Annotated in this window: 51 protein-coding genes, 1 tRNA gene and 3 pseudogenes (1 of these 55 running past the window's edge); 22 read left to right on the plus strand and 33 right to left on the minus strand. The window is 33.4% G+C overall.

Translation table 11 applies throughout. The features are described 5' to 3' along the window. Positions 1–279: 279 nt before the first annotated feature. From ACP7AT_RS14555 to ACP7AT_RS14565, 3 genes and pseudogenes are all read right to left on the minus strand, one after another. Positions 280–451, minus strand: a pseudogene (locus tag ACP7AT_RS14555) (IS3 family transposase); the annotation flags it as partial. Positions 452–552: 101 nt separating this feature from the next. After that, on the minus strand, positions 553–1,056 hold the full coding sequence (locus tag ACP7AT_RS14560) for a hypothetical protein (protein WP_091206105.1): 504 nt from the start codon (positions 1,054–1,056) through the stop codon (positions 553–555). Between the two features lie 116 nt (positions 1,057–1,172). After that, on the minus strand, positions 1,173–2,012 hold the full coding sequence (locus ACP7AT_RS14565; RefSeq protein ID WP_426065128.1) for a UDP-2,3-diacylglucosamine diphosphatase: 840 nt from the start codon (positions 2,010–2,012) through the stop codon (positions 1,173–1,175). A gap of 183 nt (positions 2,013–2,195) precedes the next feature. On the opposite strand from ACP7AT_RS14565, the gene aroC reads away from it, so the two are divergent. From aroC to ACP7AT_RS14580, 3 genes are all read left to right on the plus strand, one after another. After that, positions 2,196–3,254: a chorismate synthase gene (gene aroC / locus ACP7AT_RS14570; RefSeq protein WP_426065129.1), complete on the plus strand. Its 1,059-nt coding sequence runs from the start codon at positions 2,196–2,198 to the stop codon at positions 3,252–3,254. Positions 3,255–3,366: 112 nt separating this feature from the next. After that, a complete protein-coding gene (locus tag ACP7AT_RS14575) occupies positions 3,367–4,647 on the plus strand; it encodes a dicarboxylate/amino acid:cation symporter (RefSeq protein WP_426065130.1) in 1,281 nt (426 codons plus the stop codon). Positions 4,648–4,840: 193 nt separating this feature from the next. Continuing rightward, complete coding sequence (locus ACP7AT_RS14580) at positions 4,841–7,033, plus strand: response regulator (RefSeq protein ID WP_426065131.1); 2,193 nt, start codon at positions 4,841–4,843, stop codon at positions 7,031–7,033. A gap of 102 nt (positions 7,034–7,135) precedes the next feature. Here the strand turns inward: ACP7AT_RS14580 and ACP7AT_RS14585 are convergent. The 3 genes and pseudogenes from ACP7AT_RS14585 to ACP7AT_RS14595 all read right to left on the minus strand — a co-directional run bounded on the left by ACP7AT_RS14585 (position 7,136) and on the right by ACP7AT_RS14595 (position 10,177). Continuing rightward, positions 7,136–7,401 (minus strand): annotated as a pseudogene (locus ACP7AT_RS14585) (Hsp20/alpha crystallin family protein). A 349-nt stretch (positions 7,402–7,750) separates the two neighbouring features. Next, the gene (locus tag ACP7AT_RS14590; protein WP_426065132.1) at positions 7,751–9,007 is read right to left on the minus strand and encodes a DEAD/DEAH box helicase; all 1,257 of its coding nucleotides are present in this window, start codon (positions 9,005–9,007) and stop codon (positions 7,751–7,753) included. Between the two features lie 99 nt (positions 9,008–9,106). Beyond that, complete coding sequence (locus tag ACP7AT_RS14595; protein ID WP_426065134.1) at positions 9,107–10,177, minus strand: formimidoylglutamase; 1,071 nt, start codon at positions 10,175–10,177, stop codon at positions 9,107–9,109. Between the two features lie 100 nt (positions 10,178–10,277). On the opposite strand from ACP7AT_RS14595, the gene ACP7AT_RS14600 reads away from it, so the two are divergent. Then, on the plus strand, positions 10,278–11,162 hold the full coding sequence (locus ACP7AT_RS14600) for a hypothetical protein (protein ID WP_426065135.1): 885 nt from the start codon (positions 10,278–10,280) through the stop codon (positions 11,160–11,162). 319 nt (positions 11,163–11,481) lie between these two features. Here the strand turns inward: ACP7AT_RS14600 and argH are convergent, their stop codons facing one another. The 13 genes from argH to fahA form a co-directional block, all read right to left on the minus strand. Continuing rightward, positions 11,482–12,762: an argininosuccinate lyase gene (gene argH / locus ACP7AT_RS14605; protein WP_426065136.1), complete on the minus strand. Its 1,281-nt coding sequence runs from the start codon at positions 12,760–12,762 to the stop codon at positions 11,482–11,484. A gap of 145 nt (positions 12,763–12,907) precedes the next feature. Continuing rightward, the gene (locus ACP7AT_RS14610) at positions 12,908–13,978 is read right to left on the minus strand and encodes a M20 family metallo-hydrolase (protein ID WP_426065137.1); all 1,071 of its coding nucleotides are present in this window, start codon (positions 13,976–13,978) and stop codon (positions 12,908–12,910) included. Between the two features lie 87 nt (positions 13,979–14,065). Beyond that, positions 14,066–14,851, minus strand: coding sequence for an acetylglutamate kinase (gene argB, locus ACP7AT_RS14615; protein WP_426065139.1), 786 nt, complete (start codon positions 14,849–14,851; stop codon positions 14,066–14,068). Beyond that, complete coding sequence (locus ACP7AT_RS14620) at positions 14,841–15,788, minus strand: N-acetylornithine carbamoyltransferase (protein WP_426065140.1); 948 nt, start codon at positions 15,786–15,788, stop codon at positions 14,841–14,843. Before ACP7AT_RS14620 ends, argB begins: the two co-directional genes overlap by 11 nt. 87 nt (positions 15,789–15,875) lie before the next feature. After that, positions 15,876–16,256 (minus strand): GxxExxY protein, encoded by a 381-nt coding sequence (locus tag ACP7AT_RS14625; protein WP_426065141.1) that lies wholly within the window; start codon positions 16,254–16,256, stop codon positions 15,876–15,878. Positions 16,257–16,318: 62 nt separating this feature from the next. Continuing rightward, the gene (gene proB / locus ACP7AT_RS14630; protein WP_426065142.1) at positions 16,319–17,080 is read right to left on the minus strand and encodes a glutamate 5-kinase; all 762 of its coding nucleotides are present in this window, start codon (positions 17,078–17,080) and stop codon (positions 16,319–16,321) included. A 69-nt stretch (positions 17,081–17,149) separates the two neighbouring features. Then, positions 17,150–18,346: a glutamate-5-semialdehyde dehydrogenase gene (locus ACP7AT_RS14635; protein ID WP_426065143.1), complete on the minus strand. Its 1,197-nt coding sequence runs from the start codon at positions 18,344–18,346 to the stop codon at positions 17,150–17,152. Positions 18,347–18,434: 88 nt separating this feature from the next. Further along, complete coding sequence (locus ACP7AT_RS14640) at positions 18,435–19,571, minus strand: aspartate aminotransferase family protein (RefSeq protein WP_426065144.1); 1,137 nt, start codon at positions 19,569–19,571, stop codon at positions 18,435–18,437. Positions 19,572–19,684: 113 nt separating this feature from the next. Continuing rightward, entirely contained in the window at positions 19,685–20,662 is a 978-nt protein-coding gene (argC, locus tag ACP7AT_RS14645) for an N-acetyl-gamma-glutamyl-phosphate reductase (RefSeq protein ID WP_426065146.1), read from the minus strand. 172 nt (positions 20,663–20,834) lie between these two features. Continuing rightward, positions 20,835–22,028 carry an argininosuccinate synthase gene (locus ACP7AT_RS14650; protein ID WP_426065148.1) on the minus strand — a complete coding sequence of 398 codons (1,194 nt, stop codon included), beginning with the start codon at positions 22,026–22,028 and terminating at the stop codon, positions 20,835–20,837. 133 nt (positions 22,029–22,161) lie between these two features. Next, positions 22,162–22,779: a GNAT family N-acetyltransferase gene (locus ACP7AT_RS14655; protein WP_426065149.1), complete on the minus strand. Its 618-nt coding sequence runs from the start codon at positions 22,777–22,779 to the stop codon at positions 22,162–22,164. Between the two features lie 474 nt (positions 22,780–23,253). Further along, positions 23,254–24,438 carry a hypothetical protein gene (locus tag ACP7AT_RS14660; RefSeq protein ID WP_426065151.1) on the minus strand — a complete coding sequence of 395 codons (1,185 nt, stop codon included), beginning with the start codon at positions 24,436–24,438 and terminating at the stop codon, positions 23,254–23,256. Between the two features lie 154 nt (positions 24,439–24,592). Continuing rightward, positions 24,593–25,876: a fumarylacetoacetase gene (gene fahA, locus ACP7AT_RS14665; protein WP_426065153.1), complete on the minus strand. Its 1,284-nt coding sequence runs from the start codon at positions 25,874–25,876 to the stop codon at positions 24,593–24,595. Positions 25,877–25,984: 108 nt separating this feature from the next. Here fahA and glyA point away from each other — a divergent pair, with 108 nt between their 5' ends. The 8 genes from glyA to ACP7AT_RS14705 all read left to right on the plus strand — a co-directional run bounded on the left by glyA (position 25,985) and on the right by ACP7AT_RS14705 (position 34,225). Then, on the plus strand, positions 25,985–27,259 hold the full coding sequence (gene glyA / locus ACP7AT_RS14670) for a serine hydroxymethyltransferase (protein ID WP_426065154.1): 1,275 nt from the start codon (positions 25,985–25,987) through the stop codon (positions 27,257–27,259). A 121-nt stretch (positions 27,260–27,380) separates the two neighbouring features. Beyond that, positions 27,381–27,974, plus strand: a complete 594-nt coding sequence (locus ACP7AT_RS14675) for a tRNA-(ms[2]io[6]A)-hydroxylase (RefSeq protein WP_426065155.1) — start codon at positions 27,381–27,383, stop codon at positions 27,972–27,974. 176 nt (positions 27,975–28,150) lie between these two features. Continuing rightward, positions 28,151–28,714, plus strand: coding sequence for a helix-turn-helix domain-containing protein (locus ACP7AT_RS14680; RefSeq protein ID WP_426065156.1), 564 nt, complete (start codon positions 28,151–28,153; stop codon positions 28,712–28,714). A gap of 23 nt (positions 28,715–28,737) precedes the next feature. Beyond that, entirely contained in the window at positions 28,738–29,190 is a 453-nt protein-coding gene (locus ACP7AT_RS14685; RefSeq protein WP_426065157.1) for a response regulator, read from the plus strand. Positions 29,191–29,200: 10 nt separating this feature from the next. Then, complete coding sequence (locus tag ACP7AT_RS14690; RefSeq protein WP_426065158.1) at positions 29,201–30,997, plus strand: ATP-binding protein; 1,797 nt, start codon at positions 29,201–29,203, stop codon at positions 30,995–30,997. Positions 30,998–31,191: 194 nt separating this feature from the next. After that, positions 31,192–32,286 carry an efflux RND transporter periplasmic adaptor subunit gene (locus ACP7AT_RS14695; protein ID WP_426065159.1) on the plus strand — a complete coding sequence of 365 codons (1,095 nt, stop codon included), beginning with the start codon at positions 31,192–31,194 and terminating at the stop codon, positions 32,284–32,286. Next, a complete protein-coding gene (locus ACP7AT_RS14700) occupies positions 32,286–33,542 on the plus strand; it encodes an ABC transporter permease (protein ID WP_426065160.1) in 1,257 nt (418 codons plus the stop codon). The genes ACP7AT_RS14695 and ACP7AT_RS14700 overlap by 1 nt, the downstream gene beginning before the upstream one ends. Before the next feature lie 2 nt (positions 33,543–33,544). After that, positions 33,545–34,225 carry an ABC transporter ATP-binding protein gene (locus tag ACP7AT_RS14705; protein WP_426065161.1) on the plus strand — a complete coding sequence of 227 codons (681 nt, stop codon included), beginning with the start codon at positions 33,545–33,547 and terminating at the stop codon, positions 34,223–34,225. Positions 34,226–34,229: 4 nt separating this feature from the next. Here ACP7AT_RS14705 and ACP7AT_RS14710 read toward each other — a convergent pair whose 3' ends face one another. After that, on the minus strand, positions 34,230–34,799 hold the full coding sequence (locus ACP7AT_RS14710; RefSeq protein ID WP_426065162.1) for a pentapeptide repeat-containing protein: 570 nt from the start codon (positions 34,797–34,799) through the stop codon (positions 34,230–34,232). Between the two features lie 102 nt (positions 34,800–34,901). Then, positions 34,902–35,336, minus strand: coding sequence for a DUF6526 family protein (locus ACP7AT_RS14715; RefSeq protein WP_426065163.1), 435 nt, complete (start codon positions 35,334–35,336; stop codon positions 34,902–34,904). A 232-nt stretch (positions 35,337–35,568) separates the two neighbouring features. Here ACP7AT_RS14715 and ACP7AT_RS14720 point away from each other — a divergent pair, with 232 nt between their 5' ends. Beyond that, the gene (locus tag ACP7AT_RS14720; RefSeq protein ID WP_426065165.1) at positions 35,569–36,612 is read left to right on the plus strand and encodes an NAD(P)-dependent alcohol dehydrogenase; all 1,044 of its coding nucleotides are present in this window, start codon (positions 35,569–35,571) and stop codon (positions 36,610–36,612) included. A gap of 106 nt (positions 36,613–36,718) precedes the next feature. Here ACP7AT_RS14720 and ACP7AT_RS14725 read toward each other — a convergent pair whose 3' ends face one another. The 6 genes and pseudogenes from ACP7AT_RS14725 to ACP7AT_RS14750 all read right to left on the minus strand — a co-directional run bounded on the left by ACP7AT_RS14725 (position 36,719) and on the right by ACP7AT_RS14750 (position 42,224). Continuing rightward, positions 36,719–38,881, minus strand: coding sequence for a S9 family peptidase (locus ACP7AT_RS14725; protein ID WP_426065166.1), 2,163 nt, complete (start codon positions 38,879–38,881; stop codon positions 36,719–36,721). A gap of 254 nt (positions 38,882–39,135) precedes the next feature. Then, positions 39,136–39,216 (minus strand) — tRNA-Tyr (locus tag ACP7AT_RS14730). A gap of 174 nt (positions 39,217–39,390) precedes the next feature. After that, positions 39,391–39,777 (minus strand): annotated as a pseudogene (locus ACP7AT_RS14735) (TlpA family protein disulfide reductase); the annotation flags it as partial. An 18-nt stretch (positions 39,778–39,795) separates the two neighbouring features. Next, positions 39,796–40,560: a DUF4369 domain-containing protein gene (locus tag ACP7AT_RS14740; RefSeq protein WP_426065167.1), complete on the minus strand. Its 765-nt coding sequence runs from the start codon at positions 40,558–40,560 to the stop codon at positions 39,796–39,798. Positions 40,561–41,364: 804 nt separating this feature from the next. Then, complete coding sequence (locus ACP7AT_RS14745; RefSeq protein ID WP_091204674.1) at positions 41,365–41,805, minus strand: KTSC domain-containing protein; 441 nt, start codon at positions 41,803–41,805, stop codon at positions 41,365–41,367. A gap of 173 nt (positions 41,806–41,978) precedes the next feature. After that, positions 41,979–42,224, minus strand: coding sequence for a hypothetical protein (locus ACP7AT_RS14750; protein WP_091204675.1), 246 nt, complete (start codon positions 42,222–42,224; stop codon positions 41,979–41,981). A 90-nt stretch (positions 42,225–42,314) separates the two neighbouring features. Between ACP7AT_RS14750 and ACP7AT_RS14755 the strand changes: the two genes are divergently transcribed. Beyond that, positions 42,315–42,860, plus strand: a complete 546-nt coding sequence (locus ACP7AT_RS14755) for a hypothetical protein (protein WP_426065168.1) — start codon at positions 42,315–42,317, stop codon at positions 42,858–42,860. A 24-nt stretch (positions 42,861–42,884) separates the two neighbouring features. Here the strand turns inward: ACP7AT_RS14755 and ACP7AT_RS14760 are convergent, their stop codons facing one another. Both ACP7AT_RS14760 and ACP7AT_RS14765 read right to left on the minus strand, forming a co-directional pair. Next, positions 42,885–43,319, minus strand: a complete 435-nt coding sequence (locus ACP7AT_RS14760; protein ID WP_426065169.1) for a response regulator — start codon at positions 43,317–43,319, stop codon at positions 42,885–42,887. After that, the gene (locus ACP7AT_RS14765) at positions 43,316–46,159 is read right to left on the minus strand and encodes a PAS domain S-box protein (RefSeq protein WP_426065171.1); all 2,844 of its coding nucleotides are present in this window, start codon (positions 46,157–46,159) and stop codon (positions 43,316–43,318) included. The genes ACP7AT_RS14760 and ACP7AT_RS14765 overlap by 4 nt, the downstream gene beginning before the upstream one ends. Before the next feature lie 276 nt (positions 46,160–46,435). On the opposite strand from ACP7AT_RS14765, the gene ACP7AT_RS14770 reads away from it, so the two are divergent. From ACP7AT_RS14770 to ACP7AT_RS14795, 6 genes are all read left to right on the plus strand, one after another. Then, positions 46,436–46,585: a hypothetical protein gene (locus ACP7AT_RS14770; protein ID WP_426065173.1), complete on the plus strand. Its 150-nt coding sequence runs from the start codon at positions 46,436–46,438 to the stop codon at positions 46,583–46,585. Between the two features lie 15 nt (positions 46,586–46,600). Further along, the gene (locus ACP7AT_RS14775; protein WP_426065175.1) at positions 46,601–46,843 is read left to right on the plus strand and encodes a hypothetical protein; all 243 of its coding nucleotides are present in this window, start codon (positions 46,601–46,603) and stop codon (positions 46,841–46,843) included. Between the two features lie 17 nt (positions 46,844–46,860). Continuing rightward, positions 46,861–47,244, plus strand: coding sequence for a YchJ family protein (locus tag ACP7AT_RS14780; RefSeq protein ID WP_426065177.1), 384 nt, complete (start codon positions 46,861–46,863; stop codon positions 47,242–47,244). A 106-nt stretch (positions 47,245–47,350) separates the two neighbouring features. Then, positions 47,351–48,469 (plus strand): vWA domain-containing protein, encoded by a 1,119-nt coding sequence (locus ACP7AT_RS14785; protein ID WP_426065178.1) that lies wholly within the window; start codon positions 47,351–47,353, stop codon positions 48,467–48,469. 113 nt (positions 48,470–48,582) lie between these two features. Further along, positions 48,583–50,040 (plus strand): AAA family ATPase, encoded by a 1,458-nt coding sequence (locus tag ACP7AT_RS14790; protein ID WP_426065179.1) that lies wholly within the window; start codon positions 48,583–48,585, stop codon positions 50,038–50,040. Positions 50,041–50,440: 400 nt separating this feature from the next. Continuing rightward, on the plus strand, positions 50,441–51,034 hold the full coding sequence (locus ACP7AT_RS14795) for a 2OG-Fe(II) oxygenase (protein ID WP_426065180.1): 594 nt from the start codon (positions 50,441–50,443) through the stop codon (positions 51,032–51,034). A 19-nt stretch (positions 51,035–51,053) separates the two neighbouring features. Here the strand turns inward: ACP7AT_RS14795 and ACP7AT_RS14800 are convergent, their stop codons facing one another. Beyond that, positions 51,054–52,118: a metal-dependent hydrolase gene (locus tag ACP7AT_RS14800; protein ID WP_426065181.1), complete on the minus strand. Its 1,065-nt coding sequence runs from the start codon at positions 52,116–52,118 to the stop codon at positions 51,054–51,056. 266 nt (positions 52,119–52,384) lie between these two features. On the opposite strand from ACP7AT_RS14800, the gene ACP7AT_RS14805 reads away from it, so the two are divergent. Both ACP7AT_RS14805 and ACP7AT_RS14810 read left to right on the plus strand, forming a co-directional pair. Further along, a complete protein-coding gene (locus ACP7AT_RS14805) occupies positions 52,385–53,284 on the plus strand; it encodes an MBL fold metallo-hydrolase (RefSeq protein WP_426065182.1) in 900 nt (299 codons plus the stop codon). A gap of 150 nt (positions 53,285–53,434) precedes the next feature. Continuing rightward, entirely contained in the window at positions 53,435–54,298 is an 864-nt protein-coding gene (locus tag ACP7AT_RS14810; RefSeq protein WP_426065183.1) for an EamA family transporter, read from the plus strand. Between the two features lie 122 nt (positions 54,299–54,420). On the opposite strand, the gene ACP7AT_RS14815 is transcribed toward ACP7AT_RS14810, so the two are convergent. The 3 genes from ACP7AT_RS14815 to mnmE form a co-directional block, all read right to left on the minus strand. After that, a complete protein-coding gene (locus tag ACP7AT_RS14815) occupies positions 54,421–55,572 on the minus strand; it encodes a saccharopine dehydrogenase family protein (protein ID WP_426065184.1) in 1,152 nt (383 codons plus the stop codon). Between the two features lie 389 nt (positions 55,573–55,961). After that, positions 55,962–56,444: a hypothetical protein gene (locus tag ACP7AT_RS14820; protein ID WP_426065185.1), complete on the minus strand. Its 483-nt coding sequence runs from the start codon at positions 56,442–56,444 to the stop codon at positions 55,962–55,964. Positions 56,445–56,555: 111 nt separating this feature from the next. After that, a protein-coding gene (gene mnmE, locus ACP7AT_RS14825; RefSeq protein WP_426065186.1) for a tRNA uridine-5-carboxymethylaminomethyl(34) synthesis GTPase MnmE crosses the window boundary here: on the minus strand, positions 56,556–57,671 show its 3' portion. Its footprint extends 273 nt past the window's final position; 1,116 of the gene's 1,389 nt are visible here — the last part of the coding sequence; its start codon lies beyond the right edge, outside the window; its stop codon occupies positions 56,556–56,558.

Consider the following 57,671-nt stretch of genomic DNA (forward strand, 5'->3'; position numbering starts at 1 on the left):
AATCTATCAGTTTTGTTTTTATAATAGGCTTGTCTGCTTATCCCAAACAATAAACACATACCCTTTATGCCTAGGATCTTGGATTTTGTTTTTTTGATTGTTTGGGTAAATACTTTTTTCGGATATCTGTTTTCAATAACTCGTCGGCAATGTCTATAGCAACATTTAAGACATGTACTTTTTCTTTTTCCTTAGAAAGTAGTGATTCTAGCTCTTTTATTCGTTGTTCTGGAGTATTCTTTTGTGACATAGATGGTAATTCTTTCCAATCTAAGATACTATGTTTTCGCATCCAAACCAAAACAGTGCTTTTACCTTGAATTCCATACTTTTTTTGAGCTTGTTTATAGGTTAACTCGCCTTTTTCTACTGCGGCAACTACTTGTAATTTAAAAGCTAGGCTGTAATCTCGTTGACTACGTTTTTGTCTTTGCGGGGATTGTGATTCCATAAATTAAGTTGTTTGAGTGACAACTTATTTCAGGACGGGACAAATTAAACAAAAAAAAGCCACTAGAAATAGTGGCTTTTTTAATGTATTATATGGTAATACTAGAATTGATATCTTAGAGCTAAAGCTACATCAGAACCATAGTTATTTTTGTAGTATCCGCTTCCACCAAATTCAGGTCTGAAATCTAAAGACACTAACAAAGGAAAATCAAAGTTGTATTCAATACCGATATCTCCAGCAGCAAATGCAAAAGTATCATTGTATGAAGTATTGTTGTTATCATAGCTGTAGTTACCTACACCACCACCAATACCTGCGTACCAGTTGAAACCACCATCAATGTTCCATACCCATTGGTATAAACCTGTAAGTTTGATAGCACTGTCATCGTAGTTATTGTCGTTGAAGTTAGTTCTGTTTCTCCAACCTAAATCAAGTTCAAGTCTATTGTTGCTTCCTAATGCTCTTTGGTAAGAAAGTTCAGCACCAAAACCACCGCTATCTCCAAAACGAAGACCTAATGCGTTTTTTGAAATATCCTGAGCTTGTGCGGTAAATGCTAATCCAATTAACATGATTGCCGATAAAATAATTTTTTTCATAAGTAAGTTTTTTATTGCTACAAATGTATAATTTAGTTGGACATGATCTTTATAAAATTTCAATGAAAAGTTACATAATTTACTTATTTCGGAATTGCAAGGCTTAAAATAGAGAATTACATCAAAATGTTTTGTTTCGAAATTAGTACTGAAGCTAAGATTTGATTGCTCAAAATATCTTCCATTTCAAATAAATTGTCCTCTTCTTCGTAATTCATTTCGGAATAGTGAAATAGTTTCCAACGTTTTTTATTGTATTCCAATGCTGTTAGATTTTCTACCCAATCTCCAGAATTCAAATACAATGTGCTGCCATTTTTTGTTTCTTTTTGAATCATTTTAGGTTCGTGAATATGACCACAAATAACGTAATCATATTTGTTTTCGATAGCTAATTCAGTGGCTGTTTTTTCAAAATCAGAAATGTGTTTTACGGCTTTTTTGACGCTAGCCTTTATTCTTTTGGAAAAAGAGTAGGGTTCCTTTCCTATTTTTAACAAACACCAATTTACTAATCGGTTTAAAAGAATCAGATAATCATAACCTAAACCGCCCATTTTCGCAATCCATTTGGAATGTTGTACGGAAGCATCAAAAACATCGCCGTGAAAAATCCATGCTTTTTTATCATCTAAATGCAACACTAATTTATCCACCAATTCAAAATTACCCATGCGCATGTCGCTAAATTTTCGGAGCATTTCATCGTGATTTCCAGTTATATAATACACTTTTGTTCCCTTTGAAGCAAAACTGATGATTTTTTGGATGACTTTTAAATGCGTTTTTGGAAAATAGGATTTTCTAAATTGCCAGACATCAATAATATCCCCATTTAAAACTAAAATCTTGGGTTTTATGGCTGATAAATAATTGTAAAGTTCTTTGGCATGGCTGCCAAAAGTTCCAAGGTGCACATCTGAAATTACCACTAACTCGACTTTTCTTTTTTTCAAGGTGTTTAAATTTGAAGTTTACCAAAATAATCGAAATATTATTAAAGAAAATCGAATAGAAGGTTAAGAATTGTAACACAAGATTAATTTAATAACAATAAATGTGGAATGTTGGTTAAAACTTTAAAGGCTAAAATTTTGAACTTTAAACTAAAATGGTACTTTTGTTCAAAACTAATTATAATGGCAGGAAATAGCTACGGAACACTATTTAGGATAACAACTTTTGGAGAATCTCACGGAGACGCTTTAGGTGGAATAATAGACGGTTGTCCTCCTGGAATCACAATAGATTTCGACGCAATTCAATTCGAAATGTCACGCAGAAAGCCAGGTCAATCAGCCATAGTAACCCAACGTAAAGAACCGGACGCTGTTCAATTCCTTTCCGGGATTTTTGAAGGTAAAACCACAGGAACACCCATTGGTTTTATTATTCCCAATACGAATCAAAAATCGGACGATTACTCTCATATAAAAGATAATTACAGACCTAGTCATGCCGATTATGTGTATGAAAAAAAATATGGCGTCCGTGATTATCGCGGCGGCGGGCGCAGTTCAGCTCGTGAAACGGCCAGCAGAGTAGTGGCGGGAGCTGTTGCTAAGCAAATGTTGCCAGAAATAAAAATTAATGCTTACGTTTCTTCAGTTGGGCCAATTTTTTTAGAAAAACCATATCAAGATTTGGATTTTTCGAAAACAGAAAACAATCCGGTTCGTTGTCCTGATGAGGAGTCAGCTGTAATCATGGAAGAATATATAAGAAATATTCGCAAGCAAGGCGACACCGTAGGTGGAACAGTGACCTGCGTGATTCAAAATGTGCCTATAGGTTTAGGAGAACCTGTTTTTGATAAACTTCATGCTGAACTTGGAAAGGCAATGCTTTCGATAAACGCTGTAAAAGGTTTTGAATATGGGAGTGGTTTTTGTGGGGCAAAAATGAAAGGTAGCGAGCACAATGATTTATACAATCCTGATGGAACAACTAAAACCAATCTTTCAGGTGGAATACAAGGTGGCATCAGTAACGGAATGGACATTTATTTTCGCGTCGCTTTTAAACCGGTGGCTACCATTATGCAAAAACAAGAATCATTAGACAATGAAGGTAATATTACGGAAATGACCGGAAAGGGACGTCATGATCCTTGCGTTGTGCCGCGTGCTGTGCCTATCGTTGAAGCAATGGCAGCCATTGTTTTAGCTGATTTTTATTTAATAAACAAAATATATTAATACTAATTTTGGCACTTTTCGTTTTTTTTAACAAATGATTTTTACTTGGTTGTTATCAAATCAAATATATTGTTTTAATCTACGCGGGTACTAAACCTAATAACGATTTTTAATGAATACCAATACAACTAAAAAACCATCTTTTTTTTCAGGATTAACAGGACAAATATTAATAGCTATGGTTTTAGGTGCCGCTTTGGGCATCATCATACATAACTCAATTAGTCCGGAAGCGGCCCAAAATTTTAGTAATAAAATTAAAATTCTCGCGACAATTTTCATTCGACTGGTTCAAATGATTATTTCGCCATTAGTTTTTACAACATTAGTTGTTGGAATAGCAAAATTGGGAGATATCAAGGCTGTAGGACGAATAGGCGGGAAGGCGATGGGGTGGTTTTTTACGGCTTCATTTATCTCATTATTATTAGGAATGTTTTTTGTAAACATATTGGAACCTGGAGTTGGTCTTAATTTATCAAATGTTGATATGGGTTCAGTTTCGGAAGTTACTGCAAAAACACAAAACATATCATTTGAAAACTTTATCGAACATATTGTTCCAAAAAGTATTTTTGAGGCTATGGCAACCAATGAAATTTTACAAATTGTAATTTTTTCTATTTTCTTTGGATTGGCTGCTGCCGCTTTGGGAGATTATGTAAAGCCAGTTATAAATGCTTTAGATAAAACTTCTCACATTGTTCTTAAAATGGTAAACTATGTAATGAAGTTTGCACCAATAGGAGTTTTTGGGGCTATAGCGGGAGTATTTGCTGTTAGAGACTTTCAGGAATTAGCCATTACGTATTTTAAGTTTTTTGGTTCTTTCTTAATCGGAATTTCGTCACTTTGGGTGGTACTGATTGTTGTAGGGTATATTTTTCTAAAAAGTAGAATGACAGTTTTGCTTAAAAGAATTGTCAGTCCATTAATCATTGCTTTTGGAACAACCAGTAGTGAAGCTGTCTTTCCAAAATTAACAGAAGAATTAGAACGTTTTGGTGTAAAGGACAGAATTGTTTCTTTTATGTTACCGCTGGGGTATTCTTTCAATTTGGATGGAAGTATGATGTATATGACTTTTGCCAGTATTTTTATTGCACAAGCTTACGGTATTAATTTAGATTTAGGAACTCAAATGACCATGCTTTTGGTTTTAATGCTTACCAGTAAAGGTATAGCGGGTGTTCCCAGAGCGAGTTTAGTGGTTGTTGCTGCTACTTGTGGTATGTTTGATATTCCAATTGAAGGAATAGCATTAATATTACCTATTGATCATTTTTGTGATATGTTTCGTAGTGCAACAAATGTTTTAGGAAATGCTTTAGCTACTTCAGTAGTGGGACAATGGGAAGGTGAGGAAGAAACAGAAAATGTTGATATCGAATAATAAATGACTATTTGTTTTTAACATAAAAAAGTAGCCGTTTCAAAACAGAACTTGAGACGGCTTTTTTATGTAAATTATATAAAGTTTTTTCTGTTTTTAATTATTCTATATATTATCCTATTTTAATACAAAAATCGCTCTTTTTGTCATTTTTTTATTAATAAAATGTATATTTGATAAACTATAATTGATTATGTATCAGATACGTGTAATTTTTTGGTTATTGCTGACATTAAATTCGTTTAATGATTTATTTGCGCAGACAAAGATTTACACAAAAAAAGAACTCACCAAACTAACCGACCAGGCTTCTCAATATTTGAATGATGCCAATTTTGAAAAATCACTTAAAATTTCAAAAGCAGCTTTGCACAAAGCAATTGTAGCTAATGACAGTTCTTCAACAACAATTTCCTACATTACCATTGCTGCAAATTACGCGGAACTAGCTGAATTTGACAAAGCTATTTTTTTCTATAACAGAGGATTGCTCTACGCTAAAAAAACGCACAACGATACATTAAAGAATAGGATTTTCAACAATTTAGGAAATATTTATTGTTTTGAAAAAAAGCAATATATAAAAGGGATAAACTTTTATGAAAACGCTCTTAAATATAGTAGCAAAATTGCGGATACCAGTCAGATTTTCATGACCAAACTGAATATCGCCTGGGCGTATTTTGATGTTGGTCATTTTGAAAAAGGATATCCAAATCTGGAATTCATAAACAAAAATAATCTTAAGTATGGCGATAAATCAACTGCGGGTGCTGTTAACATGTTAAATGGAATGTATTATGCACACCTTGGTAATGATAAAAAAGCTACTGCTTATTTTTTAAATTCAATTAAGTCCGTAAATAAAATTAATGAAAAATCAGATTTATCATTTGCTCATTTGGAATATTCCAAATATTTAATCAGCAAAGGGGATTATAAAAAGGCGTATGAAAATCTTTCCAAATACAATGAAATTACAGAAGTGCTTTATAATAAGGACAAACTTAAAAAAGCAAATGTTGTTGGGATCAATGTAGAATTAGATGAGTACAAAAGGGAAATTGATAAATTTGAAAGCGAAAAAGATGCGCAGTTTCAAATAGTTCAGAAATCTAAAACGATTGTGTTTTTGTTTATGATAATATCGTTGGTAATGTTGCTTTTGCTATACACTTTATTCAAAAATAATAATTTTAGGAAAAAATTAAATGCAGAACTTTCCAAAACTAATAGACAGTTAACACTTGCAAAAGAAAAAGCTGAGGAAGCATCAATATTAAAATCTCAATTTGTCTCTACCATCAGCCATGAATTGCGAACTCCTTTATATGGTGTAGTAGGAATTACAAATATGTTGCTAGACGAGCATAAAGAATTAGCTAACAGTCCACATTTGAGCTCGCTTAAATTCTCAGCCAGGTATTTACTGTCGCTCGTAAATGATATTCTCCAAATCAACAAGATTGAAGATAATAGAATGATATTAGAGAATCTGACTTTTAATATTTCAGATGAAATTTACATGGTTAAAAATTCGCTGTCATTTTTGGCAAAAAATAATAATAATTTTATTGTAGTCAAAATTGACCCAAATATTCCAGAATATTTAATTGGTGACAAGTTAAGGCTTTCTCAAATCATTATGAATTTAGTAAGTAACGCATTGAAATTTACCACGAATGGAAAAGTAACAATAAGTTTACATTTAGAAAAAACAGTCGATAACTCTTATTTTATAGAGTTTAAAATTCAAGATAACGGAATTGGAATAGCATTGGATGATCAGGAAAAGATTTTCGATAAATTTGTGCAAATTGGCAGAAAAGAAACTGATTATCAGGGAACAGGTCTTGGACTTTGCATCGTGAAACAATTGTTGAAGTTATTTAACAGTAGTATTTTAATTCAAAGCGCGATTGGTGAAGGAACGACACTCAAATTTGTAATTGCATTCGAATATAATCCGAAGAAAACGATTGAAATTATTAATAATATTCAAGTCGATATTTCTTCGACTCAAACCATAAATGTTTTGGTAGTCGAGGACAATCATATTAATCAATTAGTTACTAAAAAAATAATAGAAAAAAATAACTACAAGTGCAGTGTAGTTGATAACGGATATGCAGCGCTGGAAATACTTGAAAAAGAATATTTTGATATCATACTAATGGATATTAATATGCCTTTGATAAATGGTTTTGAAACCACTAGAAAGATACGGTTAATGGGAATCAAAACGCCAATTGTCGCACTCACGGCGTTTGATAAAGCTGAAATTACTGAAGAGGCTCTCTCAGCCGGAATTAATGACATCATTATAAAACCTTTTGACTCGGTTAAATTGTTTAGTATCATTACAATTTTGATTTCTAAAAACTAAATTTCATTACAATTTCAGTATGGTAATTATGTTAAAACCTTATACTCTTTAGCCTCTAGCAAGCTTCAATTATATTACAATTTTAAGTTTTAATTAGACACTTCAATAAGATTTTTTTAATTTAATGGCAATTGATTTAAGTGCTTTTTTCTTGCCATTTTCTTTTTTAGCGATCACTACATGCAGAATTCCATCTTTATAACTAACTTCAACTTTGCTTTCATCTACATATTCGGGCAAATAGAAAGATCTGTAGAAAGATTGATAACGAAACTCTTTTCGAACGTAATTGTCTTTTTTTCTTGTTTTTCAGAAGAAATCATGATCATGTTGTTGTCAATTTCAACTTTAAAATCTTCTTTTTTCATACCAGTTGCAGCCAATTCGACTTCTAGCTTATTTTCGGTCTCTTTTAAGTTCACCGAAGGTAAATTAGTTTCAATGCCAGAAAAATTTTCATCATTCCAATCTAACGAATCTTTTGTAAAAAAATCATCAAAAACAGTATTTAATGATGGGGAAAAGCCGTTTTTTTAACTAAGGTTTTTATGATTTTTTGTTTAAAGCTGTTTATAATATCTTAAGTCAAATTTAATGATTTTATAAAACAGCTTTTAAAATTTAAAACGTTGAAAAACAATTTATTATCGCTTAATCACCTATTTTTGTTTTTGTTAAAAAGACAATTCTTACAGCTGATAGTTCACGTTAAAACAATTAGTACCAGCGTTTTTTATTTAGTTTTGATGCTTCTGATTTTCTTGATTTATGAGCACCACCACTTCTGTTAGAGTTCTTTTGCGCTGCAGATGCTGGAGCTGTTTCTGGACTGCCCGTGTGCCAATGGTAGGGGTGATCATTTACGGTTTTAACGTCAACTTTTATTAATTTTTGTATATCCTTCCAATATGCATGCTCGTCTTTACTGCAAAAAGAAATAGCAATTCCACCGTTTCCGGCACGACCGGTTCTGCCAATTCTGTGTACGTACGTTTCAGGAATATTGGGTAAATCAAAATTAATTACAAACGGTAATTGATCAATATCAATTCCTCTGGCCGCTATATCAGTTGCAACTAAAATGCCAATTTCTTTGTTTTTGAAAGCATCCAAAACACGTTGTCTTGCATTTTGTGATTTGTCACCGTGAATAGCTTCCGCGGCGATATTATTTTTTCGTAATGCCTTAACAACGTTGTCGGCACCGTGCTTTGTTCTGGAAAAAACCAATACATCAGTTAAATTTTCATTTTTAATCAAATGGTATAATAAGTTTCTTTTTTCGCCTTTTTCAACGAAATAAACGCGTTGTTCTACGTTTTCAGCAGTTGAAGAGACAGGCGAAACGGTCACTGTTGCAGGATCTGTCAGAAAAATTTCGGCTAATTCTCTGATCGCGATCGGCATTGTTGCGGAGAAAAATAATGTTTGTCGGTTTTTTGGCGTAAGCTTTACAATTTTTTTAACATCATTTACAAATCCCATGTCCAGCATTTGATCTGCTTCGTCAAGGACTAATGTATGCAGATGATCTAGATCGATAAAACCTTGTTTGTGTAAATCAAGAAGTCTTCCGGGAGTTGCGATCAATATATCGACACCATTTTTTAAGGTATCAACTTGTGGATTTTGTGAAACGCCACCAAAAATTGTAAGCTGTGTCAGATTCGTATATTTTGCGTATGTGTCAAAACTTTGGCCAATTTGAACGGCTAATTCTCGGGTTGGAGTCACGATTAAGGACCGAATTACTTTAGCTTTTTTGGATGAACCCACAATTCGGTGTAACTGATGTATAATTGGTATTGCAAATGCGCCTGTTTTTCCTGTCCCGGTTTGCGCACAACCTATTAGATCTCGTCCCGCTAGTACTAGTGGTATAGATTGTTCTTGAATAGGAGTTGGGTTAAGGTAGCCTTGTTCAAATACGGCTTTTTGTATACTTTTTGAAAGTGATAAATCTTCGAATAACATATTTTGGATATTAAATATCTTGTATTAAGTACAGAGATAGCATCCAAAGATAGTATTTATATTTTTGATGGTTCTTTTTATGTTATTTGGGAGCTGAATTTAGAAAGTTTTAAGAGATGGAATTATAGTTTGAACGGGCTGAGTAATGTTGGATTTAATAAAATCAGTTACCAGATAACCTATAAGTTTACCTATAAGATGATTGTTTTTTTCTTCTCCTAAATCCGGTGCGCCTTCACAAATATGTAAATAGGAAGCATTTTTATTTTTTCCAAAGAACGAAATAAACTGACGGAGTTGTTCAACGGAGAAACCACTCATTGTCATCGCACTGGAGGCAATGTTTGGAATGGCGTCTAAATCGATTTCAATTCCAAAGGAGTCATCATTTACAAATTCTAATGCTTGTGACATTTCCTTGTCAAAATCCTTTTCTCTGCGGATACTGATACTATCATAAGTGTTGTAACGGACTCGGTCTTCTATTTTTTTGATAATATCTAAAACACTTTTGGAAGTGTAATTTTCATGCAAGCCAAAAATGAAATATTTTTTCAAAAAACCTTCTTCGAAAGCATAGGAAAAACCATTGCCGCTGTGACGTCCTTCCAAAATTCTAAAATCAGAATGGGCATCAAAATTAATTGCATTTATAGGTTTGCCTTTTGCAAGAGCGGTTCCTTTTATGTTGCCGTAGGAGTTATTGTGTCCGCCACCAACAACAATTGGAATTTTGCCTAATTTTACGATGTTAAAAATAATATGGGAAACATCCTTGTCAATTTTGTCAACGAGCTGACTCAATTTTGAACGATCGTCAATGTCATTAAAGTCTAAAAGTTCTACATTTTTCATATGTTCAGTTACATCCAGTTGACCTAAAACAACAAGCTGATTGCCTTTACAAAAACGATTGTGTTGAATATTTGCAATACTTTTTATTGCACTATCCCAAGCTGATGCAGTTCCCGGTCTCCCGTAGTTGGCTCTTACGCCAATATCTTCCGGAATCCCAAACAATACATATTTAGCATCGCAGGTTTTTAAAAATTCAATAGAATCAGCATCTTTTGGAACAGTTATCATTTTTTCTCCAAATTTTATTTCGCCATTTCTGTGGTTGGTTATCTTTGAGAGATCTTTTATTGTGAACGGGATAATCTTTTCCATTAAAAAAATATTTTTTTCAAAAATAATATAATTGTATCAACTTACGTTAATAGATGGTTATATATTGTTAAATTTGTAAATAAATAAAAATTAAAACTAGATGGAAAATCAAAAAAGCAGTTCGAGTCTTAAAGCGGTAATAGCTGTATTGGCTATTTTATTAGTAGGTAGTTTGATATACATTTTTAAAATGACCTCCGATGCTGAAGTAGTAAAAACCGAATTAAAAAGTACTCTAACGGAGAAAGAATCGGTGATGAAAGATTTACAAGAATTAAAATCGACTTATGATGCTGCCATCGCAGAGAATACTTCCATGTCCGATGAGTTAATTCTGGAAAGAGATAAAGTAGTTAATTTAATGTCTGATTTAAGTAAATCCAAAGGAGATGTTAATTCTTTATCAAAATACAGAACACAATTCAACGCTTTACAGGGCAATATGAAAGTATTAATGGCTGAAAATGATGGGTTAAGAAAGCAAAATACAACCTTAACTACACAGCGTGACAGTACGGTGGTGGTATTAGGAGAGACTAAAAAGAATGTCGAAGCATTGACAGGTCAAAATGAAGAATTAACAAAAGCAGTCGAAATTGGTTCGAAATTAACTGTTTTAAATACAAGAGGATCGGCTTTCAGATTAAGAAGTTCAGGGAAACAAATTGAAACAGATAAAGCAAGCAGAGCGGATGTACTTAGAGTAAACTTTACAATTGCTGAGAATGCTATTGCTAAATCAGGTGATAAAACATATTACGTGCAAGTAATTGACAGTAAAAATAATGTTTTAGGAGATAAGAAATCAGAAAATTTTGGAGAAAATACGTTGACATATAGTTTTTTAACTAATGTAAAATATGAAAATAAAACAATCCAAGTATCTGAAGATTTAAGAGGAAAAGACTTTGCCAAAGGAACTTATTATATCAATATTTTTGATAGAGATATATTGGTTTCTAAAACAAGTTTTGTACTGAGATAAGACTTAGTATTATATGAAAAAGAGAAGCATTTGTTTACCATCTGCGAACAAATATTTTAATTATAGTTGAGAAAAAGTATAGCTAAGATATTTAGAAGATTAAATAACAAGCGATTGTTGAATAGATGTAATTCTATTTAACAATCGCTTGTTTGCTTTTAGTATTTATTATTAGGAAAGTTATAAGAGAATGAATCAAAACAAAAGCAACTTATCTCCTGTTTAACAAGTTTGCTATTCAATAAGATATATTATGAAATATGGCTCGTACTGAAGTAATATTATTGCATTTTTTCACGACTAAACAAATTATTTTGATTTAATAAGAATCGCTCATTTTCTTTTTTATGGCATCCAAACAAAGATTATTAATGCTTCCTTCGTGCGTATGTTTGGTTTCTTTTGGAGATTGAAATGTACCATTTTCCAGTTGCTCGGCAACGGCTTTATACGCATCTCTAAACGGTATTCCGGCAACCACCATTTCGTTTAAGGAATCAACCGTAAATAAATAATCGTATTTTTTATCGTCTAAAATGTGTTCTTTTACTGCAATGTCTTTGATAGCAAAAATAGCAATATCCAAACAGGCTTTCAGGTTTTGAATCGCTGGAAACAATCCTTCTTTCAACAATTGCACATCCCTATGATAACCACTAGGAAGGTTGTTGGTAATTAAAGTAATTTCATATGGAAGCGCTTGAATCTTGTTGCATTTTCCACGGATCAACTCAAAAACATCGGGGTTTTTCTTGTGGGGCATAATGCTCGAACCTGTTGTAAGATGCGAGGGCAAAGTGATGAAATCGAAATTCTGACTCATGTACAAACAAACATCCATCGAAAATTTTGATAGGGTTGCAGCCACGCTACTCATTGCGAAAGCCACTGTTTTTTCTGATTTTCCACGACTCATCTGTGCGGCAACCGAATTAAATTTTAAGGTTTCAAACCCTAATTCCTTTGTGGTGAATGTTCTGTTGATAGGGAAGGAACTTCCATAACCTGCAGCCGAACCTAATGGGTTTTGGTCTACTATTTTTAAAGCAGCATTTAGCATAGTTATGTCATCAATCAAAGTTTCGGCGTAAGCGGAAAACCACATTCCAAAAGAAGACGGCATCGCAATTTGAAGGTGAGTATATCCGGGCAATAAAACATTTTGATGTTTTTCAGCCAATTCCATTAGCAAATCAAAAAGACTTTTTACTTGTTCCTTTAGTTCTTTAACCACGTCTTTTAGATACAAATTAACATCTACTAAAACTTGGTCGTTACGAGAACGGGCCGTGTGAATTTTTTTTCCGGCGTCTCCCAATTTTACTGTCAGTAAATATTCGATTTTGGAATGTACGTCTTCAAAGCTGTCTTCGATTTCGAATTTTCCGTTTTCAACGGCTGCAATTATTTCTTCCAAAGCCAAAACCAAATCAACGGTTTCGGAATCTGTTAAAAGTCCTATTTGTCCCAGCATTTTTGCATGTGCTATAGAGCCTAAAGCATCGTATTTGGCAAGAACTAAATCCAGTTCTCTGTCGTTACCAACGGTGAAATGTTCGATTTGCTTATCGGTTGGTATTCCTTTTTCCCAAAGTTTCATATATGGATAATTAGATTTTTAGATTGTTAGATTTTAGCCCGGATAGTAGTGGAAATCCTTTTATTTTTTTTCTTTAAAAAAATAAAAGATTGCAACGAATAGCGGGATTAGCTCCTGAAAATAATCAGGATAAATCCAAATTATTTTATTGTTTGAAAAAATCAGTTAGTATTTTGATATACAATTGAATTCCTTCTTCTATTTCGTTTATAAATATAAATTCGTCCGCCGAGTGTGACCGCAGAGTTTCGCCAGGTCCTAATTTCAAGGATTGACAACTCAAAACCGATTGATCCGAGAGGGTAGGTGACCCGTAAGTGGTTCTTCCCAGTGCGATTCCGGCTTGTACTAATTCGTGTGCAACGGGAATTGATGATGCATTCAAATACATCGAACGCGGATTGACTTCGGCAGTCTGATGCTCTCTTACGGTATCTAAAATTTCGTGATTGTTATAGCAATCATTTACTCTGATATCGACAACCAAATGACATTCTGCGGGAACTACGTTGTGTTGTTTACCTGCAGTGACTTGTGTTACGGTCATTTTTACAGGACCTAAAACCTCCGATATTTTTTCGAATTGATAACTGTTAAACCATTCGATAACGGGTATCGCATTGTAAATAGGATTGTCAGGATTGTTGTGTGCTGCATGACTAGCGGTACCTTTTACGATAACATCTAGTACCAATAATCCTTTTTCGGCTACAGCCAATTGCATCAAAGTTGGTTCTCCCACAATGGCACATTCCAGTTCCGGTAAATGTTTCAATACGCTGTTTAATCCATTTTTCCCACTGCTTTCTTCTTCGGCTGAAGCGACCATAACAATATTGTAAGGCAGATTTTCATTCGAATAAAAATGAACGAAGGTGGCTAAAAGTGAAACCAGACAACCTCCCGCATCATTGCTACCTAATCCAAATAATTTTCCATCTTTTACGATAGCTTCAAATGGATCATTAGTATAACCTTGGTTTGGTTTTACAGTATCGTGATGTGAATTGAGTAAAAGTGTTGGCTTGGACCTCTCAAAATGTTTATTGAAAGCCCAAACATTATTGTTCTCTCTATTGAAAGGGATATTATTTTGTCTAAACCAATTTTCGATTAAAAGTGCCGTTTGGTCTTCTTCACTTGAAAATGAAGGCGTTTCAATCAGTGCTTTTAATAACGTATTGGCTTCTTGTGTAAGGATTTCTATGTTTTTCATACTTATTATAGCCACGGATTCACAGATTTTTTTTGAATTGAAATAAAAAATTTTGTGCAAATCTGTGAAATTTGTGTTCAACTTTTTTTATAATTTGATGCGTGTACAAATTGCCTTTGAATCTTTCAACATTCGATAATGACCAATTTTTATTTTTTGAACTCCTTTAGATAAACTATTGAAACAGTTGTCTAACTTAGGAATCATACCGGAATGTATGGCTTTTTCGATTTTTAATTTGGAATATAATTCTTGATTTATGTTCTCAATTACGGAAGAATCATCTTCGGCATCATGTAAAACGCCGGGTTTTTCGAAGCAATAATTCAAAGTTACATCAAAAACTTCTGATAAAGCAATCGCTAATTCGCTGGCAATAGTATCCGCATTCGTGTTTAATAATTGTCCTTTTCCATTGTGTGTTATCGCGCAAAATACAGGAACTATTCCAGTAGATAGCAATGTTTCCAACAATTCAGTATTCACTTTTTTTACATCGCCTACAAAACCATAATTGATTGTTGGATGTTTTCTTTTATCCGATTGAATTAAATTCCCATCAGCACCAGAAAACCCCATCGCATTAGTCGAATTTGCTTGTAATTGAGCAATGATATTTTTGTTGATTTGACCTGCATAAATCATCACAACTACATCAAGCATAGCGGCATCGGTGATGCGTCTTCCATCAATCATTTGAGGAATTAAACCAATACTTTCCGCCATTTTGGTAGCTGATTTTCCACCGCCATGAACGAGTACTTTATAGCCTTCAATCTGAGAAAAATCAATTAAAAACTGTGATAATTCCGTTGGGTTGTCAATAATGTTTCCTCCAATTTTTATTAGCGTTACCGGTTTTTTATTTTCCATTTTCCAATATTTTTTGCAACACTAATTGTGCGGCATACGTTCTATTGTTGGCTTGTTCGATAACAATTGAATTTTCACTGTCAATTACTTCATCCGTTACAATTACGTTACGTCTTACTGGCAAACAGTGCATGAATTTAGCATTATTAGTCAGTTTCATTTTGTCGGCAGTTACAGTCCAATTTGGGTCGGAATTTGTAATCTGACCATACTCATTATAATTGCTCCAGTTTTTGGCATAAATAAAATCGGCGTTTTCGAAAGCTTTGTCTTGGTCGTATTCAATCTTGGAATCTTTCGTGATTTCAGGATTCAATTCGTACCCTTCAGGATGCGTAATGACAAAGTCTGCATCTTGTAACTGCATCATTTGCACAAAGGAATTGGGTACCGCTTGAGGTAAAGCTTTAGGATGTGGAGCCCAAGTCAAAACTACTTTTGGACGGTGTTTCGTTTTGTGTTCGGCCATCGTTATCGCATCGGCTAGCGATTGTAATGGATGTCCTGTCGCACTTTCCATATTAACAATTGGAACAGTTGCGTGTTTCAAGAAACCCATTAGAACAGTTTCGGCATTGTCTTTTTCTTTGTCTACCAATCCCGCAAAAGCCCTGATGGCAATAATATCGCAATATTGAGAAACAACTGCTGCAGCTTCTTTAATATGTTCCGAAGCACCGGAGTTCATGATGGCTCCATCTTCAAATTCCAATGTCCAACCTTCACTGGTAAAATTCATTACCATTACGTTCATACCCAAATTCAAAGCTGCTTTTTGGGTGCTCAAACGCGTTCTCAAACTGGAATTAAAAAACAACATTCCTAAGGTTTTGTTCTTACCCAGTTTTTTGTTTTTAAGGGGTTTTTTCTTGATTTTTAATGCTTGTTTCACCCATTTGTCGAGTGAATCTATGTTTTGTATAGAGATATAGTTCATTGTTTTTGTATTTTAGGTTTTTTGGACACGGATTAAACGGATTCGCTGCGGCGAAAACACTGATAAAAACGGATTTTTATTCTTTCTTTATTTTCTATTATTTTCAAAAATTTTTCTTCTAAATTCAGGTTTTTTTCCAAAGTTTAAAAGCAGACCTACTTCACAATCGGTGCTTCTTAAATAATTTAAAATTTGGTTTTCAAAATCTTTTACAATATAATCTACTGCTTTTAGTTCCAATATTATTAAATTCTCTACTATTAAATCCGCAGAAAATTCGCCAACTTCAGTTCCTTTATAGTAAACTTTAATTTTATTCTGAGCCTCAACTTGGTATCCTTTATTTTTCAATTCTATATACATTGAATTTTGATATACTTTTTCTAAAAAGCCATAAACCAATTCATTATACACTTCGTAAAAAGTTTTTAAAATTCCATCCGTTAATTCTTTATGTTTTAAATCCATTTTAAAAATCTGTTTTTATCAGCGTCTTCGCAACGCGAATCCGTTTTGTCTGTGTCCCTTCTTTATAGAATTTTAGTGAAAGGTATTTCGTTTTTTAAAGCTTTTAAAATAAAATTATCGTCCAAACCATTAACAATCCAGGTTTCTATATTGGCGGCTTTGGCAATTGCCGATGCTTCTATTTTAGATTGCATTCCGCCGGTTCCATGCGAGGATTTTGAATTGCCAATCTCTTTTTCCAATACTTTTAAATCGGTTACCAAAGAAATAGTTTCAGGAACGGCATCATGGATGGATGCTTTGGTGTAAATCCCGTTCGTATTGGTAGCGATAATCAGAATGTCAACATTTAATAAAACAGCTGTTAAAGCGGCTAATTTATCGTTATCACCAAACTGGATCTCATCCGTTGCCACGGTATCATTTTCATTGATAATTGGAATATAACTGTTTTTGACCAACACATTGATTGTGTTTACAATATTTACTTTGGCTTGTTCTTTTTCGAAATCAGAATACGAAAGCAAACACTGCGAAATCAGTAATCCTAAATCGCTGAAATTTTCATGATAAATCCGCATCAAATGGGGCTGACCAATAGACGCCAACGCTTGTTTTACAAAAACATCTTTGTCTTGATTTTCCAATTTTACAAATTGTTTGGCCGCAGCAATCGCACCGGAACTCACAATGATAAACTCGTAATCGTCTTGTAAAGCGGCTATTTGCATCCCAATATCTTCAATCTTTCCTCTCGAAATGTGATTGGTTTCTTTGGTTAGCGTATTGCTCCCTAACTTTAATAAAATTCTTTTTTTAGCCATTTTTATTCTTTATTCTGAATCCTTCTTTTTTTCAATCTTTCGACTTTATGACTTTGGAATTTACGACTATTATCTCGTTTGTCCATTTCCGTAAATATACCATTTATTAGTAACTAGATGTTGCAAGCCGATTGGCCCACGTTGGTGTAATTTGTCCGTGCTTATCGCCAATTCTCCTCCTAAACCAAATTGTCCGCCATCCGTGAATCGGGTAGAGGCGTTTTGATATACGGCTGCCGTATCTACATTTTCCATGAATTCCTGAGCAATTGCATCATTTTTTGTAATTATCGATGCAGAATGTCCACCACAATATTTATTTATTTTGTCAATCGCTTCTTGATCCGAATTGGTTGTTCCAATAACAATTTTGTAATCCAAAAACTCTTCGTGCCAAATTAAATCCGATTCAATCTGAGGAACGTTTGTTGTTCTGGAAATACTTTCATCTCCCAAAACGGTTACGTGTTTTTGTTGTAATTCCTGAACTATATTGGTAGCAAAAGCTTCCCAATTCTCAATATTTGTATCAATTAAAACTTTATCTAAAGCATTGCAAACTGATATATTTGAGGTCTTTCCATTAATAATAATGTCAAGTGCTTTTTTTAAATCGGCTTCCTTATTTACATATACAAAATTATTTCCTCGGCCACTTATAATCACTGGGCAAGTGGCATGTTTTTTTACAAAAGCGATTAATTTCTCCCCACCACGAGGAACGATTAAATCCACTTTTTGTGTTGGGTTCTCCAAAAATGCCTGTGTTTCTTCCCGATTGTAATTCACGTATTCCACCCATTCTCTAGCCACATTGTCTGCTGTTAAAGCTTGATGCCACAATTCCACAATTTTCAAGTTGGATAATAGGGATTCTTTTCCGCCTTTTAGTAGAATTTTATTTCCGGATTTAAAAGCGATTCCACCAGCTTCAACATTAACATCAGGTCTAGATTCATAAATAATCATTATGGTTCCAAAAGCCGCTGTTTTATTGATGATTTTCATTCCGTTATCATGGTCGAAATTAAAACGCTCCACACCAATAGGATCTTCTTGACTCGCTAATTGCTCCAGAGATAGAATCATACCGTCAATTTTGGCATCATCAACCAGTAAACGTTTTTCCATCGCTAAATCATCCCCCGAATAATTGCTTAAATCCTGTTGATTTATAGTCTTAAGATTGGCTCTTTCTTGTTCAAGAAGTTCGGCCATACTACTTAAAACTGCATTTCGTTTTTCTATTGGTAATACGTGGTTCATTAGTTTTTGGTTTTGCTATTTTAGAAAAAAATCCAAGCATATAAGTCACATAAGTTTAAGAGCTTAGATGACTTATATGTTTAAAAAATCATTTCAATTCTGCCAATGTTTCTTTTAAAGCTATAATAAAGGTATCGATTGCTGCTATATTGATTGTCAATGGAGGAAGAATTCTTAATAAGTTTTTATTGTTCGCGTTTCCTGTAAAAATATGTTTGTCGATAATCATTTTTTTACGAAGATCACTTACGTCAAAATCAAATTCTACTCCTAACATTAATCCTCTTCCTTTTACTTTAATTACTTCAGGAACTTGTTTGATTGCTTCTAAGAAATAGGCGTAAACATCATTTACGTTATCCATTAATTTTTGGCTTTTAATCACATCTAAAACTGCTATTCCAGCGGCACAAGCCAAATGGTTTCCGCCGAAAGTAGTTCCTAATAATCCATAACTCGCTGTAAATTTTGGAGAAATCATGATGCCTCCAATAGGAAATCCGTTGCCCATTCCTTTCGCCAGACAAATAATATCTGCTTTGATGTAATGATGTTGGTGTGCAAAAAACTTTCCGCTTCTTCCATATCCTGATTGCACTTCATCCAAAATCAAAATGACATCGTAAGCCTCGCATATTTTTTCTAATGCCTGAAAAAATTCAGTAGTTCCCTGGTCTAAACCGCCAACGCCTTGAATTCCTTCAATAATTACAGAAGAAACATCTCCTTTTTTCAATTCATTTTCTACCAACTCGATGTTATTCAAGGGCAAAAAAGTAACAATTTGTTGTGCATTGATTGGCGCAACAATTTTTTTGTTATCTGTAACCGCAACTGCCGCCGAAGTTCTTCCGTGAAAGGAATTATTAAAAGCAATTACACGAGATTTATTGTTGTGAAAAGAGGCCAGTTTCAAGGCGTTTTCATTGGCTTCAGCTCCAGAAGTGCACAAGAATAAAGTGTAGTCTTCCAATCCGGAGAGTTTCCCTAATTTCTCTGCTAATTCTACTTGCAATGGATTCTGAATCGCATTGGAATAAAAACCAATATTATCCAATTGATTTTTTAATTTGGCAACATAATCCGGTTGTGTGTGTCCAATGGAAATTACTCCATGACCACCATATAAATCTAAATATTCCACTCCTTTTTCATCTGTAATGGTGCAATCGAGGGCTTTTACAGGAGTGATGTTGTATAATGGGTAAACGTCAAATAAGTTCATATTTTAATTATTTAAAGATTTAAAAATTGAAAGATTTAAGCCTTTTTTAAATCGTTGTCTTTAGAATCTTAATAATTTTTCAATCATAAAATCCTTCAATCTTTTTATTATTTTTAAAATCCGCTTGGTTTCAAATGCAATCCGGTGGTTTCATCCAATCCAAATAGTAGATTCATATTTTGAATGGCTTGTCCTGATGCCCCTTTTGTTAAATTATCAATTACGGAAGTAATCAATAACCGGTTTCCTTTTTTCATTAAACTAATAATGCATTTATTCGTTTGAACCACTTGTTTCATGTTAATTTCAGTGGTGGTAATAGTTACGAAAGGTTGATCTTTATAAAAAGCCTCATATTTTGCCACTACATCTTCCAATTTTTCTTCGATTGTTGTGTATAGTGTTGCAAAAATCCCTCTGGCAAAATCCCCTCTGTTGGGTACAAAAATCAATTCGTTTGTATAATCCGCTTGCAATTGGTTAACACTTTGGTTTATTTCGCCCAAATGTTGGTGTTCAAAAGCTTTATAATGTGACATATTGTTCGATCTCCAACTAAAATGCGTCGTTTCCGAAGGTGAAACTCCAGCTCCTGTACTTCCGGTTGTGGCATTGATATGAACATCAGTTGTAAGCATTTCGTTTTTAGCCAAAGGCAATAACGCTAATTGAATTGCTGTTGCAAAACAACCTGGATTAGCGATAAATTGGGCGTTTTTTATATTCGCTTTGTTTAATTCAGGCAAACCGTAAACGAAAGTTTTTCCGTTGAAATCTTTGTCTTTTGTTAATCTGAAATCGTTTCCTAAATCGATGATTTTGGTATGACTCGCAAATTGATTGTTGTCTAAAAACGATTTTGATTTACCATGACCTAAACACAAAAAAACTACATTCACATTTGGATTTACAGTATCGGTAAAATTCATTTCGATATCGCCCATCAAATCGTGATGCGCGACATGAAGTGGTTTTCCGGCGTTTGTCGTGCTGTACACAAAATCAAGTGTAGCATTGGGATGAAACATCAATATTCTAATGAGTTCGCCCGCAGTGTAACCTGAACCGCCAATTATTCCAATATTAATCATGATTTTAGTTTTTTGCGAAAAAGTTATTGTCTAGTTTTTTGCGTGAGGGATAGAAGCGGCATCTCCCGATTTAGAAAAACAAGGCTTTTTTTGCCGTAGTTTTTGTTAATCGGGAATACAGCGTATAGCCCGACCCGTAGTTTTTACGAAGGGTCACGCCCATATTATTATATTAATCGTGTGTCAGTTTATTTACAGATGAAAATATGTTTTGGGCATTCCCCAGAATTTTGATAAATCCTTTGGCGTCGTCAGATGTCCAGGCGTTGTTCATTTCTCCGTATTGACCAAACGTGGTATTCATTAAATCATTTTCAGATTCAATTCCGTCCAATGTAAAGTGATATGGTTTTAGCGAAACGATAACGGTACCGTTTACAGTGGTTTGGGTATCTTCCAGAAAAGCCTCGATGTTTCTCATTACAGGATCCAAGAATTGTCCTTCATGAAACAACATTCCGTACCAGTTTCCTAATTGTTCTTTCCAGTATTGTTGCCATTTACCCAGCGTATGTTTCTCTAATAAATGGTGTGCTTTGATGATGATTAAAGGCGCAGCGGCTTCAAAACCAACTCTTCCTTTTATTCCGATTATCGTATCACCAACATGAATATCTCTACCAATTGCATATGCGCTGGCTAATTTTTCTAATGCAACGATATTTTTTGTTGGGGTATCCAAGTTCCCGTTGATGCCTACTAATTGCCCTTTTTCAAATTGTAGGGTCACTTTCTCTTCACCCGTTTTTTGCAATTGCGAAGGATACGCTTCACTTGGTAAAGTTTGATTTGACGTCAATGTTTCTTTACCGCCTACGCTTGTTCCCCACAATCCTTTATTGATGGAATATTGTGCTTTTTCCCAAGAATAATGAACTCCATTTTTAGATAAATAATCCACTTCTTCCTGTCTTGATAATTTTAAATCACGAATAGGAGTGATTATTTCAATTTCGGGAGCGATGGTTTGGAAAATTAAATCAAAACGAATTTGGTCATTTCCTGCGCCAGTACTTCCGTGTGCGATTGCTTCGGCACCAACTGATTTTGCATATTTAATCGCTTCGATAGCTTGAAAAACACGTTCGGCACTTACTGATAATGGATAGGTATTATTTTTTAATACATTTCCATAAATTAAATATTTTATGGCTTTGTCATAATATTTATCGACGATGGTAAGATTTGTATGTTGAGCACTTCCTAATTCGTAAGCTCTTGTTTCAATATCGGCTAACTCCGTTTCATCAAATCCGCCAGTATTTATAAGAACGGTATGAACTTCATATCCTTTTTCGTTTTTTAAATATTTTAGGCAATAGGAGGTGTCTAATCCTCCGCTGTAAGCTAGTATTACTTTTTTCATGATATTATTTTTTTTCCTCGCCCCATCCCCAGTCGAAGGAAGGGGAGCCGAAACCGGCATATGGGAATTTATATTTATGTTTTTTTTTTTACACCTTGGCTCCCTCCGCTTTGGGGAGGGCTGGGGATGGGATTTATTTTTTTAAGAACAAGGCTTGCTTTATTGATTTTAATCGGTTTAAAATTTTGACATTAAATGGATGTTCAGGCGGGTCTTTAGGCTTTTCTTTTGGATCATAAAGCATTCCGGTACACAAACACATTTTGTTGTCTTTACTTTTTAGGATTTCAAAATTAGTACAAGTTTTACAACCGGCCCAAAAAGTTGGATCTGTCGTCAATTCTGAAAACGGAACCGGTTTGTATCCCAAATCAGAATTGATTTTCATTACTGCTAATCCAGTTGTAATTCCGAATATTTTAGCATCTGGGTATTTCTCCAAAGAATAGTCAAATACTTTCGATTTGATTTGTTTTGCCAATCCTAAATTTCTGTAATCAGGGTGAACTATCAATCCTGAATGCGCTACATATTTACCGTGCTGCCAACTTTCGATATAGCAAAAACCGGCAAATTTCCCGTTGTCTAATGCAATTATGGCATCCTTACTTTCCATTTTTTTCTGGATGTATTCAGGAGTTCTTTTAGCAATTCCCGTACCTCTCAATAAGGCGGATAATTCTATGGTATCGCATATTTCTTGCGAATATTTATAATGTTCTTCCTGAGTTATAATGATAGAAATATTCATTTCAAAAGCTGAATTTTTAGTTATAAAATGATTTTAATATTTGTTTTTGAAATGCATTTTTACCAAATTCAAATACAACAATAAAACTGTTGATTGTTGTGCAATAAATTGAACTACAATGCGATAGAATTAAATAAGTATTAGTTTTTGGATAAATTATTCCAAAGGAAAATAGCGGTGATTTCAAAATGAAAAGAATGAAAAATGAATAAAAATACAAAACAGCTTTTGGGTACTATAATTATAGCATCCGTACTTCGGGAGAAGTTGTAAGTCTGTTTGTCCGTGACAAAGAAGTTATATGTAAACTTGATTTATTCATTGGTTCAAAAGTACACATATTTTTATAACGCAACACTACTTTTCTGTTTTCTAACAAAATTTTAATGTATTGTTGATTTATTTAAATTAAAAAAACTCCTTATTAAAATTGATTATCAAGAAGTTTTATAAAGTTGTAAAGTCTTAAAAATATTAGTTTCTTAGGCTTTTTCGAGTGATAATATCTTTAATTTTAGCTTTTAAGTCAATTCCAGTGTCATAAACCATTTGTTCACTGCTAGGGAAAGGAATTGGATTTCTATCAAAATAAGAATAATAATTATCTTCAGCAGCGAGTCGATCTCCTTTGAAAGTGGCATAAATATTTTCGAAAATAAATTCACTGGTTAAAGGAAAAGATTGTAAAAGTTGATTGTTTCTGAAATTTATATAATCCACTTTAGCCGTAATTTGGCAGGATTTAAATTGTCGGAATTCATAAATTCGTGCTGTTACAGTTTTGAGATTATCTACCATAACTACTTTACCTTTTTCGTCCAGCACTTCTTTTCCGTTGGCATCAATCAGTTTTTTGAAACCGTCTTTGATAATTCGTTCTTTTACAAATTCTCTTTCTTTGATTTGCTCTGGCGAAATGTAAATTTCTCTAAAATTTATCATCAGTCCGTAATCATAATTGAATCCTTTTTGTTTGTTACTGTGGTAAACAGTCCATTTATCGTTTAATCCTAATGTACTGAAATCCAATAAATCATTTTGAAGATGGACCGGAATGATCATGTTGGTTTCGTTTTTAGTGTAAACTGAAACATAATCAGAACCTTTGTATTTTGCATCGTCCATCAATCGCAAAACATCTTTGTAATTTGGATTTATTTGATTTAAATAAACCATGTCATCATACGCTTTTCGATAATTCATCTTGTCTGATGTTGCCATTAATTTTTTGGCATTAGCATATAAATAAGTGGACAAAGCATTTTTGCTGTCAATGATTTGATCGTTATAATTATCAAATGGGAAAATAGCATTTCGTCCTTCTTTGATTAACCTCAAAGGAAGTAAAGGTTTGATTTTTTCCTGACGCGAATTCAATTGTAAATACGTATTATATAATTTTTCCAATTGAGCCGGATTAGCATCTTTAGCCATTAAATTAATGGCATTCAAATCCCGATCTTTTGCTTTGGCGAAAGCCTCCTCGAGTAGGTAAATATAGTCTTGTTTGCCTTTTTTATCTTTATTTGTTCGCAGATTGGATGCGGCGTTATCAATTGCCTGATCGTAATTTCCGGAGCCTACTAAATTTTGGGTTTGCTTTACGCCGCAGGAGGAAATAATGAGAAACAGGAATAATGAAAGAGTAATTTTTTTCATAAGCGATAGGATTAATGAAGTCATTTTTGATGGAAATGCTACTTTTTTTAAACAGAGTAAGTATTCTAATTTCCAAAATTCAAAAATAATGCCATAAAAAAACCCAACAAAAGTAGTATAGTTGTTAGGTTTTTAGATTCTATGTTTATTCCTTTTATTTTCTAACGAAAGGTGGCAATAGCTTACTGGAAACTTCACCGAAACCAATGCGAACATGTCCGTTCTGGCAGTGTCCTTTCATGATTACAGTGTCATTATCATTGATAAATTTACGTTCAGTTCCATCTTTCAATTGTATTGGGTTTTTTCCGCCCCAAGTTAGTTCTAACATCGAACCAAAACTGTCAGGAGTAGGCCCGGAAATAGTACCAGATCCCATCATATCGCCTGAATTTACACGACAACCATTAGAAGTATGGTGTGTTAATTGCTGGCTCATTGTCCAGTACATGTATTTGAAATTAGAATGAGAAATAACTGTTGCTTCCGCATTTTCAGGCTGAATGGCCACTTCTAAATTAATGTCAAAAGAATGTTTTCCTTTTTGTTGTAAATAGGGAAGAGGCGTTGGTTCTTGTTTTGGACCTTTGGTTCTAAAAGGTTCTAAAGCATCCATAGTCACGATCCAAGGCGAAATTGAAGAGGCGAAATTCTTTGCCAAGAACGGTCCCAGCGGAACATATTCCCATTTTTGAATATCTCGGGCACTCCAGTCATTCAATAAAACCATTCCGAAAATATATTCTTCAGCTTCAGTAACCGAGATATTTTCGCCCATTATATTTACATCTGTAGTAATAAAAGCTGTTTCAAGTTCAAAATCGACAGAACGTGAAGGGCCAAAAACTGGTGTGGTTTCTCCGTTTGGCAACGTTTGTCCCATAGGTCTGTGAACTGGAATTCCAGAAGGAACAATCGTGGAACTTCTTCCGTGATAGCCCACAGGAATGTGTAGCCAGTTAGGTAACAATGCATTTTCAGGGTCACGGAACATCTTTCCTACATTAGTTGCGTGCTCTTTGCTGGAATAGAAGTCTGTGTAATCCCCAATTAGCACCGGTAATTGCATTTCTACATCTTCCATCCTGAAAATTATGATGTCTCTATCTTTGGCATTATCCTGTAATTTTGAATTTGTCACATCAAAAAGTTCTGCAATTCGGTTTCGAACCAAACGCCATGTTTTTTGACCATCGGAAATAAAATCATTCAAAGTGTCCTGCATGAACATATCATCCGTCAGCTCAATGCCTTCAAAATAATTTAATTGTTGTAAAGCTCCCAAATCAATGGCAAAATCCCCGATTCTGGTTCCTACGGTTACTATATTTTCTTTGGTAAGAAAAACTCCAAAAGGAATATTTTGAATAGGAAAATCACTATTGACAAGTACTTCTAGCCATGATTTTCTGTTGGTATCGTTAGCTGTTATTGGCATATTTTGTTAATTATTTTGTTAAAAAATTACTCATCAAATATATTATAATCTAACTATTAACCAAACGTTTTTTTGTATTTTTGCATCAAATTAACGAAAATCAAAAAAATGCAACGCGACGAACAAATTTTTGACCTTATTCTAGAAGAACAAGAAAGACAAATTCACGGATTAGAACTTATTGCATCGGAAAACTTCGTAAGTGACGAAGTAATGGAAGCAGCTGGTTCTGTTTTAACTAACAAATATGCTGAAGGATATCCTGGCAAAAGATACTACGGCGGTTGCGAAGTAGTTGATGTTGTGGAGCAAATTGCTATTGACAGAGCCAAAGAATTATTTGGTGCGGCTTATGCAAATGTGCAGCCACACTCCGGTTCACAAGCAAATACAGCGGTTTACCACGCTTGTATTAAGCCTGGAGATAAAATTTTAGGTTTTGATTTATCTCATGGCGGTCACCTAACGCATGGTTCGCCAGTTAATTTTTCAGGACGTTTGTATACTCCTTCTTTTTATGGTGTAGACAAAGAAACAGGACGATTGAACTATGATAAAATTCAAGAAATAGCGACGAGAGAACAACCAAAATTAATTATTGCAGGAGCTTCGGCGTATTCCCGTGATATGGATTTTGAACGTTTCAGAGTAATTGCTGACAGTGTTGGCGCTATTTTATTAGCTGATATTTCTCATCCTGCAGGTCTTATTGCAAAAGGATTAATGAATGATCCATTACCTCATTGCCATATTGTAACAACTACAACTCACAAAACATTACGTGGTCCTCGTGGAGGTTTAATCTTGATGGGTAAAGATTTCGAAAATCCATTTGGTTTAACCACGCCAAAAGGAGAAATCAGAATGATGTCATCTCTATTGGATTTAGCTGTTTTCCCAGGAAATCAAGGTGGTCCCTTAATGCACATTATAGCTGCAAAAGCAGTTGCTTTTGGTGAAGCGTTGAAAGATGAATTTTTTACGTATGCTTTGCAATTACAAAAAAATGCGAATGCTATGGCGGATGCTTTTGTAAAAAGAGGCTATGAAATCATCTCTGGCGGAACGGACAATCACATGATGTTGATTGATTTAAGAAACAAAAACATTTCTGGGAAAGATGCTGAAAACGCATTAGTAAAAGCAGAAATTACAGTAAATAAAAACATGGTTCCATTTGATGACAAATCACCATTTGTAACTTCAGGAATTCGTGTAGGAACTCCTGCAATTACCACTCGTGGTCTTGTGGAGGAAGATATGGAAACCATAGTTGCTTTAATAGACAGAGTTTTGATGGATCATACCAACGAAGATGTAATCGAGGCTGTAGCAAATGAAGTAAACGAAATGATGAGCGAAAGAGCTATTTTCGTATACTAATAAATCGTTGTAAAATTTTTAAAGTCGAAAGTCGAAAGTCTTTGAATAGAATTTAATATTCTATCTTAGTTTTGGCTTTCGACTTTCGACTTTATGACTTTCTAACTTTAAGATTTAAATTATGTCTGTATTAAGATTAAAATTACCAACCGATCCAAGATGGGTCAATATTGTAGAAAAGAATATTGAGGAAATCTTGACGGATCATGCTTGGTGCGAACAAAAAGCAGCTACAAACGCAATTACGATTATCACTAATAACTCAGAACATCAGGATTTAGTGAAGGATTTATTGGCTTTGGCCAAGGAAGAAATCGATCATTTTGAGCAAGTTCACAATATTATTATCAAACGTGGACTCAAATTGGGTCGCGAGCGCAAAGACGATTATGTAAATGAATTGTATTCGTACATGAAAAAAAGCATCGACGGAAGCAGGGTTTCCAGCTTAGTGGAACGGTTATTGTTTTCGGCAATGATAGAAGCCAGAAGTTGTGAACGTTTCAAAGTACTTTCAGAAAATATCAACGATGAAGAACTGTCCGTGTTCTATAGAGATTTGATGGAAAGCGAAGCAGGACATTATACCACTTTCATTACATACGCTAGAAAATATGGTGTGGGAATTGATGTAGAAAAACGTTGGCGAGAGTGGCTGGAATTTGAAGAGTGCATTATTGCTAATTATGGTAAAAACGAAACGATTCACGGGTAGGTATTTTGATATTTTTAAATTTTAATTGCGTTAGGTAATTGTTTTTGAGGCAGTTGATTGTATTTTTATTCCTTACGATTTTGCCATTTGGGACAAAAATTAAGTAGTAATAATCGATTCGCAATATTTAATATCTTTTTTAGAAATAAATCAATTATTAACAATACATTCACAGGATGAAGCTTAATTACAATTACGATGGAAATATTGCTTGTCGCAGAATACTAGAAGACCATTTAGATAAATTAAATATTGAATATCAGGTTTTAAGTTTAGGTCAAATTGAAATTAATGATGATGTTTCAATTGAGATTTTTGAACAGCTTCAAACGGCATTAGATTGCTATTCAATCCACATTATAAATAATCCCAAAGGGCAACTGATTCAGCAGATAAAGGATGCCATTGTTGAAATTATTTATGAAAAAGATAAATTTCCAAGTACAACAATTTCGCAATATTTATCTGAAAAGCTGAATTCTAGATATGGTTATATTACCAATATTTTTTCGGAGTACACACATACTTCAATAGAGAATTTTATTATTATTCAAAAAATTGAAAGAGCCAAAAAATTAATATTAGATGGAGAATTTAGTTTAACGGAGATCTCTTATGAATTAAATTACAGTAGTGTTGCATATTTATCGACACAATTCAAAAAAGTTACCGGATTGACGCCATCCATGTTTAAAAGAATAGTTGAAAAAAGAAGAAAATTATCAAACGATATTAAATAAAACTACCTACACCTGAATATTTCATGATTAATAATATAAATAGAATACATATTTTGATTGCTGACGATGATGACGATGATATTCAACTTTTTAATGAAGCGTTGGCTGAGCTAAAAATGGATAATAAGCTGACTTCCTGTAAAGATGGAAAAGATTTGATGGACTATCTTCACAATCCTGAAAATAAGCTGCCACATGTTTTATTTCTAGATTTAAATATGCCTTGCAAAACGGGTAATGAATGTCTCCGCGAAATAAGAGCAAATGCTCGTTTCAATGATGTTTCTATAGCAATATATTCTACATCTTCGTCAGAAAAAGATATCGAAGATACTTTAGTGGAAGGGGCCAATATTTATATAAAAAAGCCAAACGATTTTTCGAAATTAAAAAAGGTAATTAAAGATGTGGTAAATATGAACTGGCAATACCAATCTTTAGGCTTAAATAAGGAAACCTTTTTCCATAGTTTATAAATCTTAAGAAATGAAAATTTTAAGATTACTGAAAAATGCTCAAGTATTCAAAATCGCTTTGGCTATAGCCATTGTAGTCGTGATGTACATTGCTTCTCAATTTTACTATCAAATGCAAAAGCTCAACGCAACCGTTGAACTGATTGCAAATTCCAATGAATCCCAAGATGAATTAGAAAACCTGTTATCCGTAATCAGTAATTACGAAACAAGTTTACGCAGTTTCATCATTACAAAAGACGAAAGTTATATTGAAAATCGATTTTTAAGTCGTGGTAAAATTGAACGAAGTATTGAAAAATTAAAAGAGTTATCGGTCAATGATTCATCCAGAAATCAAGATATTGATAGCCTCAAAAAAATTATAGACCAAAGATTTAAGCTATTTCGCGAGACATTGATTGTTGCAAAAAGTAAAAATGACAATCGATTGGCATTGAATGCAAAAATGGTTGAAAGCAGCGAAGTTACTGAAAAGATGAGAAGCTTTGTTAGCAAAATAGTATTTTCGGAAAATATAAAAACAAAGCTGCAAAACGACAGTCATCAGTTTGAATTGAATGACTTGATTATCACTGCTTTTTTATTGGTGATCGTAACGCTTTTGGTCTTATTTCTGTCTTTTAATAAAATGAATGTGGATATTGCGGAACTGCAGAAAGCAAATGATAAATTAAAATTGCTTAATAAGTCCTATAACACTGCAGAAATGACAGCAGGATTTGGACATTGGATGTTAAACATAGAAGCGAACACCTACACTTTTTCAGATAATTTATACCGTTTAATGGGAGTTGAACCTAATGCTTTCGAACCTAATATTGAAAATACAAAAGCCTTTATTTATCCTGAGGATTTAGAATATGTAACTAAAATACACGACGATTCTTTGATAAATAATGAATCTACTGCAATGAATTTTCGATTTTTAACTGCTGACGGTGAAGTAAAACATATTAGGGCTGTTGGAAGTTTTACTACAGATGGAAATGGAGATTCATTCAAAATAGGCGTTATTTATGACATTACAAGTCAACACCACAAGACGCTTGAATTAGAAAATAATAACAAAGAACTGGAATATATAAATGCAGAACTGGAATCATTTAATAATATTGTGAGCCACGATTTACAAGAACCATTGCGTAAAATTCAAATATTTATTTCCAGATTAGAAGAAAAAGAATTGCATTTGCTGACACAACAAGGAAAAGATTATTTTTCTAAAATACGAACTGCGGCAAATAGAATGCAGACATTGTTAATTGATTTGGTAAATTATTCCCGAACAATAAAAGGTGACAAGGTTTTTGCAGCAACGGATTTAAATTTAGTTTTAGACGAAGTTCTCCTTGATTTATCGTGCAGTATTGAAGAGAAAAATGCAAAAATTTTAATTGGTAAGTTACCAACACTTATCGCCATACCTTTCCAGATTAAACAACTTTTTATTAATTTAATTTCCAATGCGCTTAATTACAGCAGGGAGGAAGTAAGTCCTCAAATCTGCGTAGTTTCTAAAAAGGTTACAAAAAGAGACTTGCGAAATTATAATATAGATAGCAAGAAGGAGTATTATAAGATTGTAATTTCGGATAATGGAATTGGTTTTAAACAGGAATATGCCGAGAAAATATTTCTTTTGTTCAAACGATTGGAAACCGATGCTAAATACGCAGGAACTGGGCTTGGACTGGCTATTTGCAGCAGAATTGTGGAAAATCATCAAGGCTTTATCAAAGTGAAAAGCACGCCTAATCTCGGATCTAAATTCTACATATTTTTTCCAAGAAGAGATTCGCTTTAATAGAGGTTTTTAAAATTATTCAGAAATAGCATAATGCTCTCATGCGGAAAAAAGCTTCATTTTACCTCATAATTTAGCGTATTAAATTTTTTCTCACTTCTAATTTGAACTAATGAATGTAGCTTCAAAATGGATATTGTTGTACATTTATAGAAAGAATTCACAACAATTCAAAAAATTAAATAAGAAGCGAAATGAGTTTACAATTACGATTATTATTTTATTTGCTACTCCTCAGTTTGCTTTCTTGTTCCAAAAATAAAGCAGAAGAAATTAAACCAACAATAGGTGAAGTTACGGAAAGTGTTTATGCCTCTGGAGTTATCAAAGCAGAAGGACAATATACGGTCTACGCTACTGTAAACGGCACGTTACAAAAAGTAAATGTTACCGCTGGTCAATCCATTACTAATGGACAGTCTTTATTTGAATTGGAAAGTGATAAAGCGGAATTGAATACGGAAAACGCTCTTTTAGCGTATCAATTAAGTCTGGAAAGCAGTCGGTATATCCAAGATAAAATTGCCGAAATGCAAATGAAAGTCCAATCAAGCAGAGATAAATTAACGTTGGACGAATCCATTTACAACCGAAATAAAAACATCAAAAATCAGGGAGGCATTTCGGAAGTTGATTTTGAAAGAGTAGAATTAGCATTCAAAAGTTCCAAAATTAATCATGAATCGGCTAGAAAACAATTGGCACAACTCAAAGCCCAATTGGAGAATGATCAAAGCAGAAATGCTGTCAATCTACGAATAAACCAGAAATCCCAAAGTGATTTTATCGTCAAAAGTGCCTTTTCCGGACAATTGTTTGATGTATTGGTGAAAGAAGGAACATTAGTTACGCCGCAAACTCCTTTGGCGATAATTGGTCAATCCGATTCCTTTTTATTGGAATTAGAAGTGGACGAAAATGATATGGTTCGCGTGAGCACGGGACAAAAAGTATTGGTGACAATGGATAGTTATAGAGGACAGGTTTTTGAGGCCGTTATTGATAAAATTTACCCGATAATGAACGAGCGATCCCGTACTTTTAAAATCGAAGCATCTTTTATGAAACCACCTTTAAAACTGTATCCAAATCTTACTGCTGAAGCCAATATTATCATTCAGATAAAGCAGAATACCATCACGATTCCAAAATCATTTTTGATAGAAGGCAAATATGTTTTAGTAAACAAAGAAGAAAAAAGGGCAGTGAAAACCGGTTTGAGTGATTATCAAAAAGTGGAAATAATATCAGGATTAACCGCTGAAGAAACGATCTATAAACCCAAATAATGAACTTTAAACTGATTTTAAATATTGCTATGCATTTGCTTCGTGCAAGATTGAAGCAAACGATTGTTGCTGCTATTGGCGTAACGTTCAGTATTGCTATGTTTATTGCTTTGGTTAGTTTTATGAATGGTTTAAATGATTTATTAGATGGCTTAATGCTCAATAGAACGCCCCATATACTGCTATATAATGAAATAAAGCCTTCGGAAAATCAACCCATACTTTCATCCGAAGCGTTCAAGAAAAAAACCAATTTTGTTCGTTCGATTAAGCCGAAAGACCGTGGAAAATCCATTTATAACAGCAAAACAATTCTGGCTGTTTTAAAACAAGATTCTCGCGTGATTGATGTTGCTCCAAAGGTGACTTCGCCCGTTTTTTTTAATTCGGGGACGATCGAAATTTCAGGGATAATAAATGGAATTGATGTTTTATCTGAAGATAAATTATTTAAAATCAGTGATTACATCATAGAGGGAAAAGTAGCTGATTTGCTTCAAAATAATAGCATTATTATTGGAAAAGGTTTATCGGATAAAATGCTTCTTACCAAAGGTGACATTATCAAGATTACCACTTCTAAAGGAAATTTAGCTTCGCTTAAAATTGTGGGTATTTCTGAATTTGGGATTGCTGAAATCGACAATGTGACGAGTTTTACCTCTTTGGCGACAGCCCAAAAAATATTGGGAGAACCTACAAACTACATCACCGATATTCAGCTAAATTTATATAATATGGCTACTGCACCTGCTGTTGCGAAAGAGTTTCGGGATAACTTTAATCTGGATGCGATTGATTATCAAACTGCAAATTCTCAGTTTGAAACCGGGAGTACGGTGCGAAGTATCATTTCCTATTCCGTTGGCGTGGTGTTGCTGATTGTTGCCGGTTTTGGAATTTATAATATTCTGAATATGATGATTTATGAAAAAATGGACAGTATTGCGATTTTGAAAGCCACAGGATTTTCCGGTAATGATGTGAAATGGATTTTTGTTTTACTTTCTATCATTATTGGACTTGCTGGAGGTTTGTTTGGTTTGCTGTTTGGCTATATTTTCTCTTCAATTATTGATGTTATTCCGTTTGAAACGGCTTCATTACCCACGGTAAAAACTTATCCTGTTAATTACAATCCGTTATTTTATGCTATCGGGATTACTTTTGCATTATTTACAACAACCATTGCCGGACTTTTTCCTGCGTTAAAAGCTAGTAAAGTAGATCCAGTAGAAATTATCAGAGGGAAATAAAGATGGAAAATAATACTGTTTTAGAGACAAAAGGTCTTAATAAATATTTTTACAACCCTGTAAAATTTCAAGTGTTGAAAGAAATAAGTATGCGAGTAAATCATGGCGAATTTGTTTCCATTGTAGGAAAATCTGGCTGTGGTAAATCGACTTTGTTGTATTTACTTTCTACAATGGATACAGAATATGAAGGTCAGATATTGATTCACAATGAACTTGTTAGCGGAAAAACCGACAGAGAATTAGCATTAATCAGAAATGAAAAAATAGGCTTTGTATTTCAGTTTCATTACTTACTGGCAGAATATAATGTGTTGGAAAATGTAATGCTTCCGGGGATGAAATTAGCTAAATATTCAGATAAAGAATTAGAGCATCGCGCTATGGAACATTTAAAAACACTCGACATGGAAGATCAGGCGCTGAAAATGCCAAATCAATTGAGCGGCGGACAAAAACAGCGGGTAGCTATTGCACGTGCTTTAATAAACGATCCGTGGATTATAATGGGCGATGAACCGACAGGGAATTTAGACAAGAAAAATAGTGACTTGGTTTTTGATATTTTTAATAAATTAACTCAAGAGAAAAATCAGACTTTACTAGTGGTTACTCACGATACTGATTTTGCCGAAAAAACCAACAGAATTATTGTTATGGAAGACGGAAAAATAATTTCTTAAAGAACTATTGAACTATAATTTCATGTTTATAAAGTAATCCTTTTATTCCTTCTAAAGCAAAAATGGCTTTCTTTAATTTTGTTGTTTTGGGATCAATCGTATAATTATAACTGGTTTTAAAATTAGCTTTGTTGGCAATTGCTTTTGCAAATTCAGAACGGTATAAATCGCAGTTGTCAAAAACGACTTCAGTCAAATCAGTACTCATGAAATCGACTGCAATAATACTGCAATTGGTGAATGATGTTCCTTTGATTTTTAAGGTATAAAATTTGGAGAAATCCAAAATACAATCAGTAAAAGCAATTTCGAAAATCAATTTATCGCACATGGCAAAATTGACGTCTTTAATATCACACCGATTGAAGGTCACGGTTCTAAAAGCGACATAATTAATTTTGGCATTGCTAAAAGTGCAATCATTAAAAGTACAGTCTATGAAAGTAACCGCCACAAAAGCACATTGGGAGAAATTACAGTTGGTAAAAGTACAGCATTCAAATTCCTTAAAATTGACTTCTTCCTCGCTATAAATGATATTATTATATTCAATATCTAGAAAATATTCTGGCATTTATAGGTTTTAAATTCAAGTTTTAAGTACTTATTTTGCGCAACAAAGAAACAAAATTACAGAGCTATAAAAATCAAAATTTTAAATAATTATTTTAAAATTTTAAACTCGATCGTAATCTCCTTTCCAATTCACAATGGCTTTTTTAATGGCTTTTCCCGAAAGATTTTCCTTTAGCGCTCTTTGCGTAAGTTCAGGAAGTTCATTGTCTGGGGCAAAACGCAACGCAAATAACTGGTCGTCATTTAATTGGTGTTCAAAATCTTCTAATCTTTTTCCGGTAATAAAAAAATAGCGATAGCGCAGTTCTAAACGTACAATGCGATTTTGTAAAGTCAACGCATAATGCTGACGCAACATAAAGGCAAGGCACAAAAGCACCACAAAAACAACACTGATAAATCCCCAAATCAATGAATCTTCATTAGTGAAACCGAAATAAATGCTGAAAGCTAAAAACGCCATTATGACGGGATAATATACAAAATGATGAGGCGGATAATACCGAATGTGATTTTTATAAGATTGTGTTCCCATGATTTTTTTTAATTTTTTTTAAAGATAGTTAAAACAGTTTATTTTAAAGTCAGTATGATTTTTTAATTATCAGAAAGTCAAAACAATATAATTTTGTGCGCTGATTTTAAAAATTTTAATGGCTATTTTTTATTTGTAGTATTAAACCAAAAGTCAAATTTTGGGAAAACCTTCGGAATTCTTATGACTTCCGACTGGAATTAATTCCATAATTTTATAAAAAATTAAAAATATGATACCTACAAAAGGATACGCAGTACAGGATTCAAAAACAGATTTAGCCCCATGGAATTTTGATAGACGAGAAGTTGGGCCACATGACGTACAATTCGACATTCAATTCTGTGGCGTTTGTCATAGTGATCTTCACCAAATAAAAGATGATTGGGGTGGAGCAATATTTCCAATGGTTCCGGGACATGAAATTGTAGGGAAAGTGATAAAAATAGGAAGTCATGTCAAAAAGTTTAAGGTAGGAGATTTAGCAGGGACAGGATGTTTGGTAGATTCTTGTAGAACCTGTGAGAACTGTAAGGAAGGTTTAGAGCAATTTTGCCTAAACGGAAGTACTGAAACATATAATGCTTTAGGACAGGATGGAAAAACGCCTACTTATGGTGGATATTCCAATACTATAGTCGTTCATGAAGATTTTGTTTTGCATGTTTCAGATAAATTAAATTTAGCTGCGGTTGCTCCATTGCTTTGTGCTGGAATTACTACTTATTCTCCATTAAAGCATTGGAAAGTAGGGAAAGGACACAAGTTAGCTGTTTTAGGTTTAGGAGGTTTGGGTCATATGGCTGTTAAATTTGGTGTTGCTTTTGGTGCAGAGGTTACTGTATTAAGTACATCCCCAGGGAAGGAAGCCGATGCTAAAAAATTAGGTGCTCACAAATTTATTGTTACTAAAGATGCAGACCAACTAAAAAGTGTAACTGGGTATTTCGATTTTATTCTTGATACTGTTTCTGCTCCACATGATTTGAATCTGTATATGTCGCTGTTAAGAGTAAACGGAGTGCATATTTGTGTGGGAGTACCACCAACACCATATGAAGTTCGTGCGTTTAGCTTAATAGGTGGAAGAAAAAGCTTAGCGGGTTCTTTGATAGGTGGATTGCCAGAAACTCAGGAAATGCTTGATTACTGTGCGGAACACGGTATTGTTTCTGAAATCGAAATGATTGATATCAAAAACATAAATGATGCTTACGATCGAATGACAAAAGGCGATGTACGTTACCGTTTTGTAATTGATATGGCAACATTGTAGCCAACAGTTTAAAAAAAAAAGCCCTGTACGTTTTATTATGTACAGGGCTTTTATGTTTTTCTAGAATTTGAATTCCAATTTATTAGTGTATAAATTTTAGTTCATTTTACTTTTTTTCAATGGATCTTTCAAAAAATTCATAAGTTCGTAGCATTTGATCCATTCGTTGGCGATTGTCACCATTTCGAGTTATTTCATGAGTTGCTCCCGGGTGTACGACAAACTCGACTGGTCGATTTAATACTTTTAAACTACGAAACATCATTTCTGCCTGAATAAAACCGGTACGACGATCGTTGCCACCATGAAAAATAATGAAAGGTGTTGTAATATTTTGGACATAGCTTATTGGTGATTCACGAGTTAGAATTTCCTTTATCTTTGTTTCCCACGGATACCCTCCAAAATAATTTGGAACTAATCTCCATGCGTTTCCTTCTCCAAAAAATGTATTAAGATCATATACACCACGTTGCGCACAAGCCGCTTTGAAACGATTATCATGACTTATGATCCAAGCTGTTAGGTAACCTGCATAAGAACCTCCGGTAATAAGCAACTTGGAGTTGTCAGCCCAACCTTCTTCAATAGTTTTGTCTAATGCTGTTAACACATCACTTGCGGGACCTTTGCCCCAGTCATTAATATTACCTCTTAAAAAATCCAAACCATATCCACCGGAACCTCTTGGATTACTATAAACGATGCCATATCCTTTACTACAAAAATATTGGTATTCATGCCACATACTTTCTTCACCTGGACCCCACATTGCTGATGGGCCACCATGAATTTCTAACAATAACGGATATTTTTCTCCTTGTTTGTAGTTGGATGGTTTCATAATCCAATATTCTACAGTCATCCCTAAATCGTTAATAAATGTTTTCTTTTCAGGAAAAGATAATTTTTTATTTGTAACCCAATCATTAAAATCACTTACTTTTTTTTCATTTTTAAAATTGGCATCAGCAAAATATAATTCAGAAGGATTTGATACCTGAGTTTTAGAAAATACAATCGTATTATTTGCAATGTCAAAACTTGAAATACCAGCATCAACATTGGATAAAACATCTATTTTTTTTGTTAATCGGTTAATTCTGTGCAATACATTACCACCGTTCATTTGAGCGGTAAAGTACAGATATTTGTCATCTTTACTCCAGGTAAGATTCGATTTATTTCGATCAAAAGGGATTGTTACAATATCTTTTTCGGTGCCATTAATAGGCATTATCGATAATGAAGGAACGGTTATAAAAGAAGTATTACTGGACAAGAACGCTAACCATTTTCCTGATGGAGATAAAGTGGCACTATTGTATCTTTTCCCGCTTTCGCCAAGTATCATTTTAAAATTCTCGCCATTTGTGTCAACTGTGAAAACCTCACTTTCTAATGAACGATCTGCATTTTCTATTGTGTCAACATCTCCTGATAACATTATTTGTTTCCCGTTTGGGGTGTAGTCAGCAGTACTAAAACTATAAAATCCTTTTGTAAGTAAACGAGGTTCAGCATCTTTGGAGACATTTATTTCAAAGAAGTGATTGAAATTCATTTCTGAAGAAACATTTGACTCACTTTGAAAGTTCAATTTATTCAATACAATTGCTTTTTTATCTATTGCATTCTTATCTAAATAGGCTCTTATTTCTGATAAATTTCCGTTTGGATTTGCTTTATCACTATTAGTCAACAAATGTTCATTTTTGTCAAAACCGGGTTTCTCCATTTTCCAAGTAGGAATTGTTTTTGATTTGTTTAAAATAGAGTCTTGAAGTAAATCTCTTAACGGGATGCTTGCAGAAAAAAGTATTTTTTTGCCATCTGGCGACCACTTCGGATTGCTTGCACCGTATTTATGTTTTGTCAATTGAATAGGTTCTCCACCTTCCATTAATAATATAAAAATTTGCATTTTGTCCTCTACTGAACGGACAAAAGCAATTTTTTTGCCGTCCGGACTCCATGCCGGTCGTGTTGCTCCATCTTTATTTGTAGTAAGTTGTGTGGGTACGGAATTTTTTAAAGTAGCGGTAGTAAAAATCTGTGTGAGATATTTGTAGTCTAATTTATTATTTTCATCGGCTTCAATAGAAGTCACAGTAAAAGCAGCTCGTTTGCCATCTTGAGTCAGCGTTACATTACTAACAGTTTTAATTTTTAACATATCTGTAATATTAACAGCTTCATTTCCATTTTGAGCGATTGCGGAATGTAATTGTATTAAAAACAATAGTAGGATCGAAAATTTTCTTATCATGTTGATTTTGTTAGGGGTGGTTGTTTGTTTTTAAGTTAGTCTTTTTACAACTGATATAAACCTAATTTATTTGCTTAGGGCTATGCTTTTATTTAGTAAATATATAAAATAAAAGCCTGTTGTAAGTAATTTGATAATTTGTCACGCAACAGTACAAATTAGGATTGATACATCAAAAATCTATTTTTTTTAATTTACCAATTTTATAAAAATATTGATATAAAAAAACTCCTCAATTGCTTGAAGAGTTTTAGTGGGGAGAGCAGGATTCGAACCTGCGAAGTTTGCACAGCAGATTTACAGTCTGCCCTCGTTGGCCGCTTGAGTATCTCCCCAAGACTCAACAAGCATTGCTTGTTGTGCTAACTGGGTGCAAATATAAAAACTGTTTCGATGTTTCCAAACTAAATTTGCACTTAATTTCAGTATTATTTTTAATACATTGGTATTGAATAAAATAAAAAAATCTCCACTGGGGAGATTTTTTTATTTTGTATCAATGAAGCTGTTTATTTAGCTAAAAGTTCTAAAATTTTAGCTCTAAGTGCATCTCCTCGTAAATCTTTTGCGACTATATTTCCAGATGCATCAAGAATAAAAGTTGCTGGAATAGACTCCACTTTATATTGCGCTGCGATAGGCTCATCCCAAAATTTTAAATTGGAAACCTGATTCCAAGTTAATTTATCTTTTGCTATAGCGTCTTTCCAAGCTTTGGCATCTTTATCTAACGATACACCAATAATGTTAAGACCTTTACTGTGTAATTCTTTGTAAAGAGCAACAACATTTGGATTTTCTTGACGACATGGTCCACACCAAGATGCCCAAAAATCTACTATCGTTACTTTTCCTAAACTTTCTTTTAGAGAAATAATTTTTCCCTGAGGATTAGGACCAGAAAAATCTGCTCTTCATTTAGCTTCTCCAGCAGGAGCAGCAGGAGCAGCTCCTACAGCAGCTGGCGCTTTCATTTCAGCTAATTTAGTTTTGATGGCAATACCTGGTTTTGTTTTTTTCAATGATTCTTCTAAATTATTATATAACTTTTCAGATTTTGCTACATCAGCTGTTGGATCGTTCAACATACCTTGGATAATCAAAGCAGTAATAAATGATTTAGGATGTGTTTCAGCATAAGCAACATATTTTGCTTTCGAAGCTACACCAACTTCTTCTTGAATTTTAGAAAATTCTTTCATCAATCCATTGATTACAACAGTATCTTTGGCTTGTTGTGCGGCATTCATAGCCTGCATGTTTTTACTTTGGAAATCCATAAGTTTCTTTTGAACTTGAGTGATTTCTTTATTGAAAGTTACATACTCGTCATTATTATAAGTACCTGAAACTTTCGATTTTTGAATGCTGTCTTTATCAATGGCAATAGTTACTTCTCCATTTTCTAATATTAAAGGTATTTTAGCTTGTGCTCCTTCTAATTGAATGGTGTAAAAAGCAGGCTCTGTAATAGATCCTTTCATTTCAAATTTACCGTTTTGAACTTTTACAGTGTCTTTTGGTAACATCATTCCGGTTGCATCTTGTGTTTCCAAGATAATAGTTTTACCATTATCAATTCCTGTTGCAGTTCCTGTAATGAGGTATTCGTCTTTGCCAACTTTGCTACAGGAAATTAAAACTACAGCCGCTGAAAGTAATAAAATTATTTTTTTCATTATTAATTAGTTAATTGAGTTAAGTCTGCAAAAGTATTTAAAAAATATAAAATACAAATAATTTTTGAACCTAAATTTTTGTTATAATTTGGTATTTATTTTGTATTATTTTAATAATGGAGTGATGCTAATTCCGTTCATAATTTATGGCTACAGTTTGCATTATTAATTCATTCATTTTAAAGGAGTTAAGATACTTTTTCTTAGGACAAAGAAAAAAACTTTAAAAACAGACTTTGAATTAATTAGGATAAAATGCATTTAAAATTTTGAGCAATATTAAATCAGAATATCATTATTGCGCTTCAGCCGAGTAGTGTAGATAATAAATTAGTGTAGTTGCCGATGTTTAAATTGAAAATTAACTAACGTATTACAACGTTAGTTCTGTTTCATCAACATTTTCTGAGACGTATTTAATAATGGCGGATTCAGCGTGTTCCATTTCATTTTCTGTAATCTTAAATATTCAACTTTACAATTCTCAATTCTTTATGAAGAATAAAACAAGGTGAATTTGAATGCAAATTAAGATCAATTTGGTCTCTTTGTTTTTCAAGAATATAAAGTGTTTCTTTCGCTTTTTTATATTGTGATTGGTAAAGCTTGCAAAAATCTTTCATGGTAAATAAAGTAATTTGGTATAATTTGATTTACTAAATTGCTAAAAACAAGTGTATTGCACAACATGGTTTGTCAAATTAACTGATTCAATCTATTTTAAAAATAGATTGGCATACCCACTTAAACAAAAAAAGCATCCTTTAGTAGGATGCTTGTATCTTTTTTTTTACTTGAAAATATTTAATCTTGATTGATTGTTTTTCTCCAAGTAAATGAATTCAAAATGTGTCTTTTTGCAAATCTTCCAGGAGAATCTGCGTTTACCATTTTGACGTAAGTTGCTTTAGGAACACTGATGTATTCATAAACACTACCATTTGAAAAATTGATAATTAATCTTCCTTCAACAAATTTATAATCTGTGATTGTTGATGTAGAAATGGTTTCAGTATATTCTGGCAAGTTTGCTTTTGTAGTCTCAGGATTGATACTAACCAAAAAGTGGTATGCTTCAATAATTTTTTTACTATTTTCTTCTGCAGCTTTCAATCCAGCTTCGTCACCTGAAAATTTATCAGGATGTGATTCTTTCATCGCATTACGATAAATCGTTTTCAAATCTTTCAGCTCTGCAGTTTTATCTACATTTAGCAGTTTGCGGTATTCAACTATTTTTTTCATAAATAAGGTAACTACTTGTCTTTTATTATAAAATCAATATAATTTGATTTCAAAATCGACAAATTTTTTGCAAAGGTACACTTTTTTTTATTTTTTTGGATTCACACCAGTAAATTTTCAAAAAAAGTACTTTTTAATACTCCTATCTAAAGAATTTTAGAGCTGAAAATTAATTATTGTTGCGGCTTATTATTTGCTTTATCAAAATTTTTCGATTTTTTTTGATATTTGTTGTAACTAATATCACTGGGATTTTCAATAATTGATTTTATAGTAATGTAATCTCCAACGGCATGTTTTTGTGCCATTTTATAATCTAAAAGATATTCTCCACAAAAAAAGTTGTTATTTTCATCTTTTTCCATAATTCCTGTGTAAACACCTTTTTGTAACATTCTTTCTTCAGAAGCTTTTGTCATAATCCGTTTATTTTAATAAAACTAGTGGGCAAAGTTAATCAAATATAGTTTGTCTTGCTACGATTTGGGCTTTCTGATTATCTTTGCCTCATGGAAAAAATTTTTCGGCCAAACCTTAATTCCTTTAAAAATACTTTCTGTGCATTTGATGAAGTATCCATGGATGCTGTGAATGGATTAAAAATTCAGTACGCCAGCAAATCAGGGAGCAAGTATTATTACACTAAAACAGGAATGTATCGATTGTCAAATCATTGGGGTCGATTGGCTAATAGCAAATGGCGTCTTAAGCCTTTAGAACCTGAAACCATTTCCAAAATTAAATTGGGTTATGCGTCGTGGGAAAATTTTTATCCGGATAATACTGTTGAAGAGCTCTATTATTTAGAAGCAAATTACCAAGAGAAAAAGGCCAATTATCAACATAAGAATAATCCAACCTACGATAAAAAAGCAGTATTACGAACCAGCTTTGAAACGACTAAACGCATCAAGCAGATTCGGAATTTGTTTAATCTTACTTCCTGGGCCAAGTATTTTGAGTATGATGATATTAATCTTTTGAGAAAAAAAATTATCGATGAACTAATCTTTACCAATAGAGGTCTGGAAGAAATAAAAAAAGAATTCATGTAAAACCATTTTGAGAATGATTTTTTTTTACCTTAAAATTTCCTTTATGGGTCGATTTTTCAGCATTTCATCGTTCGATGCAATTAATACCAAATCATTTACTGTAATCGGTTTAGATAAATAACCTAAAATGTTTTCATAAGACTTTGATTTGGTTTTGTCTTCAAAAGCAATAGATGAGCTTACGATGTAAACAACAATTTCTTTAGGAAATTTAGGTTTTATTATTCCCATTTCGTCCATGAATTCCCAGCCATCCATTATTGGCATATTGATATCCAGTAAAATTATATCCGGAAGATTGGCATTAATTTCTAAAGCATTATACAAATCATCAATAGCTTCTTTTCCATTTTTGAAAGAGAAAATCGCAGAAAACATTTCAGATCGTTGAATTATTTTATTTACGATTATTTGGTAAATTGCATCATCGTCCACGATCCAGATTGCTTTTTTTATCATTGAATGTAGATTTTAAATGTAGTTCCAACATTAGGTTCACTTTCTACAGTAATTGTTCCTCCCATAGCATCAACTTGATTTTTTGTAATGAACAATCCTATTCCTTTTGAATCAGAATTGTTAGAGAAAGTTTTATACATGCCGAAAATTTTGTTGGCATTTCTGACGAGATCAATTCCTATTCCATTATCTGAAATTTGAAGGACATTTACGTCATTTTCTTTTACAAAATTAATTTTTATGATTGGTTTTCTACTGTTATGTCGATAACGTATAGAATTTGAAATAATATTATAAAGGATGCTTTCTAGATAGGCCGGATTATAATTTATCATTGTGTCCGTTGGAATATCTGTTAAAATAGTGACATCATTTGACGAAATTTGTTTTGAAAGTACATTTTTTACTGTGTTAATATATTGTTCTAAATATAAAGGTTCCGATACTAAACTAATATTTGTTCTAATGTTAATTACTTCGTTCAGGTGAAGCATAGTTTCGTTAAGCGAATTAGATACTGTTTTTAAAAGTTCCATCATTTGTTCCCTTTCTTCTTCAGATTCTGAGGTTTCAATTAAATCAACTATTGAAGCAATATTGCTCGTATGCGATCTTAAGTTGTGAGAAACGATATAAGAAAAATTCAACAATCTTTTATTTTGTTCTGTAACAAGATTAAAGGATGTATTTAAATCTTTTTCAGCTTCTTTTGTTTTAGTAATATCAATCATAATGCCACGTAATCTCTCTGCTTTACCATTTTTAATGACAACATTTACGATGTCACGCAGCCAAACTAAATCTCCATTTTTGGCTACCATTCTATACTCAAAATCATGGTCGGCATTGTCATTTGTTTGTTTCATACAATAATTCTGAACCCATTCACTATCTTCTGCATAGATATGGTCGCGCCAAAAAGTAGGACTTTTAAGCCATTCCTCAGGGGTATAACCTAGTATGTTTTCAACTTTCTGACTAATAAAATTAAAAGAAAAATCAGTAGCATCGCACTCCCAAACAATTCCGTCAATGGTATTGATCAGCGATTTAATTCTTTGTTGGGAATCTAGAATTATTTTTTCAGAGTATTTACGATCAGTAATGTCTTCTGTGGAAACAATGATTCGTTCTAATGTCTTTTCGTAACCACGAATTACATTCCACCTTAAGTTAATGTCTCGTAATTTGCCCTCAGCATCTTTTATTACGGTGTCAATAATAAATTGTTTTTTATCTTGAGTAATTGAGATCAAATTTTTTATGAAATCTTCTTTGGACTTCACATTAAACAATTCTTTTTTGATACTAATTAATTCCTTTAATGTGGAAACTTTATAAAGCGACAAGTTAGCTCTGTTAGCACTGATAATTTTAATTAAGGAATGACATTTATCGACAACTGCCGGATTACTGTTGAAATATTCTGTTACTTTTTCTTTGGTTTTCCCCATCAAATTTAATTCCTCCAGATATCTTTTAACATCTAAAAAATCCTCTTCTCTGAGAGGCAATGGCGAGTCTTCGAATAAACTTTTGAATCGAATTTCACTTTTTTTGATCAATTCTTCAGCTTCCTTTTTTAAGGTAATATCTTCAATAATTGAAATTGCGCTTATTTGCTTTTTGTTTTTATCTATTATTGGCTTAACATTTAAATTTACCCAAATAATTTTTCCTTGGTTTGTATTATATCTTTTTTCCATGGAATATTCATTGATTATTCCTTTTTCCAGATTATATACATTTGTTAAATCTTTTTTAAGATCATCAGGATGCGTTAAAGATTGAAAATTCTTTTGTTTCATTTCATTCTGAGTGTAGCCTAAAAGTTCACAAAATTTATTGTTTACTTCCAAAAAATTCCCTGTTGCAATGTTGATATTAGCAATACCAACCGCTGCTTGATCAAAAATAATTTTAAATTTTATTTCAGAATTTAATAATTTGGTGGCTTGTGTAGTTACTAAAGATTGTAATTCCTCTGGAATTTTTAAAAGTGTATAAATTAAAACACCAAAAAGTGCCGCAAGAATAATTCCAATAATTCCCGGAATTAAAATCTGTGAATACAGATAATTTTTGTTTTTTGATATTAAATATAATTTCCAGTCACCATCCGGTATGTCTGTACATATATTATAATTTTCTGAGAAATCAGTTTTGTTGGGCAAATAGAAAATCTCCTTTTGTTTCTCCGCATTGTATTTTGAAAACTGAAAAAAATATTTTGAATCATCCACGTTTTTAATTCCAGAAGCTTTTAAAAAAGTTTCTAATTTAATTACAACTGCGGAGAATCCCCAAAACTTATTATTTTGAAAAACGGGAAACCGCCCTACAATTCCCACTCCGCCTTGTTTCAATACAAAAGGACCGGCAAAATACATCTTTTTTTTAATGATTGATTTTAAGGCTTCTTTTTTAAGACTTGGGTTAGTTAAAATATTTAAATTCAAAGCCGCTTCATTTCCTTTTTGCGGATAAATATATTTTATTATTCCATCAGGGACTAATTGAACAGCATTAATATTGGCATTTGATTCCATTAATTTTTCACTCACGTAATCAAAATTTTCAGGAATGCCTTTATCGTTAATGGTTAGTGCCAACGTTAAAGTAGTCGTGTAGCAGTTTTTAAGGGCTTGTTCGATATTTTGATGAACAACAAGCAATATGTTATTCATCTCGCGCTCCTGATCTTCTTTTATCAGCTTATATTGTTGTGAGACGATAAATGCCGCTACATAACTTAAGAATAAAAATGTTATGAAGCCTGTTGTTTTTGGTCTTTTTAAGAACCATCTGATGAATTTTGGGTATTTTTTTTCAGACTTCATGTATTGTATTGGTAGGTTTTAGGTACAATTTAGTTTAAAAATAAAGATATGAAAAAAAATGTACGAGCACACTAATTTATTAATTATCGTCATATTCTTCGGTATTTGTTTCCAAAATGCTTTTTTGTAAATCAGTAAACAGGATGAATAATTGTAAACCAAACAATTTTAATAGTAGCGTTTTGAGTATAAATAAATTTTATTTTCAATAATAAAACCGAACTTTGCAATAGTTTTTGAGTCAAATACTTGATTTAATTATTAAAAAGTATAGATATGAGCAGAAATAACGAAAGAAATATTAAAAAACATAACGATAAATTGCATAAAGCGCAAGATAAAGCAAAACAAACCGTATTGTTGCGCAAGGAAAAATTAAAACAAATTACAAAAAAGTTCAATGAAGATAAGGCTTCAGAAGAATAAAGTAAAACTCGTATGATGGAAAAAAATAAATTTGATCAAGTGAAAAATGGAGTTCAGCAAATAATTGATTTTGTTGCCGAAAAAAACGCCAAAGAAGCCAACAATAAATTAGTGGAAGTTAGCGAGGAATTAGATGAACTTTTAGATTTTGCTGACGAAGATGAAGATTTAATCGAAATAAGCCGCTTTCAGGTATTGTTAAATCAGTTGCATCAAAAAATAGTTGGGCTCAATGGACAGGCAACGGGCTCAATTTAAAATTTTTAATATTTAACATGATTGAAAACAAATGTCATTGCGGTTCCGATAAAGATTTCGAGAATTGTTGTGAAGTAGTAATAAAAGGCATTCAAAAAGCGCCTACAGCTGAATCTTTGATGCGTTCAAGATATTCCGCTTATGTGACGCATCAAGCCGATTATTTGTTGGCAACAACCCATATTTTGGAAAGAAGTCAGTATTCGAAATCTGAAATTTTACATTGGGCAACTAGCAACAAATGGCTTCAATTGGCGATTATAAAGTCCACTGAAAATAACGTGGAATTCAAAGCCTATTTCTTGGACAGCAAACTTCAAAAACAGATTCATCACGAACTTTCTACTTTCAAATTCGAAAATGGAAGTTGGTTTTATGTGGATGGTCAATTTTTTAATTAGCTTATCTTCCCAATAAAATCCAACTTCATGGTGTCTGAATGTTTTTAACTAAAAATTAATAAACGTTTGTATTCAGTATATTTTTATTGATGTAATTTTATTGTCTATGAAAAATGAATATAAAAAAGGATTTTATTTCAAGCAATACGAAGCACCTTTTCAATCTCCGTTTGATAAACTCTTTGGTATTTTCAAAGAATTAATTACACATACCTCGGGAGATTTTGATGAAGCAATCGACTGGTTGCGGGAATTAGACAAAGAATATAAACTCACAGATGAACATTACACCATCGATGATTTTATTGAAGATTTAAAGAAAAAAGGGTATATCCGTGATGAACTAAAAGAAGATGGAACTTCGGGAATCGGTATTACCGCAAAAACGGAACGCGCCATCCGGCAGCAAGCTTTAGACAACATTTTTGGTAATTTAAAACGCTCCGGAAGCGGGAATCATAAAACGAAACATTCCGGAAACGGGGATGAACACACTGGAGAATTTCGGGAGTTTCATTTTGGTGACGGACTCGAACGAATCTCTTTAACTGAAAGCTTGCGTAACGCTCAAATCAATAATGGAGTAGCTGATTTTATGTTAACCGAAAATGATTTGGTTGTCGAAGAAACGCAATATAAATCGCAGATGAGTACCGTTTTGATGATTGACATTAGCCACAGTATGATATTGTATGGAGAAGACCGAATTACTCCAGCCAAGAAAGTGGCGATGGCTCTTGCTGAATTGATTACGACACGATATCCAAAAGATACTTTAGATATTTTAGTTTTTGGGAACGATGCCTGGACAATTGCAATTCGGGATCTACCGTATTTAAAGGTGGGACCTTATCACACGAATACAGTCGCCGGTTTACAACTAGCCATGGATATTTTGCGTAGAAAACGTAACACCAACAAGCAAATTTTCATGATTACCGATGGAAAACCTAGTTGTGTCCGCGAAAAAGACGGTTCCTATTATATGAACAGTAACGGGCTCGACGAATACATTGTGGATAAATGCTACAATCAGGCGCAGCAAGCCCGAAAATTACACATTCCAATCACCACCTTTATGATTGCCAATGATCCATATTTGCAAAAATTTGTAAATAAATTTACAGAATCAAATCAAGGAAAAGCCTTTTACACCGGATTGCAAGGTTTGGGGGAAATGATTTTTGAAGATTATGAAACAAATCGAAAGAAGAGAATAAAATAGTAGTCGGTTTAGATTTCCATAAGTCAGTTCGAACGCAGTCGAGAACAACAGCAATAGCAATTTCAATAACAATTAAGGTCAACTGCAATATCAATATCAATAAAAAATAATAAATGAATACTATAAAAACACTCGGAGAATTAAAAAAATCAGGTTACGAAAGTAAAAGCATTAAAGATGAATTGCGATCCAACTTAAGAGAAAAAATAAAATCTGGAAAACCAACATTTGAAGGCGTTCACGGTTTTGAAAATACCGTAATTCCAGAACTAGAACGCGCTATTTTATCGCGTCATAACATCAATTTATTAGGTCTTCGTGGTCAAGCCAAAACCAGATTAGCACGTAAAATGATAGAGTTGTTGGATGAATACATTCCGTTTGTATCGGGTTCCGAAATTAACGATGATCCTTTACAACCAATTTCGCGTTTTGCCAAAGACATCATTGAACTCAAAGGCGATGAAACTCCAATTTCTTGGCTGCATAGAAGTGACCGTTTTTTCGAAAAATTAGCAACACCTGATGTGACAGTTGCAGATTTGATTGGAGATGTCGATCCAATAAAAGCGGCAAATTTAAAATTGTCCTATGCGGATGATCGTGTGATACATTTTGGGATGATTCCAAGAGCAAATCGTTGTATCTTTGTTATCAACGAATTACCTGATTTACAGGCGAGAATCCAAGTAGCGCTATTTAATATTTTACAGGAAGGAGATATTCAAATTCGTGGTTTCAAGTTGCGAATGCCACTCGATATGCAATTTGTGTTTACGGCAAATCCGGAAGATTACACGAATCGTGGAAGTATTGTAACACCATTAAAAGATAGAATTGGTTCCCAAATATTGACGCATTATCCGGAAACTATTAAAATTGCCAGAACCATTACAGAGCAGGAAGCGAAACTTGATGTAACGCAAAATGATATGGTTTACGTGCCTTCATTGGCAAGGGATTTATTGGAACAAATCAGTTTTGAAGCAAGAGAAAGCGAATATATTGATAACAAAAGTGGCGTGAGTGCCAGATTAAGTATTACTGCTTTCGAAAACTTACTAAGTACAGCAGAAAGAAGAGCACTGAAATCCGGTACTGATAAAACAACGTTGCGTTTATCTGACTTTATGGGAATTATTCCTGCCATTACTGGAAAAGTGGAATTGGTTTACGAAGGAGAGCAGGAGGGAGCTGCCGCTGTAGCGCAACATTTATTGGGCGATGCGATTCATACTTTTTTCCCTGCATATTTCCCAAAAATTGAAAAACTAGAGAAAGAAGGCGTCAAAAATGCCTACACGGATATTATTGAATGGTTTTTTGCCGAAAGCGGTTTTGAATTATTAGACGATGCTTCCGATGAAGAATACGAAAGGATTTTGGGAAGTATTGTCCCGCTTGAAATTTTAATTAAGAAATATCAACCGCAACTAGAAAAAGAAGATAAATTTTTTATGAAGGAATTTATCCTTTGGGGATTGGTAGAATACAAGAAACTTAGTAAAGACCGCTTCTCCGAAGGCTATCAGTTCAAGGATATTTACGGTAGTTTTATCAGTAAATTATAAAGAACGTACTTTTTTTTCACCGTACGAGTCATTTAAGGAAATAACATTTTGTAATTTCTTAAATGACTTTTATGTTTTTTTTGCGACTGGTATTCATTGATTTAAGATTGATTTGCAATACCTAAAAAGTCTAAAAACTTCACGCAGAAAAATTATTTAATGTACATTGATGGTTTGATTTGCATACCAAGATGTAAGCATGTAAGTCATCTAAGCAATTTACTAATTTGTAGTTTCTTAAATGACTTATATTTTTAAAAATGAAATTGTAATTTTATTTTTTTCTTGCAAAAGTTATTAGTTTACCATTTAATTTTTTATTTATTAGAGAATAAGTCTTTGACGATTTTTATTAGTCTACCTTGCCCCGTTGGCGGTATTTTCAGTCAATGCGAAAGTCATGGAAAATAACTTTGAGGATTTAATTGCCTCCTACATTGAAAATAAAGTTGGAATATCTGAACATTTTTTGAGTACTGATTTGGCCCATAATCTTAGACAAAATTTGATTGTTTTGAAGCAAAAAAGCTTGTTGATGCAAGCTGGAATTGGTAATTCTGAGAAAGTTTCTTATGATGGTGCGATACGAAGCGATTCTATTTATTGGTTGGATAAAAAACACAACAATGCATTCGAAAATGAGTTCCTGGCCCAAATAGAAGCTTTTATTGTTTATTTAAATCAAAGTTGTTATGCTGGAATTACGGGATATGAATTTCACTATTCGTTGTATGAACCGGGTGACTTTTATTTAAAGCATTTGGATCAATTCAAAAACAATCCCAGCCGAAAATATTCTATGATTAGTTATCTGAATAGCAATTGGAAAGAAAGTGATGGTGGCGAATTACTGATACATCAATTGGATAACAATCAAAAAATTGCTCCTACACAAGGTAAAACTGTTTTCTTTAAAAGTGACGAATTAGTGCATGAAGTTTTGGTTACCCAAAATACCAGGATGAGCATTACGGGTTGGTTGAAGAGTGATTGATATTTATAAAAAAACACACTCAGTTTCCCTTCATCCGTGTAACTATTTTTTGAAGTAATCGCTTTCCGTCTCTTTTACTTTTTGGCACTTCTACTGCTTTCATTTCAACATTGCCTGCAATAAATTGATAGCTGAAAGCAAATTGAGGGTTTTTTGGGTTGTCATCTAAAAGTCCAAAGCGTAAATCATTAAAGTATAAAGATCCTTTTTTTTGAGAAATAATATACCAGCCTTCACTGGCTTTCTTCAGTTTTTCAAAGTCCGAATTTCCTTTTAATTGCGATTCTAAAATTTTGTTTTTGTTGTAAGCAGTAAACGAAATGGGTTGCGTATCAAAAAGAGAGTAGTCGCCTAATACATAATTATCTGCAGTTGCTACATTAGCATTCCATAAAATGAGGTTGAAAGCGGTAGGTTTTACAATAATTTCAGAATAGTGGATTCCTTGTTTTGTCAATGCTTTTTCAAATTGGTTCAAAGCATGTACTTTTATAAAACAAGACAAAAGGAGATAAGCACTACTGATAAATAATCCTAAGACTATGTATTTTTCACGAAGTATGGTGTCTTTTGTTTTCCAAACCATAATCAATGCAATAACAAGTGGAATGGTGTACAGCGGATCAATTACAAAAATGGTTTTTAGCGCAAACCGTTCGTCTAAAGGCCATAAAATTTGCGTGCCCCAAGAAGTAAACACATCCAATAGCACATGGGTAAACAAACACCAAAAAGCCATAACAGTTGCCTGAACAAAATTGATTTTATCTCTTTCTGTTTTTGAAATAATCCAACCCAAAACAGGGGATAAAAACAAAAAAAGAAAAAGAGAATGACTGATGCCACGATGAATCAGGACGGCATCGACAGGATTTAAAAAAAGTCCCACTACAACATCTAAATCGGGAATTGTGCCTAAAATCGCACCGTATAAAACCGTTTTGTTTTTGAGTTTTTTGCCCGCACATACTTCAGCTATGGCAATTCCTAAAGCGATTTGAGTAAAAGAATCCATCCTGCAAAAGTAACTGAAATCAGGAAATATCTTGATAGCCCTGTAGTAATTGATTGCTAAGAATCGCATTTTTTATAATGTAATTGAAAAAGAGTAATCCGAAAACAAATAGATTTGTGAAGGTGAAAATTTTTGGATAATTCTTAACATCTTAGAATTTAATAGTAGTTTATCTATCCATTAAAACAGAATAATCGGATGGTTCTAAAAACTGTTTTTTTTTGGTACAGAAAAAAACAGGAGTATTTTGAATGTTTTTTTTTAAATCCATATTAATCAAAAGAGATTTTAAAATAAATATGCACTATCTTGTCCAATCAAAAATAAACAGAGCCATGTATAAAATTCATACTATTGATCTACACTTTCAATCCGAAAAACATTCTATTGGTGCTTTTTTAATTGAAACGGAAAAAGGTCCGATTCTTATAGAAACTGGACCGGAATCAACTTGGGAGTTTCTTGTTAAAGGAATAAAAAAGATTGGGTATGAAATCAAAGATATTCAGCATGTATTCTTAACGCATATTCATTTTGATCATGCCGGAGCAGCTTGGAAATTAGCACAAAATGGAGCTAAAATATACGTACACCCCATTGGACTTCCACATTTAGCTAATCCAGAGAAATTATGGAATTCAGCCAAAATGATATATACAGACAAGATGGAGCTTCTTTGGGGAAAAATGGAATCAATACCAGAGCAACAATTGATTGGGGTAACGGACGGTGATGTTGTAGACCTGGGAGATGTTCAAATAAAAGTATGGTATACGCCGGGTCATGCTGTGCATCATAATGCTTATCAAATTGATGATGTGATATTTACAGGGGATGTGGCTGGAGTAAAAATAGGAGATGGTCCTGTTGTACCTCCCTGTCCTCCGCCAGATATTAATATTGAATTATGGAAAGAATCCCTTAAAAAACTAAAAGATTTAAAGCCCAGAGCCTTGTATCTAACACATTTTGATTTGCAAAAAAATCCGGATGAATTATTATCGGGCTTAGAAATAGTTCTGGATGATTGGGCTAGTTTTATCAAACCTTTTTATGACAATCAAACTCCGCCAGAAAGTATAGTTCCCCAATTTATGGAATACACAAGAAAGCAGTTTTTGGACAAAGGACTGAATGCGGAAGAAATTCAAACTTATGAGTTTGCTAATCCAAGCTGGATGTCTGTAAATGGTTTATTGCGGTATTGGAAACTTAAAGAACAGGGAAGGATTTAAGATCACTACCATTTTTATATCTTTTATTTTCCTTCATATTACTAAAACCGTATTGATCCTATTTTTTTATTGAAGTATTGCTTTCGATACTTTTACAAAAGAGTAGCAGGAAAGACAATAAACGTTAATTTAGCCATCTAAAAATTCGCTATGCTATTTTTGATTTTAAGTGTTATTTGCAGTGTAACCGTGGGAGTGTTATTTAAATTTGCGCGCAGGTACTCCGTAAGTAATATTCAAATTGTCGCCTGGAATTACGTATTTGCGCTTGTTCTTTGTTATTTTTTCTTCAGTCCCGATTTAACTGATTTAGGAACTTCGGCACCTTGGGCAATTTATATTCCTATTGGAATTTTGCTGCCTTCTATTTTTCTTTTCTTGGCAGCTTCGATAAAACAGGTAGGAATTGTAAAAACCGATGCAGCTCAAAGACTTTCGCTGTTTATACCTATTTTGGCTGCATGGTTGCTATTTAAAGAAGATTTCAATATTTTAAAAATCACGGCACTTTTGATAGGTTTTCCTGCTTTGCTGCTTATTCTCGCGAAACCTTCCAAAAAAACAGAAAATAAATGGATTTATCCTGCGGTTGTTTTACTCGGCTTTGGAATTATTGACATCCTTTTCAAGCAAATCGCTCTCTATACAAGTCTGCCTTACACTACATCATTATTTGTGGTATTTGGAATTGCGTTATCAATCATGATTGGAACGGTGCTGTATCATATGATTGTAACTAAAACACCACTGCAGTTAAAAAATATTATTTTTGGTGGTTTAGTAGGTGTTTTCAATTTTGGAAACATACTTTTTTATCTAAAAGCGCATAAAGCTTTCGCTGAAAATCCATCTACAGTTTTTGCAGGTATGAACATGGGCGTGATTGTAATAGGAAGCCTTGTAGGGATTTTTGTTTTTAAAGAAAAACTAACAAAAATGAATTATGCAGGTTTGTTTCTGGCTTTGATTGCGATTGTTTTAATCGTGTTATCACAGACAGTTAAATTACAGTAATCTACTGATTGTAATTCAAGTTTTTTTTTAACGCATTGAAACAAAGTTTTTATGTGTTGCTATTGATGCATTTCACTTTATTACAGAAAACTATAGATATGTTGTTCCAGGTATTTGGTTTTTTATTTATTTAATACTTTACCGTAAACGGGCACCACGTAATTCCCATTTAAAAACGGAATTGGATCAATTTGACTTTGAAGTATAACTCCGCTTAATGACGATTCAAGTAAAAGTTGCGCTGCCTGAACTAAAGGTGCTGCTGTGGTTATTTGTATCGCTCGTAACTGATGTTTCCCTACTATTTGCGGAAGAATGCGCTTGGCAATTTCTCGTCTGCGTAACACTCCCGTAGCATCTTTGCCTTCCACTGCTGCATATAAAATGATTTGGTCGTCTTCCACATGTGGAATTACGGCTTCCATTTTTTCTTGTAAATTTTTAATAGCATCTGAAGTATTTTCAAGATTGTCCAATTGTTCTTGTAGCCAAGCATAATGTCCAGGATGTCGTAAGGTTTTGTAGTCAAGTGAACGAACCTTTCCCGACAAGGCATCCGGCAAATCAGCAGCACCACCCGAAGTTAGGTTTTCTTCATATATGATTCCATCAATAATGATTGTGGCTCTTTCAGATAATGGTGGCAGATTCGTTTTTTTATAATCCCGAAGCACGATAGTATCTTTTATATATTCAGTAGCCACTCCAACAGGGCTCCAAGTAAAACCGTAATAATGTGGAGCAACGGCATGATTGGTCAGTGCTCCAACTTTAAATTCCAGTTTGTCTACTTTATCAACTTCAAAGTCTGAACAAAATTGTTGAAATAGTCCATTGGCGAGTAAATCAACATATCCAGGAGCTAAACCAGTTTGAAGTATAAAACCAGTTTTGGCGTCTTTTGCTAAACCAATTATTTCTTCAGTTTCTGCAACGTATTCTGTAAGGTTTGCATAATGTAGATTGTAATCTTTGGCAAATTGTGCTATTCTGGGTGCTTGACTACCTGGTAAACAATCGAGAATGATGTCTCCTTGATTTAAGATTGTCTTCATTTCGTCCGTTAGACCTTTTTCAGCAAGATGAAAGTCGTGGACAGATCCTGATTTCGTTGTTCCTTCTTGAATCCAACGTGCCACTTTTTTTGCTTTTAAATGCATTCTGTCACCTATAAAGAGAGTGGGAGCAACTTCGCCCCATTCCATCAGTAAGAGACCAACAGCTTCTGCGATTCCACCGGCTCCTGCGATAATAATAGTATAATGCTTTTTCATATTTTAAAGATACCCTTTTTATTGGTAAAGCATTTGAGTTGTATGGTAAATTGGTTGTGATCAAATGTAGATTCTCTGTCAAGGATAGTAGCGGAAAGCCCGCAAAGGAGGAGGTCCTTTTATTAAACAAACCCTAAAACAGCGACTACAAGAAGCTCGTTTTAGGGTTTGTTTTATGGACTGATACCTGCGGACTTGCAGTGGATAGCCCGCCCGGACAGCATACTTTAAATGTAATTAAAGCATTATATAATATATTTCAATTAATTGATAGTCAATTAAAAACAAATAAATTTAAATGTCTTCATAAACTGCTATTTTTGAAAAACTTTAAAAAATACAATATTTGATTAATATCAATAACAGCAGGACTGGATTCTAAAGGTTTATTATTCAGCCACACATTCAACAGCTGTGAACTTAAATTTTACATTTTCAAAGTCTATCGGTGAGTCTTTAACAAAATAAGTGGCTCCCATAGTGGTTTGCATTTTTCCATTTCCCAAAATAAGTTGTTCCCCTCTCTTTAAAAATGCCATCGGATTTTTAAATGTTACTTTTTTGTTATCGCCCTGAATAAAGGTGTAGCTAACAAATAATGTATCTCCACTGAATTCTCCTGCAATTTTTCCAACCTTTTGGGGTGTGTTAAAAAATTTCATCATCATATCGCCGATTATCTTTCCGTTTTTCAAAGTGTTCATTTTTAAATCTATAATATCTTTTTCATACAAAGCTTTATAGCATTGGACGCTTATTGGTCTTTCAACCGGGATTTGTTTAGAATTAACGACTTTCTCGTTTTCATTTTTTTTACAACTTTGGAATCCTATACTGACAAACAGTAAACAAAAAAGAAGAGGAGTTTTCATGATACTAAATATTTAATTATTAACTATTGCTAATTTAGTCAAAAAAATCCTTCTTTAGTTAAAATATTATAAAATATTGATTTTCAATGTAGTATATATTTTTTTATAATTTTATTTTCCGATGCAGAAATTAGCAAAAATATTACCTAACAACTCATCATTAGTAACCTGTCCGGTAATCATTCCAAATTGATATAGTGCTTCTTTAATATCAAGAGCCATCAAATCGCTGGATAAGTTAGTTTCAAGTCCAAATTTTACTTTTTTGATTTCTTCTAAAGCTTTTATTAGCGAATCGTAATGCCTAGTATTAGTTACGATTGTTTCATTATTGCGCAAAGCACCCGTGTTAACAAACGCAAGTAATCGATTTTTTAAATCCTCAACTCCCAGTTTTTCTTTTGCGGAAATTAGCAAGATTTCTGGAATTTCCGATTTCAAATTTTCAATTTCGATTTCTTTTAATTTGTCGGCTTTGTTACCAATGATTACAAGAGGTTTTAAAGGAAACTGATTTTTAATTTTTTCCAGTTCCACTTTTAACTTTAGACCTGAAACTTTAAACTCCGAACTGTCAAAAAGAAAAACGACAACTTGCGCTTGTTCAATTTTTTCGAATGTTTTACGAATCCCGATGCTTTCCACTACATCTTCCGTTTCCCGAATTCCGGCGGTGTCTATGAATCTAAAACCGATTCCACCAATCACCAATTCATCCTCAATTGTATCACGCGTTGTTCCCGCAATTTCTGAAACAATGGCGCGTTCTTCATTCAATAAGGCATTCAAAAGAGTCGATTTCCCTACATTGGGTTCACCCACAATAGCCACAGGAATTCCGTTTTTGATCACATTTCCTACCGCAAAAGAATCAATCAGACGTTTCAGTACAAACTCAATTCTATTTAGTAAATCATGAAATTGGGTTCTATCGGCAAATTCAACATCTTCTTCAGCAAAGTCGAGCTCAAGTTCAATTAGGGAAGCAAAATTCAAGAGTTCTTCCCGCAGTTTAGCTATTTCATTAGAGAAACCACCACGCATTTGTTGCATCGCAATCTGGTGTGAAGCTTCATTATCGGAAGAAATTAAATCGGCAACGGCTTCTGCCTGAGATAAATCCAATTTTCCATTTAAGAAAGCTCGGAGTGTAAATTCACCTGGATCAGCCATTCGGCAACCTTTGCGAAGCAATAATTGAATGATTTGCTGTTGAATGTAAGTTGA

This window comes from Flavobacterium sp. DSP2-3-1 (assembly GCF_049896865.1).
Taxonomy (GTDB): domain Bacteria; phylum Bacteroidota; class Bacteroidia; order Flavobacteriales; family Flavobacteriaceae; genus Flavobacterium.

What these genes read in the sequence shown, in the direction of transcription:
- ACP7AT_RS14755 (WP_426065168.1), top strand. Translation starts at nt 42,315, where the DNA reads ATGGAAAAAATTTTTCGGCCAAACCTTAATTCCTTTAAAAATACTTTC.
- ACP7AT_RS14705 (WP_426065161.1), top strand. Translation starts at nt 33,545, where the DNA reads ATGGAAAATAATACTGTTTTAGAGACAAAAGGTCTTAATAAATATTTT.
- ACP7AT_RS14785 (WP_426065178.1), top strand. Translation starts at nt 47,351, where the DNA reads ATGAAAAATGAATATAAAAAAGGATTTTATTTCAAGCAATACGAAGCA.
- ACP7AT_RS14760 (WP_426065169.1), bottom strand. Translation starts at nt 43,319, where the DNA reads ATGATAAAAAAAGCAATCTGGATCGTGGACGATGATGCAATTTACCAA.
- ACP7AT_RS14770 (WP_426065173.1), top strand. Translation starts at nt 46,436, where the DNA reads ATGAGCAGAAATAACGAAAGAAATATTAAAAAACATAACGATAAATTG.
- ACP7AT_RS14795 (WP_426065180.1), top strand. Translation starts at nt 50,441, where the DNA reads ATGGAAAATAACTTTGAGGATTTAATTGCCTCCTACATTGAAAATAAA.
- ACP7AT_RS14700 (WP_426065160.1), top strand. Translation starts at nt 32,286, where the DNA reads ATGAACTTTAAACTGATTTTAAATATTGCTATGCATTTGCTTCGTGCA.
- ACP7AT_RS14720 (WP_426065165.1), top strand. Translation starts at nt 35,569, where the DNA reads ATGATACCTACAAAAGGATACGCAGTACAGGATTCAAAAACAGATTTA.
- fahA (WP_426065153.1), bottom strand. Translation starts at nt 25,876, where the DNA reads ATGCCAATAACAGCTAACGATACCAACAGAAAATCATGGCTAGAAGTA.
- ACP7AT_RS14800 (WP_426065181.1), bottom strand. Translation starts at nt 52,118, where the DNA reads ATGCGATTCTTAGCAATCAATTACTACAGGGCTATCAAGATATTTCCT.
- ACP7AT_RS14740 (WP_426065167.1), bottom strand. Translation starts at nt 40,560, where the DNA reads ATGAAAAAAATAATTTTATTACTTTCAGCGGCTGTAGTTTTAATTTCC.
- ACP7AT_RS14655 (WP_426065149.1), bottom strand. Translation starts at nt 22,779, where the DNA reads ATGAATATTTCTATCATTATAACTCAGGAAGAACATTATAAATATTCG.
- argH (WP_426065136.1), bottom strand. Translation starts at nt 12,762, where the DNA reads ATGAAACTTTGGGAAAAAGGAATACCAACCGATAAGCAAATCGAACAT.
- ACP7AT_RS14650 (WP_426065148.1), bottom strand. Translation starts at nt 22,028, where the DNA reads ATGAAAAAAGTAATACTAGCTTACAGCGGAGGATTAGACACCTCCTAT.
- ACP7AT_RS14810 (WP_426065183.1), top strand. Translation starts at nt 53,435, where the DNA reads ATGCTATTTTTGATTTTAAGTGTTATTTGCAGTGTAACCGTGGGAGTG.
- ACP7AT_RS14580 (WP_426065131.1), top strand. Translation starts at nt 4,841, where the DNA reads ATGTATCAGATACGTGTAATTTTTTGGTTATTGCTGACATTAAATTCG.
- ACP7AT_RS14780 (WP_426065177.1), top strand. Translation starts at nt 46,861, where the DNA reads ATGATTGAAAACAAATGTCATTGCGGTTCCGATAAAGATTTCGAGAAT.
- ACP7AT_RS14675 (WP_426065155.1), top strand. Translation starts at nt 27,381, where the DNA reads ATGTCTGTATTAAGATTAAAATTACCAACCGATCCAAGATGGGTCAAT.
- ACP7AT_RS14610 (WP_426065137.1), bottom strand. Translation starts at nt 13,978, where the DNA reads ATGAAAAACATAGAAATCCTTACACAAGAAGCCAATACGTTATTAAAA.
- ACP7AT_RS14750 (WP_091204675.1), bottom strand. Translation starts at nt 42,224, where the DNA reads ATGACAAAAGCTTCTGAAGAAAGAATGTTACAAAAAGGTGTTTACACA.
- ACP7AT_RS14710 (WP_426065162.1), bottom strand. Translation starts at nt 34,799, where the DNA reads ATGCCAGAATATTTTCTAGATATTGAATATAATAATATCATTTATAGC.
- ACP7AT_RS14820 (WP_426065185.1), bottom strand. Translation starts at nt 56,444, where the DNA reads ATGAAAACTCCTCTTCTTTTTTGTTTACTGTTTGTCAGTATAGGATTC.
- ACP7AT_RS14685 (WP_426065157.1), top strand. Translation starts at nt 28,738, where the DNA reads ATGATTAATAATATAAATAGAATACATATTTTGATTGCTGACGATGAT.
- ACP7AT_RS14790 (WP_426065179.1), top strand. Translation starts at nt 48,583, where the DNA reads ATGAATACTATAAAAACACTCGGAGAATTAAAAAAATCAGGTTACGAA.
- ACP7AT_RS14765 (WP_426065171.1), bottom strand. Translation starts at nt 46,159, where the DNA reads ATGAAGTCTGAAAAAAAATACCCAAAATTCATCAGATGGTTCTTAAAA.
- ACP7AT_RS14620 (WP_426065140.1), bottom strand. Translation starts at nt 15,788, where the DNA reads ATGAACTATATCTCTATACAAAACATAGATTCACTCGACAAATGGGTG.
- ACP7AT_RS14600 (WP_426065135.1), top strand. Translation starts at nt 10,278, where the DNA reads ATGGAAAATCAAAAAAGCAGTTCGAGTCTTAAAGCGGTAATAGCTGTA.
- ACP7AT_RS14635 (WP_426065143.1), bottom strand. Translation starts at nt 18,346, where the DNA reads ATGAACCACGTATTACCAATAGAAAAACGAAATGCAGTTTTAAGTAGT.
- ACP7AT_RS14660 (WP_426065151.1), bottom strand. Translation starts at nt 24,438, where the DNA reads ATGAAAAAAATTACTCTTTCATTATTCCTGTTTCTCATTATTTCCTCC.
- ACP7AT_RS14725 (WP_426065166.1), bottom strand. Translation starts at nt 38,881, where the DNA reads ATGATAAGAAAATTTTCGATCCTACTATTGTTTTTAATACAATTACAT.
- ACP7AT_RS14560 (WP_091206105.1), bottom strand. Translation starts at nt 1,056, where the DNA reads ATGAAAAAAATTATTTTATCGGCAATCATGTTAATTGGATTAGCATTT.
- ACP7AT_RS14575 (WP_426065130.1), top strand. Translation starts at nt 3,367, where the DNA reads ATGAATACCAATACAACTAAAAAACCATCTTTTTTTTCAGGATTAACA.
- ACP7AT_RS14640 (WP_426065144.1), bottom strand. Translation starts at nt 19,571, where the DNA reads ATGAACTTATTTGACGTTTACCCATTATACAACATCACTCCTGTAAAA.
- argC (WP_426065146.1), bottom strand. Translation starts at nt 20,662, where the DNA reads ATGATTAATATTGGAATAATTGGCGGTTCAGGTTACACTGCGGGCGAA.
- proB (WP_426065142.1), bottom strand. Translation starts at nt 17,080, where the DNA reads ATGGCTAAAAAAAGAATTTTATTAAAGTTAGGGAGCAATACGCTAACC.
- ACP7AT_RS14745 (WP_091204674.1), bottom strand. Translation starts at nt 41,805, where the DNA reads ATGAAAAAAATAGTTGAATACCGCAAACTGCTAAATGTAGATAAAACT.
- ACP7AT_RS14625 (WP_426065141.1), bottom strand. Translation starts at nt 16,256, where the DNA reads ATGGATTTAAAACATAAAGAATTAACGGATGGAATTTTAAAAACTTTT.
- ACP7AT_RS14680 (WP_426065156.1), top strand. Translation starts at nt 28,151, where the DNA reads ATGAAGCTTAATTACAATTACGATGGAAATATTGCTTGTCGCAGAATA.
- ACP7AT_RS14715 (WP_426065163.1), bottom strand. Translation starts at nt 35,336, where the DNA reads ATGGGAACACAATCTTATAAAAATCACATTCGGTATTATCCGCCTCAT.
- ACP7AT_RS14690 (WP_426065158.1), top strand. Translation starts at nt 29,201, where the DNA reads ATGAAAATTTTAAGATTACTGAAAAATGCTCAAGTATTCAAAATCGCT.
- ACP7AT_RS14805 (WP_426065182.1), top strand. Translation starts at nt 52,385, where the DNA reads ATGTATAAAATTCATACTATTGATCTACACTTTCAATCCGAAAAACAT.
- aroC (WP_426065129.1), top strand. Translation starts at nt 2,196, where the DNA reads ATGGCAGGAAATAGCTACGGAACACTATTTAGGATAACAACTTTTGGA.
- ACP7AT_RS14815 (WP_426065184.1), bottom strand. Translation starts at nt 55,572, where the DNA reads ATGAAAAAGCATTATACTATTATTATCGCAGGAGCCGGTGGAATCGCA.
- glyA (WP_426065154.1), top strand. Translation starts at nt 25,985, where the DNA reads ATGCAACGCGACGAACAAATTTTTGACCTTATTCTAGAAGAACAAGAA.
- argB (WP_426065139.1), bottom strand. Translation starts at nt 14,851, where the DNA reads ATGGAAAATAAAAAACCGGTAACGCTAATAAAAATTGGAGGAAACATT.
- ACP7AT_RS14595 (WP_426065134.1), bottom strand. Translation starts at nt 10,177, where the DNA reads ATGGAAAAGATTATCCCGTTCACAATAAAAGATCTCTCAAAGATAACC.
- ACP7AT_RS14590 (WP_426065132.1), bottom strand. Translation starts at nt 9,007, where the DNA reads ATGTTATTCGAAGATTTATCACTTTCAAAAAGTATACAAAAAGCCGTA.
- ACP7AT_RS14775 (WP_426065175.1), top strand. Translation starts at nt 46,601, where the DNA reads ATGGAAAAAAATAAATTTGATCAAGTGAAAAATGGAGTTCAGCAAATA.
- ACP7AT_RS14695 (WP_426065159.1), top strand. Translation starts at nt 31,192, where the DNA reads ATGAGTTTACAATTACGATTATTATTTTATTTGCTACTCCTCAGTTTG.